Annotated in this window: 41 protein-coding genes and 1 tRNA gene; 24 read left to right on the top strand and 18 right to left on the bottom strand. The window is 38.7% G+C overall.

Annotated features, from left to right (window positions below):
- A partial coding sequence (locus QNJ66_RS21600; protein ID WP_300510651.1) for a hypothetical protein occupies nt 1–184 on the top strand: 184 nt, incomplete at its 5' end.
- Between the two features lie 260 nt (nt 185–444).
- Here QNJ66_RS21600 and QNJ66_RS21595 read toward each other — a convergent pair.
- The 6 genes from QNJ66_RS21595 to QNJ66_RS21570 form a co-directional block, all read right to left on the bottom strand.
- Nucleotides 445–1,002 carry a hypothetical protein gene (locus tag QNJ66_RS21595; RefSeq protein ID WP_300510649.1) on the bottom strand — a complete coding sequence of 186 codons (558 nt, stop codon included), beginning with the start codon at nt 1,000–1,002 and terminating at the stop codon, nt 445–447.
- A 180-nt stretch (nt 1,003–1,182) separates the two neighbouring features.
- Entirely contained in the window at nt 1,183–1,893 is a 711-nt protein-coding gene (locus tag QNJ66_RS21590; RefSeq protein ID WP_300510647.1) for a sulfotransferase family 2 domain-containing protein, read from the bottom strand.
- Nucleotides 1,894–1,951: 58 nt separating this feature from the next.
- Complete coding sequence (locus tag QNJ66_RS21585) at nt 1,952–2,656, bottom strand: hypothetical protein (protein ID WP_300510645.1); 705 nt, start codon at nt 2,654–2,656, stop codon at nt 1,952–1,954.
- A 133-nt stretch (nt 2,657–2,789) separates the two neighbouring features.
- The gene (locus QNJ66_RS21580; RefSeq protein ID WP_300510643.1) at nt 2,790–3,521 is read right to left on the bottom strand and encodes a sulfotransferase family 2 domain-containing protein; all 732 of its coding nucleotides are present in this window, start codon (nt 3,519–3,521) and stop codon (nt 2,790–2,792) included.
- A 27-nt stretch (nt 3,522–3,548) separates the two neighbouring features.
- Complete coding sequence (locus QNJ66_RS21575; RefSeq protein ID WP_300510641.1) at nt 3,549–4,646, bottom strand: hypothetical protein; 1,098 nt, start codon at nt 4,644–4,646, stop codon at nt 3,549–3,551.
- Nucleotides 4,647–4,655: 9 nt separating this feature from the next.
- Nucleotides 4,656–6,425 (bottom strand): hypothetical protein, encoded by a 1,770-nt coding sequence (locus QNJ66_RS21570; protein ID WP_300510639.1) that lies wholly within the window; start codon nt 6,423–6,425, stop codon nt 4,656–4,658.
- A 723-nt stretch (nt 6,426–7,148) separates the two neighbouring features.
- Between QNJ66_RS21570 and QNJ66_RS21565 the strand changes: the two genes are divergently transcribed.
- The 3 genes from QNJ66_RS21565 (at nt 7,149) to QNJ66_RS21555 (ending at nt 14,579) form a co-directional block, all read left to right on the top strand.
- Nucleotides 7,149–9,140 carry a hypothetical protein gene (locus tag QNJ66_RS21565; RefSeq protein WP_300510637.1) on the top strand — a complete coding sequence of 664 codons (1,992 nt, stop codon included), beginning with the start codon at nt 7,149–7,151 and terminating at the stop codon, nt 9,138–9,140.
- 225 nt (nt 9,141–9,365) lie between these two features.
- A complete protein-coding gene (locus QNJ66_RS21560; RefSeq protein ID WP_300510635.1) occupies nt 9,366–11,645 on the top strand; it encodes a choice-of-anchor C family protein in 2,280 nt (759 codons plus the stop codon).
- A gap of 333 nt (nt 11,646–11,978) precedes the next feature.
- Nucleotides 11,979–14,579: a choice-of-anchor C family protein gene (locus QNJ66_RS21555; RefSeq protein WP_300510634.1), complete on the top strand. Its 2,601-nt coding sequence runs from the start codon at nt 11,979–11,981 to the stop codon at nt 14,577–14,579.
- 159 nt (nt 14,580–14,738) lie between these two features.
- Here QNJ66_RS21555 and QNJ66_RS21550 read toward each other — a convergent pair whose 3' ends face one another.
- From QNJ66_RS21550 to QNJ66_RS21520, 7 genes are all read right to left on the bottom strand, one after another.
- Nucleotides 14,739–14,927: a CPXCG motif-containing cysteine-rich protein gene (locus tag QNJ66_RS21550; RefSeq protein ID WP_300510632.1), complete on the bottom strand. Its 189-nt coding sequence runs from the start codon at nt 14,925–14,927 to the stop codon at nt 14,739–14,741.
- 215 nt (nt 14,928–15,142) lie between these two features.
- Nucleotides 15,143–15,469: a hypothetical protein gene (locus tag QNJ66_RS21545; protein ID WP_300510630.1), complete on the bottom strand. Its 327-nt coding sequence runs from the start codon at nt 15,467–15,469 to the stop codon at nt 15,143–15,145.
- On the bottom strand, nt 15,462–15,677 hold the full coding sequence (locus tag QNJ66_RS21540; RefSeq protein WP_300510628.1) for a hypothetical protein: 216 nt from the start codon (nt 15,675–15,677) through the stop codon (nt 15,462–15,464). Before QNJ66_RS21540 ends, QNJ66_RS21545 begins: the two co-directional genes overlap by 8 nt.
- Entirely contained in the window at nt 15,674–15,895 is a 222-nt protein-coding gene (locus QNJ66_RS21535; RefSeq protein WP_300510627.1) for a DUF2811 domain-containing protein, read from the bottom strand. Before QNJ66_RS21535 ends, QNJ66_RS21540 begins: the two co-directional genes overlap by 4 nt.
- A gap of 512 nt (nt 15,896–16,407) precedes the next feature.
- A complete protein-coding gene (locus QNJ66_RS21530) occupies nt 16,408–16,572 on the bottom strand; it encodes a ribbon-helix-helix protein, CopG family (protein ID WP_300510625.1) in 165 nt (54 codons plus the stop codon).
- Between the two features lie 474 nt (nt 16,573–17,046).
- Complete coding sequence (pyrE, locus tag QNJ66_RS21525; protein ID WP_300510624.1) at nt 17,047–17,625, bottom strand: orotate phosphoribosyltransferase; 579 nt, start codon at nt 17,623–17,625, stop codon at nt 17,047–17,049.
- A gap of 376 nt (nt 17,626–18,001) precedes the next feature.
- Nucleotides 18,002–18,160 (bottom strand): hypothetical protein, encoded by a 159-nt coding sequence (locus QNJ66_RS21520; protein ID WP_300510622.1) that lies wholly within the window; start codon nt 18,158–18,160, stop codon nt 18,002–18,004.
- Nucleotides 18,161–18,564: 404 nt separating this feature from the next.
- Here QNJ66_RS21520 and QNJ66_RS21515 point away from each other — a divergent pair, with 404 nt between their 5' ends.
- The 6 genes from QNJ66_RS21515 to QNJ66_RS21490 all read left to right on the top strand — a co-directional run bounded on the left by QNJ66_RS21515 (nt 18,565) and on the right by QNJ66_RS21490 (nt 25,083).
- The gene (locus QNJ66_RS21515; RefSeq protein WP_300510620.1) at nt 18,565–19,239 is read left to right on the top strand and encodes a ParA family protein; all 675 of its coding nucleotides are present in this window, start codon (nt 18,565–18,567) and stop codon (nt 19,237–19,239) included.
- The gene (locus tag QNJ66_RS21510) at nt 19,236–19,802 is read left to right on the top strand and encodes a hypothetical protein (protein ID WP_300510618.1); all 567 of its coding nucleotides are present in this window, start codon (nt 19,236–19,238) and stop codon (nt 19,800–19,802) included. The genes QNJ66_RS21515 and QNJ66_RS21510 overlap by 4 nt, the downstream gene beginning before the upstream one ends.
- 74 nt (nt 19,803–19,876) lie before the next feature.
- Nucleotides 19,877–20,857 (top strand): chlorophyll synthase ChlG, encoded by a 981-nt coding sequence (chlG, locus tag QNJ66_RS21505; protein WP_300510616.1) that lies wholly within the window; start codon nt 19,877–19,879, stop codon nt 20,855–20,857.
- Nucleotides 20,858–21,032: 175 nt separating this feature from the next.
- Nucleotides 21,033–22,058 carry an aspartate-semialdehyde dehydrogenase gene (locus QNJ66_RS21500; RefSeq protein WP_300510614.1) on the top strand — a complete coding sequence of 342 codons (1,026 nt, stop codon included), beginning with the start codon at nt 21,033–21,035 and terminating at the stop codon, nt 22,056–22,058.
- A 198-nt stretch (nt 22,059–22,256) separates the two neighbouring features.
- A complete protein-coding gene (dapA, locus tag QNJ66_RS21495; RefSeq protein WP_300510612.1) occupies nt 22,257–23,156 on the top strand; it encodes a 4-hydroxy-tetrahydrodipicolinate synthase in 900 nt (299 codons plus the stop codon).
- A gap of 148 nt (nt 23,157–23,304) precedes the next feature.
- On the top strand, nt 23,305–25,083 hold the full coding sequence (locus tag QNJ66_RS21490) for a ribonuclease J (protein WP_300510610.1): 1,779 nt from the start codon (nt 23,305–23,307) through the stop codon (nt 25,081–25,083).
- Nucleotides 25,084–25,179: 96 nt separating this feature from the next.
- Here the strand turns inward: QNJ66_RS21490 and QNJ66_RS21485 are convergent, their stop codons facing one another.
- A complete protein-coding gene (locus QNJ66_RS21485) occupies nt 25,180–25,665 on the bottom strand; it encodes a helix-turn-helix domain-containing protein (protein ID WP_300510609.1) in 486 nt (161 codons plus the stop codon).
- A 322-nt stretch (nt 25,666–25,987) separates the two neighbouring features.
- Complete coding sequence (locus tag QNJ66_RS21480; RefSeq protein WP_300510607.1) at nt 25,988–26,626, bottom strand: PEP-CTERM sorting domain-containing protein; 639 nt, start codon at nt 26,624–26,626, stop codon at nt 25,988–25,990.
- A gap of 69 nt (nt 26,627–26,695) precedes the next feature.
- On the opposite strand from QNJ66_RS21480, the gene QNJ66_RS21475 reads away from it, so the two are divergent.
- Nucleotides 26,696–26,878 carry a hypothetical protein gene (locus QNJ66_RS21475; protein ID WP_300510605.1) on the top strand — a complete coding sequence of 61 codons (183 nt, stop codon included), beginning with the start codon at nt 26,696–26,698 and terminating at the stop codon, nt 26,876–26,878.
- Nucleotides 26,875–27,081, top strand: coding sequence for a hypothetical protein (locus tag QNJ66_RS21470; RefSeq protein WP_300510603.1), 207 nt, complete (start codon nt 26,875–26,877; stop codon nt 27,079–27,081). The genes QNJ66_RS21475 and QNJ66_RS21470 overlap by 4 nt, the downstream gene beginning before the upstream one ends.
- An 80-nt stretch (nt 27,082–27,161) precedes the next feature.
- Here the strand turns inward: QNJ66_RS21470 and QNJ66_RS21465 are convergent, their stop codons facing one another.
- Nucleotides 27,162–32,699 (bottom strand): cadherin domain-containing protein, encoded by a 5,538-nt coding sequence (locus tag QNJ66_RS21465; RefSeq protein WP_300510601.1) that lies wholly within the window; start codon nt 32,697–32,699, stop codon nt 27,162–27,164.
- A gap of 688 nt (nt 32,700–33,387) precedes the next feature.
- Between QNJ66_RS21465 and QNJ66_RS21460 the strand changes: the two genes are divergently transcribed.
- From QNJ66_RS21460 to QNJ66_RS21450, 3 genes are all read left to right on the top strand, one after another.
- Nucleotides 33,388–34,488, top strand: coding sequence for a serine/threonine-protein kinase (locus QNJ66_RS21460; protein WP_300510600.1), 1,101 nt, complete (start codon nt 33,388–33,390; stop codon nt 34,486–34,488).
- A gap of 69 nt (nt 34,489–34,557) precedes the next feature.
- Nucleotides 34,558–36,753 (top strand): bifunctional serine/threonine-protein kinase/ABC transporter substrate-binding protein, encoded by a 2,196-nt coding sequence (locus QNJ66_RS21455; protein ID WP_300510599.1) that lies wholly within the window; start codon nt 34,558–34,560, stop codon nt 36,751–36,753.
- 157 nt (nt 36,754–36,910) lie between these two features.
- The gene (locus QNJ66_RS21450; RefSeq protein WP_300510598.1) at nt 36,911–37,351 is read left to right on the top strand and encodes a hypothetical protein; all 441 of its coding nucleotides are present in this window, start codon (nt 36,911–36,913) and stop codon (nt 37,349–37,351) included.
- A 111-nt stretch (nt 37,352–37,462) separates the two neighbouring features.
- Here QNJ66_RS21450 and QNJ66_RS21445 read toward each other — a convergent pair.
- Both QNJ66_RS21445 and QNJ66_RS21440 read right to left on the bottom strand, forming a co-directional pair.
- A tRNA-Leu gene (locus QNJ66_RS21445) sits at nt 37,463–37,543 on the bottom strand.
- Nucleotides 37,544–37,588: 45 nt separating this feature from the next.
- Nucleotides 37,589–39,664 carry a DICT sensory domain-containing protein gene (locus QNJ66_RS21440; protein ID WP_300510596.1) on the bottom strand — a complete coding sequence of 692 codons (2,076 nt, stop codon included), beginning with the start codon at nt 39,662–39,664 and terminating at the stop codon, nt 37,589–37,591.
- Between the two features lie 401 nt (nt 39,665–40,065).
- On the opposite strand from QNJ66_RS21440, the gene QNJ66_RS21435 reads away from it, so the two are divergent.
- From QNJ66_RS21435 to QNJ66_RS21395, 9 genes are all read left to right on the top strand, one after another.
- Entirely contained in the window at nt 40,066–40,806 is a 741-nt protein-coding gene (locus QNJ66_RS21435; protein WP_300510594.1) for a response regulator transcription factor, read from the top strand.
- 141 nt (nt 40,807–40,947) lie between these two features.
- Nucleotides 40,948–42,612, top strand: a complete 1,665-nt coding sequence (mutL, locus tag QNJ66_RS21430; protein WP_300510592.1) for a DNA mismatch repair endonuclease MutL — start codon at nt 40,948–40,950, stop codon at nt 42,610–42,612.
- A gap of 45 nt (nt 42,613–42,657) precedes the next feature.
- The gene (locus tag QNJ66_RS26280) at nt 42,658–42,969 is read left to right on the top strand and encodes a DUF4351 domain-containing protein (RefSeq protein ID WP_366146307.1); all 312 of its coding nucleotides are present in this window, start codon (nt 42,658–42,660) and stop codon (nt 42,967–42,969) included.
- A 53-nt stretch (nt 42,970–43,022) separates the two neighbouring features.
- Nucleotides 43,023–44,591: a B12-binding domain-containing radical SAM protein gene (locus tag QNJ66_RS21420; protein WP_300510590.1), complete on the top strand. Its 1,569-nt coding sequence runs from the start codon at nt 43,023–43,025 to the stop codon at nt 44,589–44,591.
- A gap of 456 nt (nt 44,592–45,047) precedes the next feature.
- A complete protein-coding gene (locus QNJ66_RS21415; protein ID WP_300510588.1) occupies nt 45,048–46,079 on the top strand; it encodes a DUF1611 domain-containing protein in 1,032 nt (343 codons plus the stop codon).
- 280 nt (nt 46,080–46,359) lie between these two features.
- On the top strand, nt 46,360–47,898 hold the full coding sequence (locus QNJ66_RS21410; protein WP_300510653.1) for a GAF domain-containing sensor histidine kinase: 1,539 nt from the start codon (nt 46,360–46,362) through the stop codon (nt 47,896–47,898).
- Nucleotides 47,899–47,989: 91 nt separating this feature from the next.
- Entirely contained in the window at nt 47,990–48,766 is a 777-nt protein-coding gene (locus QNJ66_RS21405) for a polyprenol monophosphomannose synthase (RefSeq protein ID WP_300510587.1), read from the top strand.
- A 90-nt stretch (nt 48,767–48,856) separates the two neighbouring features.
- On the top strand, nt 48,857–49,321 hold the full coding sequence (locus QNJ66_RS21400) for a glutathione peroxidase (protein WP_300510586.1): 465 nt from the start codon (nt 48,857–48,859) through the stop codon (nt 49,319–49,321).
- 161 nt (nt 49,322–49,482) lie between these two features.
- A complete protein-coding gene (locus tag QNJ66_RS21395; protein ID WP_300510584.1) occupies nt 49,483–49,767 on the top strand; it encodes a DUF4090 family protein in 285 nt (94 codons plus the stop codon).
- Nucleotides 49,768–50,028 lie beyond the last annotated feature (261 nt).

Genomic DNA, 50,028 nt, shown 5'->3' with positions numbered 1-50,028 from the left:
CAAATCATCTAAGCAAGGTTGTGCTTTGCACGTTAATATATTGGTCAAAATTCATCCCCATCTAAAATTTGGGTATTCTTTTAGAATTTATAGATGGGGACTTCTTTTGACATCCCTGTTAAACCATTTTTCTGTAGTTAAACTTATTAATTTGTTAGAAAATTCTTTGTCAAAAGTAGCATAAATTTTTTAGTAACTTTTTCAGCAAACCCTAACTAAAAATCTTCCCTCCTGCCTCCTGCTCCCTGCCTTCTGCCTCGCCCGAAGGGCTGTTGATTTGCGTTTCAGTTTTAGGGCGTTGCATTATTAAGGGATGATTTACAGAAATAGACAAAAAATTTTCCCTTTAGGTTAGGGATTTCAGAAGATTCAACTATAGGTTATTCTTAGCAATAGACTTAAGAACCAGATATAGCAATAGACAGGCTAGTTAGGACACATAAATTATATTTTAAGGGAACAGGGAACAGGGAACAGGGAACAGAAAAATGTCCTAATAGCTTTGGCGACTGCTATAACTGCCATCAGATAGATAAGCCAAATCCTTTTTATGAAGGCGATTATGATACTAAGGAAAGCGAGGATAATTCGAGTATATTTGAGAAAAGACACAGCTATCATTGAGCTAAATCCGCTAAAAAAATGACTAAAAATAAATATGGCTAGGAGTCCGTACACCAGAGAAAGCCGTTCTTTGAAGTAAGATTCGGTATCTTTGATTTCAAATTCTGGGGTTAATGCGCTCACCGTAAGCAGAAAAATGATCGGCTGCACGAGGTACAACCAATACTGTGCATAGGAAACACCTTCTAAACGAGAGACGATTTCGAGATATTGATATACATTCCAAACCCCTGCTTCTGTGAATATAATAGTGGTCAAGAAATAGGGAAAATAAAAATAATTCCTGTCAAAAAAACGTCGCCACTGTCCTAGTAGGTCTGCTAAAGCAATTCCGTAAAACAAGAGAGGAACAAATGCTAGGTACTCTGCTGGGTCCATATTTATTTTTAAAAGACTATGTATAATTATATTTTATTTCTCTTCAATATACCTCTTGCAAAAAGGTTTTCTAGTAGCATTAAGGGTTATTCTTTTTTTAGGATAGCGGTTACAATTAAGCGATCGCTTTCTTAAATTGCGATCGCCTCTAATTCTCCTCTAGATACTGAAGAATAACGATTATTTGTAACCAAAACGTTCAATATCTATGGATGAGTGTTCATAGACAACTTCTTTCATTTTCTCGGTGTATATTTCCTGATAAGGTTTATGTTTAGTTGCACCATGACGAATTAAATCAAGTTTGGGGAGTCCAACTTGTTCGCAAAAATAATGAAAATCTTGAGATAAATTTTCATAGTGACCAACAAAATCTATGAGAATCTCTCCTTTGCCATTTTCTTTCCCTTTCCAGCTATCGGTTAAATAACTACTTTGTAGGTTTTCGATACCATACCATAGATTCATAGTGCCTTTCACCCCTAACTTATCCAGTTGAAATCGCCATTTTTCATTGGGTTCATGTTTGCGTTCCCCCATACTCAAAATGAAGTCTTCAAAGTCTTTATATTGATTCCAAGGGTGATATAAATCGCGATGTTGTTCTGGGTTGGTGTATTCCGGATATTGGGTGTACATGGAATACAAAGAGAGAATCATATCTAAAGGGTTACGAACAAAAGCAAAGGTAAAATAATCGTTCCAGATATCTTCACCAATGTATTGTTTCATGTATTTGGCCCAAATATGTTTCCACCATTCTCCCTCTGGATTCTTTTTAGTTACTTCAAAATCCAGATTTAGATAATCACAGAGGACTTTTTCCACACTGGTTCCACCGGTTTTGCCAATATGGATAAAAATAAATTTGTATTCGTGAGAAATGAGCATAATTGGTTGTTTGAATCTGTTTTAATCCTTCTTAGAACCCGTCCATCCTGACGGTTTCTTAACCTAAGCGTAAATATTTGTCAGCTAACTTTTTATAATTTGCATCAACAAATTCATCAATGGCCTTATTGACCTCGGGGTCTACTTGAGATTGATGGAAGGTGAAATTATAAAGATTATCTTTACTATAGGATTTGTGTTGTGTATCATACAGATTTATTGATTTTTGACGGTGTTCTTCTATATCAAAATTGCTTAAATCATAGGAAAAACCAAAGAAGTCTAAAATCTTAGTAATTTCGGAGAAATCTTTGACAAGATTCTGATAACGAACAATCATTTTTGTCCCTGAATATTGATCATAAGCTTTTAGATTTTCAAAGTAGTCTTTAAAGTTAAAAATCTTCCCATTTCTAATTTCTTCTGCTGTGGGAACTACTCCATTTTGTTTTCTTTTGGCAACCCTAATATAAGATTCGTGATAATCTCTTAGTAATAAAAGAACCTTTTTATGGATGGGTTTACCATCATGATCATAAAAAGCACAATAACAAGAACTCCGAGGACCAGGCCGCTTAACATTATGAGTTCGATAAACAGCAAATTTACCCTGGTCATAAATTTTTGTTTTACCGGGTGTTTGTAGTCCAGAAAAATATTCAATGCAATAACGAACCCAGTTTAAACCATTTCTGGGATAAGAAACAATAATCCCTTTTTGACGGTTAATTTTTTTTATTCCTTTAGCATCAATAACTTTCATGATTTTCTAACTCCAAATAATTGAGCAATTAGTGGTTAAATAACTTTGCAGTGATTTACGGGAAGAATTGAAGAATGGGAGAAGTGGAAATATTTATTAGCTTAAAATATAGCAATTTTTTGCTGTTAATTTATTAACTAATAAGTTGATTTTTCAGCGAGTAACCAAACCTTTCAATATCAACAGAAGAATGATTATAAACAATTTTTTTCATCTGTTCTGTGTACATTTCTTGATAGGGTTTATGTCGAGTTGCCCCATGTTGAACTAATTCAAGTTTAGGCAATCCAACCCTCTCACATACATAATGAAAATCTTGGGATAAATTTTCATATCGTCCGACAAAATCAACTAAAATTTCGCCTTTACCATGCTCTTTTCCTTTCCAACTATTGGTTAAATAACTACTTTGTAAGTTTTCAATACTATACCATAAGTTCATAGTTCCTTTCACACCCAATTTATTAAGTTGTAATCGCCATTTTTCATTGGGTTCATGTTGACGCTTTCCCATACTCAAAATAAAGTCTTCAAAACTTTTATATTGGTTCCAAGGATGATAAAGTCTCGGATATTTTTGGGGATTGGTATATTCAGGATATTGAGTATACATGGAATAAAGAGACAAAATCATATCATAGGGATTACGGACAAAGGCAAAAGTAAAGTAATTATTCCAAATTTCCTCCCCAACATATTTTTTCATACCTTGGGCCCAAATATGTTTCCACCATTTCCCCTCGGGACTCTTTTTAGTTACCTTAAAATCTAAATTTAGATAATCACAGAGGACTTTTTCTACACTGGTTCCACCGGTTTTACCAATATGGATAAAAATAAATTTGTATTCATCAGAAATAAGCATATTTTGTTCCTTAAATTTTTCTAACTATTACCTCAAGGTAGTTGTAGCTAAACTGACAGCATATTGCTCAAATAATTCAGCCAGTTTATCCTTATTAAAAAGTACCATCCCGATGTGACTATCTCCTTGTCCATAAAAGGAATATAGTCCATCCTCTCGGTTAACTAATGAACTAGTATAGTGAACCCCCGGATGTCGGCCAGGTTCATCTCCTCCCATTATTAAAGGTCGAGGAATGACATGGGTAGGTAAAAGAGTTTTTTTGCTGATTAAGATGCCATACTGCATATAAGAACGATTTCTTTGCTCATTTTTAGGTTCCAAATAATCGTGAATGAACATGATATAGTAATCATCATCCCAGCAGACTAAATTGGTGCTGTTCCCCACAAATTTCCCCTTATCGTACCATTGATAAGCTAGAGTTGCTTCTAGTATTTTATAAACTGTTCCCCGTTTTAGGTCGATTTCCAAAAGGATATAGGGTTTAAAAGAATAAAGACACATTAAACACCCATTATGAACAAAAAAACTCCAGTTTTTTTCCTCTGGAGAAGGTTCAAAAGGAGGGTCTAACATCCAGCATAATTCTAGTTTTTGTCTTTGCAAATCAACTGCTGAAATTCCTGGACGAGAACGAATCATCCATCGATCGCGATCTAAGATAGTATAAACACTATGATTGCTGTATAGTTTGCCCTGATATTCAAACAAACGCCAATCTTCGGGACGACTTCTTGGGGGAATGTCTTGATAACTCAAGGGAAAGCTATTGGTAAGGTTTAATTCATTGTCTAAGGTACACCACAACGGTGTTGCTTGACAAGCTAAAAAATCCCCAAACCAGACTTGTTCATCGGGTTCTCCACGACAAAGTAAAGAGAATTGATTATCCTTATATAATACACCTGGATTAATGATACTACAAGCAGTATCATTTCCTAATTGACCGGATTGAATTAAACTTTTTTTAACTTGAATTAGACCTGACTTTGAATGAGACAAGGTTAATTGTTTCATCTGTTTATAAGTAGTATCATCTTGGGTCTGATACTTGGAAGAACCCAATCTGGATGCTGGTCTATGACCGTGATAATTTCCAGGTGGAGGATTAATGATGCTCATGTTATCCTCTTATAATTGTAAATATTTCTGGGCTAAATCTCGATAGTTTTTGTCCACAAAATCATCTATCGCTTCAATAACATCAGCGTCGACTTGACTTTGATGGAAAGTAAAATCATAAAGATTATCTTTGGTATAAGATTTGTGTTGAATATCATACAAATCTAAGGATTGTTGACGATGATATTCTAAGTCAAAATTATTGAGATCGTAACTCACTCCCAAGAACTCTAAAATCTTGATCATTTCTGAGAAATCACTAACAAGATTAGGATAATAAACTAATAGTTTTTCCCCCTTAAATTCATCATAAGCTTTAAGATTGTTAAAATAGTCCCTAAAGTGAAAAATATCTCCGTCTTTAATTTGTTGCGCTGTAGGAGTAGTATCTTGTTTGTTTTTCGTCATCCTTAGAAAGGACTCGCGATAATCTCTAATAATTAAAACAACTTTTTGATGTAAGGGTTTACCATCCGAGTCATAAAAAGGACAATAACAAGATTCGGCCATATCTGATTCTAGAACATGATGAGTTCTATAAACCCCTAAGTCCCCCTCTTCTATCAGTTTCAGTCGTCCGGCGGTTCGTAACCCTGTTAACTGTTCGAGACAATAACGTACCCAGTTTAAACCATTTCTAGGAAAGGAAACAATAATTCCTTTTCTGGGATCAATTCCCCTACATATTCCTAAAGATGCGTTATTTTGACTGTATACTGGATATTGTGCAAATAATTGATTGAGAGGACTTTTATTAAACACCACCAGTCCAATATGGGTGTCTCCCTGTCCGTAAAACCCATATAATCCATCCTCTCGGTTAATTAGAGAACTGGTATAATGCACCCCAGGATGTCTCCCCGGTTCGTCTCCTCCCATCACTAAGGGACGAGGAATAATGTTGGTGGGTAAGAGAGTTTTTTTGCTAATCAGAACCCCATATTGCATATATGCACGGTTTCTTTGTTCATGTTTGGGTTCCAGAAAATCATGAACAAAGGTGATATAGTGTTCATCATCCCAGGAAACCACATTAGCACTATTTCCCACAAACTTTTTCTTGTCGTACCATTGATAGGTAAGGTTTTCTTCTAATATTTTATGAGTGGTTCCTTTTTCTAAATCTACCTCTAAAATGATGTAAGGATTGAAAGAATAAATGCACATCAAAACCCCTTCATGAACAAAGAAACTCCAATTTTTTTCTTCTCTTGAAGGTTCAAAAGGAGGTTCGAGTATGCAACGTAATTCTATAGTTTTCTTATCAAGATTAATCTCACCAATACCAGGACGAGAACGGATAATCCATCGCTCTCTATCTAGTAAGGTATAAATACTATGATTGCTGTAAATTTTGCCATTATATTCAAACAAACGCCAGTCTTCTGGACGACTGTTTGCAGGAATTTCTGAATAGGTTAAAGGAAAGTTAGTTTTTACATTAAAATTATTGTCTAAAGTACACCATAACGGTGTTGCCTGACGTTCCAAAAAATCTCCAAACCATACTGTTGCATCGGGTTCCCCACGACACAGCATCGAAAATTGATTATCTTTATATAAAACTCCTGGATTAATAATGCTACAAGCACTATGAAGTCCTAATTGACCTGATCTTATCAAACATTTTTGAGACCGAATTAACCCTTCTGTAGAATAAGATAGAGTTAATTGTCTCATTTTTTCGTAAGTTTCATGGTCTTGTGCTTCATATTTTGAGGGTTTTAATTGTGAGATGGTTTTGAGTCCTCTATTTACTCTAAATCCATTATTTGTCATTGTTATTTAAGCAATAAATGATTGTCAATCATTGGCTAAGGTTTTCATGTTGTCACTAACTGTCCTCCCAGGAACGCCAGAGGTTCCTAATCAGAAATATGAGACAAACAAAGCTTGAACTCAAAGATAAGTAATCAATGGGTTTTGACTACTTTTGGGAAGACCTTTAATCCTTAAAGCTTACTATAACCTAATTTTGCTTAATTGGAAAAGTATTGATCAATTTTTTTCATTCAAAAGCTGAACGCTGAACACAAAAAGTTCTTTTGAACCAACCATCATATCATTTTTATGCTGTAACGCACCAAAAACCAAGATTTTGGTGTATTACGCTATGGGAATATACCCTAAAATTCTCTTAAAACTCACTCGAAAAACAGTTTTTTAAGCAACTGTGCATCATATCATTAAGTAGTATCCTTTTGTGAGGAAAATCAATCTTGTTATAATTTGGTGACCTTAATAATTTAAGAATAAGTTAAATAAAACCTATATTGTTAAATATTATCGTTGATAATCAACTTAAAAACAGAAGAAATAAGAAGTTAATTTTCATAAACTTATTTTGTACAAATCCAATCCATGATAATATCCTCTTGTCTAACGAATAAGTAAAAAAATTACCCTCAAAAGTTAGAACAATTTAGGCTTTTTTGACTTTTATAAGCCGTCAAAATTTCTGTGTACAACACTTATTAGTTTTTCTAATAAGTAAATAGTCCAATGCCTAGTACAACCACTAAGTTAATAATGAAAAAGAAACTGATTGCATTACTAATGGTAATGTTGTTAGGTGCTATGTCAGTGCTGGTATCTCCAGTTCCAGCATTAGCCCAAGCAGCAACCGAAGCACAGTGTAACCCCACCCCCCTTGCTAACGCCTTTGACTTCATCCGCATTGGCGATGTAGATGGCTTTGGTTATGGTGTAGGAAAAGGCTATGTTGGCTCCGATGGCAAAGCCATCAACGCTGATAATAAAGGTATTATCAGCACAGGAGACGTTTTGCCCGACCTTAACGGAGATGGCAAAATCAGTAACCGAGGAGAAGGAGATCCCTTCGATAACCGTTCCGATAAAGAACTAGCAGGGACCTATCTCCAGGGTCATAACTACATCGATGATGGTAGTACCGGCTCCGACTATACCGACCTATCTTTAGGAAAATCCTTCGGTTATAAGACCTCCCCCACCTATGGTCGACCCTTTCCTGATGGCGATCCCAAAACCCTACCCAACCAACCCGGGTTTAAATTCCGCTTTTTAGTAGAAAAAGATAAACTACCAGAAGGCACCCCCTTATTCTTCAACATCATGCTCGGAGACTATGACGTTGAACCCGGACAAATCAATCTCAGAGCAGTTAGTGGTAACACCCTTACTATTCCCCTAACCGCCTCCGAGAAAGTTACAGGAGGACGTAACGGGATCGTTGAACCAGCCTATGTCCCCTTAAAATTTACCCAAGTCTTTAAAGATGGAGACAAAAAAGGCAAACAACCCGGTTATTGGATCGGTGCAGTAGACGTGGACTTGGATGCTCCCGATGAACCCTATACAGCCTTTGACTACGCCGAAATAGGCACCCAACAGATTCCCTTAGCACCTTGTCCTCCCAAAGAGTATAAAGGTGAAATTCGTGGCTTAAAATGGGATGACAGCGATGGAGACGGCGATCGCTCCACCCTGATTTCTGGAAATCCTCCTTATGCAATGTTCGTCATCGATCTCTCCCCCAGTACCAAAGAGAGATTTCAAGGTAGCAATATGGGAGATGTTAATGGAGATGGTAACGTCAATAGTATCCTCGATGGTGAACTAAAAGCCTTTATCACCTTAAATCAACAACTGATCGATCAAGGATTTGGCGACACAGGAAAAGTAAGTATTATTGGCTTTGGTTATAAAGCCAGTAACGTAGATATGGACCCAGTTGCCCCTGGTATTCAGTTAGCAACCTCTCCTGGAGCAGATAAAAATAACAACGGTAAACCGGATGTAGAAGACCTTCTTTCTTCAATTAAGATGGACTACAACCGCTTTTTCGCCAATACCGCCACCAACTCCTTTGAGGTTGGAGCTTACTACGTTAACGGGCGGGGCGGCCGGGGTACTGGAACTAACTATGAATCCGATTTACAGTTAGCCATCAGCACCTTACAAAGGTTAAATGCACCCACAGGGAAAGGTAATGTAGTGTTCATTTCTGACGGTGTACCCGGTGGTGGTTTAGAAGGAACTCCACAATTCAACATATTTCAAACCAACTACGTAGATGAAGCCAATACCTTGCAAAATACGAAAGTCAACGTCACCGCTTTCGGTGCCGGTTCAGGAGCTAAAATTCCTCCCTTAGCAAAAATTGACTCTCGGGCCGAGGTTTTCACCACTACCGATGAATTGATTGCCGTTTTCAATGGTACAAGCGGAACCACTACTACTACTGGAACCAGTGGTTTAGAACCTGTGTTACCAGGTGTGACTATCTACCTCGATTTGAATAACAATGGAACCCTGGATAGTAACGAACCTTCTCAGAAAACCAACGACCAAGGACTGTATCAATTTACAGATTTAGCCCCAGGAACTTACGTTGTCAGAGAAGTTGTGGACTCTGGTTACAAACAAACTGCCCCAAGCGGTGGATTTGCTAAAGTTACTCTCGGTGAAGATGAAATCGTCTCCGATATCAACTTCGGTAACACCAGTAATTAGTGCAATCCTGTGATTTATAGCCGTTTTTAAGGGAGTGTGGGAGGGGTGGGGAGTGTGGGGAGTCTTTGCATTCTCTTAAACAACTACACAGTAGCAGTAGGTACAGCGATCGCATCTCTAAATTAAAAAAGCGATCGCCTCTTGATGCAGTCGCCATAAGAAGGAAACCTTCAAGATCGCTCTGCATCGCTCCTTAAACAACTCAATCATTTTCGAGAATTAATCATGAAACGAAATCTATTAAGAAGCTTTCAGGTAATACTGATGGCGTTAGCCTTGATGTTAATGATGGTGGGACAACCTACGTTAGCTCAAACCAATTCCTCTAGTAACCAACTGTTAAACAACTACACAGTAGCAGTAGGGACAGCGATCGCTAAAACCCAAAAGACCGATTATGCAGCTAATGAGCAGATTGTAGTAGATTATTCTGGGTTTCCTGGCAATGCCAGAGACTGGATTACCATTAGCCCTGCGAGTAACCCAGATAATCGCTATGGTCAATATTTCTACACTCAAGGCAAACAAAATGGTACTTACACCTTTAGAGGACTTCCTGCCGGGGAGTATGAAGTAAGAAGCTATTTTAACTGGTCCGCCGGTGGCTATAACGTTCAAACCCGTTCTAGTTTTACCGTTGGCACAACCGCAGTTATTCCTCCTACTACAGGACCCGATGCTTGTTTAGAAGGAGATAAGACTGCTTTAATTGACTTCGATACAGCAGAACCTTTAAATGGGAAGGCCAATGCCATTTCCGGTGGCGGTGTCACCGTTTCTTTTGAAGGACTTAACGTCCTGACAGTGGGTGCATCTCAAGGAGGATTTGGTGGCCAAGCTGGGGCGAACCAAGTGATTGCTTCCGATCAAGCTAACTTTAAGGGTCGCTTTTTGACAGAACCAGGGGCCCGTGCTGCTTATCGTCCCAAAAACTATCGCCGGGCGATCAACTTCAGTGAACCAGTAGATCATCTCTGTTTATCTATGGCTGACGTTGATTCGGGTCAAGGGATTAACGTTAAGGTATTAAATGCTCAAGGAAAAACTCTTTACACCAAAGCCTTTCCCAGTTCAACCGGTGCTGACGCAGCCCTGACTAAGTTGGATTTGAGTGACCTTGAAGGGATTAAAACCATTGAGATGATTGGAGATGATCCCATTGGTATTGATAATTTAACCTTTGCATCTCTTGAACCCCAAACCGAACCTAGTAAACCTGATTGCTCTCAAGATAATTTAATTAAGAATGGTGGTTTTGAATCAGGACCAAATGCTGGCTCATGGTTTGTCCGATTGCCTAAAGGTTCAACTAAGATTCCTGACTGGTCTATCAGTTCGGCTGATGTTGATTATATGGGTACATTATGGGAAGCTTCTGAAGGAACTCGCAGTGTCGATTTAGAAGGTGAGGTTCGTTCTGCTGGAGGAGTTCAACAAACCTTCAATACTGTCCCTGGTCAAACTTATGAAGTGAGCTTTGATTTAGCAGGAAATCCCCGTTCTGGACCAAAACAAAAATCCATGAAGGTATCAGCAGCAGGAGAGTCGGCTGAGTTTACCTTTGATATTACTGGTAAATCCTATCAGAATATGGGTTGGGAAAACAAAACCTGGAGTTTTAAGGCAACGGATTCAACAACAACCTTAACCTTTGTCAGTCAAGATGATAGTGGTTATGGTCCAGTCTTAGATAATGTTGCTGTTCTCTCAAACTGCTCCGAACCAGAACCCGAAACCAATCCCTGTGACCCCAATAAACCCATTCCTGGGGCATTCAGTTCCATTCGTATCGGGGACTTTGATGGCTTTGGTTTCGGCGATGGCGAAGGGTTAACCGCAGCCTATGGTGGCCCTGTTAACCGTGATGGTTCTGGTCTTCTGTCTACCCAAGATTTCCTACCCGACTTCAATGGAGATGGCAAGTACAGCAACCGTGATGGTGGTGATCCTTTCGACAACCGTTCTGGGGAAGAAGTTGCAGGAACTTTCCTCACTGGTGATGGTTACGAAGATACTGGTAGCACCGGCTCTGATTATACGGATCTTTTCTTAGGTAAAGCTTTCGCTAATAAGAGTTCTTCTACTTATGGAAATTCTTTCCCCGATGGTGATCCTAAAACCCTCCCCAATACTCCTGGATTTAAGTTCCGCTTTAAGGTAGCTAAAGATAAACTGCCTCAAGGGACTCCTTTATTCTTAAATGTTGTCTTGGGTGACTTTGACGTGGAACCGGTACAGGTTATTCTCAACAGTGGTGATGGTAATACGGTGACTAAAGAAGTTACTGCCTCAGCGAAAGGGAAAAAAGATGGCATGATTCAAACCTCTTATCTTTCCCTGGAGTTTGACCAAGTATTTACTGATGGTGATACCAATGGTGAAGCAGGTTATTGGTTAGGTTATTTAGATGTAGATTTCGATGCCCCCGATGAACCTACTTTAGCCTTTGATTTTGCCGAGATTGCTACTAAAGAGATTCCTTTGACTCCTTGTCCTAAATCTTAGATTTTTAGGCGATCGCTTTTTGAAAATAAGCGATCGCGTCTTGATGCAGTCGCCCTAATAGCAGTTTTCAATTGGGTGTATCAAAATCTCAGTTTAGTGAGGGTGGGAAGTGTGGGGAGTATTTTTCTTTGAGTTTGTAACCTGAGTTCGATATAAGGAAATTTCGAGAAAACTGACTCAAATCAAAAGTCTCAAACCTTCATTTTCTCGTTAAAAAAATTATAACTCCTAACTCCGAACTCCTAACTCCTAACTCACGTTTGTAATCTATGCAAATGAAAATTGCTCTAAGCAGGAAACATTAAACAACTCAATCATTTTGGAGAATTAATCATGAAACAGAAAATTCTGAGAAGCTTTCAGGTAATACTGATAGCGTTGGCCTTGATGTTAATGATGGTGGGGCAACCTGCCTTTGCTCAAACTAACCCCGAAGTTACCTATGGGGAAGAATACTATATCCCCAATCTTTGGAGAGGGGACGGAGGGTATTTAGATACCAGAAACCGAGGATGTGAAGATAATGTTCTTTGTGTTTCAGCCGCTAGTACCCCCACCAGAGGTGCAGGAACAGGAAGTTGGACTATTGTTTCTGCTACTGGAAAGGAAGCAGACGCACCTGTTTTATACAATGACAAAGTCTATTTAAAGAATGGATTTGATGGTAGCTATTTAGATACCAGAAATCGAGGATGTGAAGCTAATGATCTTTGTGTTTCCACTGCTAGTACCCCCACCAGAGGTGCAGGAACAGGAACCTGGACTATTGTTTCTGCCACAGGTAAACAACCTGGGACTTCGGTAATGTCTAGTGATGAAATTTATTTACAGAATGGATTTGATGATAGTTATTTAGACACCAAGAATTATGGGTGTGAAGACAATTTCCTCTGTGTTTCTACATCGAGTACCAAAGAACGAGGTCCGAAAACTACTCATTGGAGCATTCTCTATAAAAACCCACCAATCGCAGCTACATCAGACAATGGCGATTGTGAGCCATTTATATCAACCAGAACTATTGGTTTTGAAACAACCCCAGGTGGTTTAGCCCCAGTTGACAATGCTGCTTTAACCAGTTCTTACTACGATCAAGGAACAGTGGTTACTTTCGGATTTGATAGTAATCGCGATTTAAAGATTGATAAAAAAGCTGTCTTGGAAAGTCGTAAAGATGGTCGTGCTTCAGTTGTTGGTTATACAAGCAAAGGTGTTGCTGATATCGACAAAACACCGACAAAAGAAGGCGGTGACTGGTTACTTCGCGCCCCTGATGGTTTCAATGTGTTTAATAATGTCCCCAACAAAAAACAGGCAGACTTTTTGGTGGTTTATTCTGGAACCCCTGTTCAAAGTGCTTCTGGCCAACTTTGGGATATTGATGCTGGAGAACAATACAAAATTGAAGCTCTAGATGCCAATGGTAAGGTAATTAGCACCATTTTAACCCCTGGTAACATCCCGGCTGGTGAAGTAGCTGGTACTTATGATGCTTTGCCTTATAACTTCAGTTTCCCCGATAAAGGTCAGGATATTAGTTTTATTCGCATTTCTGGAGTAAAACGCATCACTGGTGGGGGTTTTGCCTTCGATAACTTCAACGCAACTGGTGCTAAACCCTGTGAAACTGAACCCCCTGCCCCAGATTGTCCTGAAGAAAATTTAATTAAGAATGGTGGTTTTGAATTAGGACAAAATCTAGACTCATCTTTTGCTAACTTGTCTAAAGGTTCCACTGGTATTGCTGATTGGTCTGTAAGTACAGGTAATGTTGATTATGTCGGTTCATTGTGGCAAGCTTCTCAAGGAAGTCGCAGTCTTGATTTATCAGGTCTTGCGGCTGGAGGAATTCAACAAACCTTCAAAACTGTTCCTGGTAAAACTTATAAAGTGACCTTTGATTTAGCAGGAAATCCTGGTACTAGTGTTGCCCAAACGCAAAGATCACTCAAACTATCAGCAGGAGGAGACTCTGCTACTTTTACCTTTGACACCACTGGTAAATCTGGTTCAGATATGGGATGGCAAAACAAAACCTGGACTTTTACAGCAAAGGATTCGGCCACAACCTTAACCTTTGTTAGTCAAGATGATGTCCCTCAAGGTCCTGCCTTAGATAATGTCTCTATTCTCTCAACTAAACCTTGTGAACCTGAACCCCCAATTGAAGCCTGTGACCCCAATAAACCGATTCCTGGGGCATTTAGTACCATTCGTATCGGTGATTTTGATGGCTTCGGTTTTAAAGATGGTACAGGGCTAAAATCTGCCTCTGGTGAAGCCATTAATGTTGATGGTCAGGGTGTTTTATCTGTTAATGATTTCCTTCCCGACTTCAATGGAGATGGTAAAATCAGTAACCGTGATGCAGGTGATCCTTTTGATAACCGTTCCGATGCCGAAGTTGCTGGAACTTACCTCACTGGTGACGGTTTTGAAGATATGGGCAGTCAAGGGTCTGATTATACGGATCTTTCTTTGGGTAAAGTGTTCGGTTATAAGACTTCTCCCACCTACGGAAATTCTTTCCCTGATGGTGACCCCAAAACTTTACCCAACACTCCTGGTTTTGAGTTCCGCTTCAAGGTAGCTAAGGAGAAATTACCCGAAGGTACTCCCCTATTCTTTAATGTTGTCTTTGGTGACTATGATGTTAAACCCATCGCCATCATTTTCAAGAATAGTCAAGGTGAAACGGTTAAACAAGATTTGACTGCTTCGGCCCAAGGGAAAAACGATGGTATGATTGCATCGGCATTTGCAAATTTAGACTTCTCCCAGGTCTTTACTGATGGAGATAGCAGTGGTGAAGCAGGATATTGGGTAGGTTATTTGGATGTAGATTTTGATGCACCCGAAGAACCCTATTTATCCTTTGATTTTGCCGAAATTGGCACAAAACAGATTCCTTTGACTCCTTGTCCTGAGTCTTAGATTTTCAGGCGATCGCTTATTTTAAAAAGGCGATCGCCTCTACTTCCCCTGTAGATACTGAATAATGACGATTATCCAACACTCAACAAAACTTGTTCAACTTCAGCAAACAGAAGATCATCTCGATTTTACCGAAAATTTTGGTTTAATCATTTTGCCTCACTCTTCATAGTCAGTATTAATAGTTACTTCGAGGGTATTTTCATCAACTTCTATATACAGAATATTAGGACGACAACATACTTGACAATCTTCAATATAAGATTGATAGTTACCTGCACTAATATCTATAAAAGTTGTACTAGATTCTCCACAAAAGGCACAAGTATAATCTGCTGTTGTTTGCATTTTTTTTACTATCTTTAAATTGCTATTTTAGTGTGCTAAAAAATCAGTATTATTACTATTATACTATTTTGGTTCTACAGGACTTATTATGCTAAAAGATTAGTATAATGGTGGCCAAACATTGAACATTGAACATTAAACATTTTGGTTTCAAGCCTCTCCCTTTAGGGAGAAAGAAGTTTGGGAGAGGGGGCGACTTTTTATTTAAAATTCAACTAATTTTTCTCTAGATAACGACATTCAGGTTCAGGAAAATTATAGGGACATTCTAAGTAAAGCATATTTCCTTTGCGATCATCAGCCCGACAATTAACCCACCCATTATTATTATTATCAACTCCCTCGCAGTTAATAGCATTAAGGCTATAACCTCTAGCAAATAATCTCAGTTTTTTTTCAGCCGTTTGTCGAATTTGACGACTTTCTGGATTTTCTGTGAGGTTAGAAATAGAAATAATAATAACCACGGTGATAATAATCACCGCAATTAAAAGGTTAACCGGTTCAAAAAAAGACGGTTTATTTTCCTTTGAATTATTCACCGTAACACCGATAAGAATCTAATTCTCGTAATAAAGAAAAAGCAGCACTTTCTGATTTTGCGATGGGTTGAAGTCGATCAATCACCTGAGATAATTGATCCCCAGTGGTGGGACTTTCTAACAAAGGAACATCAGGAAACACCTGAGAAAAAGCTTTTATTCTTTCTCTTGTTTTCCAAGGCAAAGGAATTAATTTTTTGGGTTTCATTGTTCTATAACCTTCTGTGAATTGTTGGCGCAGTCGTACAAACTAGAGAGATAAGATTGACAAGAGTTTAGGGGTATTTTTTGATTAATTAAAAAGTTAGAAACAGCTAACGAAATAACTTCATTAAATCCCAAGGGCGCATTGCTTTCAACAAAGTTTGTGAGCAGAACATAGGTTTCTTCGGGGATTTCAACTTCAAGGGCTATAGGTGTTTGCATGTTTTTCCTAACAATAATTAAGGACAAAATGGAGACAATTGGTATTATTTGATTTAGTAAAGCATAGTTTAAAGTAGGCTAAAATCTGATCATTATCATAAAGATTTAAGAGATATACAAACTCATTTATTCTTAAGAATAAAAAGGTAATAAAAACACCTAGTAATCACAACTAGATACATTTATTGTCCCACTTAATTACCTCTGACCTATGTATATTAACATAGGATACAAAAAAAGTGATTATCAGTTTTTAAACACGAATTAAGCAAATACTTTTCCCCATGAATTCCCACAAGTCTATTATTTGGTTTTTTATTGTTGAAAAGTTAGATAAGCCTGGGGAAAACTTAGTGAAATCTGTGGAAAATCCTTATTAGGGTGTGAAAAAAATTTGGGAAATCTATAATGAAAATTTTGTTTAAGAAAAGGTCATGTCAAACAATTGCAGATTGCAGATTGTATTCTCGCAGATTGTAGATTGACCAATGCTTGAAAGCAAAGGCTTATTTTTACTCAATCTCCAATCTTCGGTCAACAGTCTCCCTTTTAGGTAAACGTTTAATATAATCACGAATAACCTCAGAGACAGAAAACCCTTTAGATTTAGCGTAAAGTGTAATACGTTCAAATTCGTCGTCGGTTAACCTAACTTTAATGCTTTTATCCCTTGCCATGTTCCCTTGATTGGAGTACAATAATTATTATAACCAAGTGACCAGTAATGTGGGCCAGTGAATAAACAAAAACTAACAAGTACCAAGAAAACTGAAGAGTCAAAGTAGAAGGTTTTTACCACTAATCCCTGGTAATGTAAAACTTTGAGGGACTAGAAAAACTGATACTTTTTGCGGTCGGGCAGCCCGTGTTCACAGATAGAAACCAGGAAACAGAAAAGCGATGCAGCGCGGTCTTGGGGGTTTCCCCCATGAGCGACTGCATCAAGAAGCTTGTGGAGTCGGTCGGACGGGGGTGTTAAGAAATTAGCATCTAGTTACGAGGCAATGTGAAAGAAGCAAGAATCTCCCGTCAAATCAAAGATTGTAACGGGAGATTGTCAACTCTTAATTCTCCCTAGACTCCCCAGACTTGCCAGACTCAGTATTTAATCAACTTATCAGTCTTATCAGTCTTCCAGTCTTCCTCTAGCTTTACTGTTGATAGGACTTTTGTATTTCGCTAATGGAGAATAAAGCTTGAAAAGTTAACCCTTGACTTTTATAAAAAGCAGCCCCACCTTGTTCACGATCAACTAAAGCAATGATAGTATTAACTGTGTAACCAACGTCCCGTAATCGTTCTACGGCTAACATAGCTGATTTACCAGTTGTCACCACATCTTCTAAGACAACCATAGTCGCTCCTGGGGAAAGAGTTGGCCCTTCTATATAAGCTTGGGTTCCGTGGCCTTTAGCTTGTTTACGGATAATTAAAGCTGGAATGGGGCAATTTTCATAGGCAGACACCACACTCACTGCACTAACAATAGGATCGGCCCCCAAAGTTAACCCAGCAACCCCTTGAATGTTGGGGGGCAACATCGATAATAATAAACGACCAATGGCCAAAGCCCCATCAGCCCTTAGTGTCACCTGTTTGCCATTGATATAATAACTGCTTTTTTGACCGGAAGACAGGGTAAAGTCTCCTTCTTTGTAAGCTAATTTAACAAATAATTCTAGAAGATAGGTGCGTAACACTGATAAATCGGCAGTTGCAACGGAAATCATAGAAAACATCTCACAGGTGACATTAATAATTTTGAACTACCCCAACGTAAGGCGGTCAGGCAAAGCCTGTGTTTCGCAGGGGGATTCTTTACACGATAAAGTATCGTCTTGGAGCGCGCCATTTGCCCCTCTAATACCTACCTCTTTTCAAAGAGATTGGCTTTACTTTTACGTCCAATGTTAGCAGAACCATTAATATCTGAGTTGACTAATTTTTTATCCAAAGTCCGATACAAACCTCTCTTGATTCTCTGACCCGAAAATTCGTAGGTTTGTGGATTATCTGCATTATATTCTGGTAGCTTATCTAAATCTAATACACTCGCTAAACTCGTCTATTCTTTAGTTTGTCCCTTACTGAGATAATTTACTCGTTTTATGCTGCTGTCTTTAATAACATAGTCATAAAAATTTTTCCTAATTTTACTCCTAAAAATGTTAACCCGTAAATTAAACCAGGATACCATGGACGACCTTGTCCACTAAAATTTTTAAAAGTATCTCGAATATATATTAATAATTCGCGAGTTTCCATCTTAATTGCTAGGCCAACTCGATAATAGTCATCTGAATAAAAACCAAAACTTTTAAAATAGTAGTAATGAGCTATCCAGACTACAATAGCAATGAAAATACATTGAAAACTTAGTAAAAAAAACTTAGATTTTAAGGAAAAGGTACAACTCTCAGGAGATCGCGCCCTGAGCCGAAATGAGTTTGCGGCCGGTTTAAATGCTTGTTTTGTATTGATCCTTTGAGGCCAGAGAAGATTTAGAGTTCTGTTTTTCCCGTTTGATTGAGAAAAACACCAAGCTATTGGGGGAAAAACTACCAGATTCTGGGTTTTATCTTTAATGTCGAGGTGAAGACACCCGTTACATTAATGTTGGTTGTAACACAGGGATGGGATAATGAGGGAATGGGTTGATATAGGAAAATATGAGCAAGGAGAATTCTGAATTAGTGTCTACCTCATCTAAAACCACTATTATTGGCATCATCAATGGTAAAGGGGGTGTGGGAAAAACAACCACTGCGGTTAATGTGGCCGCTATTTTAGCCGAAAAACAAGACGTTTTATTAGTAGATGCTGATCCCCAAGGTTCCGCCAGTTGGTGGACTCAACGGAGTAAAAAGGGGATTGATTTTGATTTAACCGAAGAAAATAACCCCAAAATTCTCGAAAAAATGCGTCAGATAGAAGAATATGAGGTTATTGTCATTGATACTCCCCCTGCGCTACGCTCAGAGGCATTAAAATCAGCCATCGCTTGTGCTGATTATTTAATCTTGCCCACACCTCCAGCGGCCATGGACTTAACCGCATTGATCGAAACAGTGAAAACCACAGTTATGCCCTTAAAGGTCGCTCATCGGGTATTATTAACAAAAGTAGACTCTCGCAGTTTAAAGGAAACCCTAGAAGCTCAAAACACTTTACTCGAATTGGGAATTCCTGCTTGTAATGCCTTTATTCGTCAATACAAAGCCCATGAACGAGCCGTTTTAGACGGGGTTCCTATTACAGAATGGCGTGGCAAAAATGCTAAAGAAGCACAAGCTGATTATCGTCGAGTCGTAGAAGAATTACAACGAGATTGGAATCAATTATGACAACAAAAAAATTATCAGATTTAATCAGAGAAGAAGCGACTAACCCTTCAGAAACTGTTAGTAAAACAGCAGATACTCCAACAGTTCCTAGTAATCGTAGTCGCATGACTAAAGCGCAATTGGATGAACTAATCACCCAATTAAATCAAGCTTTACAACAAGAAAAAAAACAAGTTGACAGTTTACAAAATCAAGTTAAAATCTTAGAAAATGAGATTAAAGACGAAAGAGAATTGAGTAGTCGTTTGCAAAATGAGTTACAAGGAGCAGAAGACTATCAATCCCAATTAAATGAACAAAAAGAATTGGTAGAAAAACTCTATACCCAACTGCAACAAAAAGAAGAATTAGCAGTAGAATTGGCCGAAAAAAATGAAATAATTGCTAATCTACAGGCTAAACTAAAACAAGAACCATTACCCCTTGCTTCCACTGAAGAATCCCAAGAATTAGTAGTACAAGAAACAATGTTAACCCGTCAAGGAAAAGAGTTAGAACCCTTTGCTGCACCAGTTTTAAGCAGCAAACCATTAACCAATGAAGACATTGGTTGGTTCGATTAATAAAAGAGTTTATTGATTGAAGATGTAGAATTATTTATTCTGCTCATTGTCTATTATCCATTATCCATTAACTTATGTCTGATTCTTCTACTTCCAAAATTAACGAACAAAGCAGCAAAACCCGTCAATTATTAGGGATGAAAGGGGCTAATGCTGGAGAAACTTCTATATGGAAGTTACGCTTACAGTTAATGAAGCCTATTACTTGGATACCTTTAATTTGGGGAGTGGTTTGTGGGGCAGCTTCATCAGGAAATTATATCTGGTCCCTGGAAAACTTTCTTATGGCGGCTGCCTGTATGTTATTGTCAGGTCCGTTGATGGCGGGATACACCCAAACCCTCAATGATTTCTACGATCGCGAAATCGATGCCATTAATGAACCCTATCGTCCCATTCCCTCTGGGGCCATTTCTGTTCCTCAAGTGGTAACACAAATTTTGGTGTTATTGGGGTTAGGACTGGCTTTGAGTTATGGCTTAGATAGATGGGTCGGACATGACTTTCCCATCATGTTATGTTTGACCATCGGAGGGGCGTTCCTGGCTTATATTTATTCAGCCCCACCCCTGAAGTTAAAACAAAATGGTTGGTTAGGAAATTATGCTCTAGGGGCTAGTTATATTGCTTTACCTTGGTGGGCTGGCCACGCTTTATTTGGGGAGTTAAACTTGACAATTGTTATTTTGACTCTGTTTTATAGCTTAGCTGGTTTAGGCATTGCCGTGGTTAACGACTTCAAGAGTGTAGAAGGCGATCGCCAACTAGGGCTAAAATCTCTGCCCGTGATGTTTGGGGTTAATACGGCAGCTTGGCTATGTGTGATTATGATCGATCTGTTTCAAGCTGGTATTGGTGCTTATTTGATTTACATCCATCAAAATCTTTATGCTGCCATTGTCCTGTTATTGGTAATTCCTCAGATCACTTTTCAAGATATGTATTTCTTGCGTGATCCCTTAGAAAACGATGTCAAATACCAGGCCAGCGCACAACCCTTTTTAGTGTTAGGAATGTTAGTGGCTGGATTAGCTTTAGGCCATGCTGGGATCTAGCCAATATTACTCGGATAAGCTTGAACCGTAAAACCCTCTCCCTGTCCCCCCGTCTCCCCGTCTCCGGAGTCAGTCACCACGGAGTAGTTTAACTGCTTACCTCCTGACTCCTGCCCTCTGCCTCCTGCTATAATGCTAAAATAGAGAACCCTACAGATTCGGGAGGAACACTCGATTGTCCAAGTCAGTCAACGTCGCTATATTAGGAGCAACCGGAGCCGTCGGCACCGAATTGTTAGAACTATTAGAAAGCCGCAACTTTCCTCTCAAAACCCTCAAACTCCTCGCTTCTCCCCGTTCCGCTGGAACCACCCTTAAGTTTAAAGGAGAAACCCTCACAGTTGAAGCGGTAGAGGCCAAGGCTTTTCAAGACGTTGATATAGTATTAGCTTCAGCCGGCGGTTCTACCTCCAAAGCTTGGGCGCAAACCATTGTCGAGTCTGGGGCAGTGATGGTGGACAACTCCAGTGCTTTCCGAATGAACCCAGACGTTCCTCTGATTGTTCCAGAAATTAACCCAGAAGCTACGGCCAACCATCAAGGTATCATCGCTAACCCCAACTGTACAACTATCCTCATGGCAGTGGCTATATATCCCCTGCATCAAGTTCAACCCATTGAACGCATTGTCGTGTCTACTTATCAGTCTGCCAGTGGGGCCGGGGCCAGGGCAATGGAAGAAGTGAAAATTCAATCCCAGGCTATTTTAAATGGAGAAAACCCCAAAGCAGAAATTTTACCCTATCCTCTCGCTTTTAATCTCTTTCCCCATAATTCTCCTTTAACAGATGTGGGATACTGTGAAGAAGAGATGAAAATGGTTAACGAAACCCGTAAAATATTCGGCGAACCTAATTTAAAAGTTACTGCCACCTGTGTTAGGGTTCCTGTATTACGGGCCCATTCAGAAGCCATTAACCTAGAATTCAAACAACCGTTTTCTGTAGCTCAAGCGAGGGAAATTATTGCTAAATCTCCAGGGGTTGAACTACTAGAAGATTGGCAAAAAAATTACTTTCCCATGCCCATAGATGCTTCAGGAAAAGATGATGTATTAGTAGGTAGAATTCGTCAAGACATCTCTTGTTCTAATGGCTTGGAATTATGGCTCTGTGGGGATCAAATTCGCAAAGGGGCAGCTTTAAACGCCGTACAAATTGCTGAATTATTAATAGAAAAGAGTTGGAGCAATAACAACTAATAATAAGTATTAAATCATCAGCTTTAAACCAAGATAAAGATAAGGAGGATTCGATATTGATAAAATTTGAATAATTTAAAAATGCTGAACACTGAAAAATGACGGCTGAATGCTTACAAAAAAATAAACCTCAGAAGTTTAGCAATTATGATTAAATAAATTAGGGACTGAATTAAACTGTAACCGATAAAAAAGGGAATGAGTGAACAAACTTTTGGCAACGTAATTACCGCAATGGTAACACCATTCGATAAAGAAGGAAATGTTAACTATGAAGTGGCAGAAAAATTGGCCATTCATTTAGTTAATAATGGTAGTGATGGGTTATTAGTTTGTGGAACCACAGGAGAGTCTCCTACCCTAAGTTGGTCAGAAAAATGTCAACTATTTAAAGTGGTTAAAAAAGCTGTAGGTGATAAGGCTAAAGTATTAGCAGGAACAGGAGGAAACTCAACCCAACACGTCATAGAAATGACCCAAGAAGTGGCTAGAATGGGTTTGGATGGTTCCTTACAAGTGGTTCCTTATTATAATAAACCTCCCCAAGAAGGATTATATGAACATTTCAAAAAAATTGCGGAAACAGTGGGCAATTTTCCTATAATGTTGTATAATATACCAGGACGCACTGGAGCAAATATGTCTCCAGAAACCACTGCAAAATTAGCAGAAATCAATAATATCATTGCTATAAAAGAGGCGAGTGGAAATCTAGAACAAGCTTGTAAAATTCGGAGAATGACTGATAGTTCTTTTTTAATTTATGCAGGAGATGACTTTTTGACGTTACCATTATTAACCGTAGGAGGTGTGGGAGTTGTTAGTGTATCCAGTCACTTAGTAGGCTTACAAATGCAAGAAATGATAGCAGCTTATAATCACCAGCAAGGAAGTCGAGCAAGTGAAATTAATGTGAAACTTTTTCCCTTATTTAAAGTCTTATTTTGTACCACTAATCCAATCCCTATTAAAGCAGCTTTAAACTTACAAGGATGGGATGTAGGAGGGGTGAGATTACCCTTAGTAAATATTTCTGAAACATTGAAACAAGAGGTTAAATTAGTTTTAGAAGAATTATCGTTGATAGGAAGCAAGTAAACTCAATAAAATTTAGATCAATAATAGTTTCATCAACAGTAGGACTAAACAACTCATCGGTTGTTTTTGAGAGTCTTTTTATTGACATTTTTAGCTTTTTTCACCAACCAAAATTATTAACAACTCACAAACATTATCCAGGAGGAAAATGAGTAAAACCAAACAACAACCTATCCTAAAAATTATTCCCTTGGGCGGGTTACACGAAATCGGGAAAAATACCTGTATATTGGAATACAATGACGAGATTATCCTAATTGATGCTGGTATTGCCTTTCCCACCGACGAAATGCACGGGGTGAATATTGTCCTCCCCGACATGACCTATTTACGAGAAAATCGCCATAAAATCAAAGGAATGATTGCAACTCACGGTCATGAAGACCATATTGGTGGTATTCCCCATCATTTGAAGCAGTTTGAGATTCCTAAGATTTACGGGCCAAAATTGGCCATGGCTTTAGTTAAAGATAAATTAGACGAAGCAGGACTAAGCGATCGCACAACATTACAAACTGTGAGTCCCAGAGAAACGGTAAAGGTTTGTCCTTCCTTTTCCGTAGAATTTATTCGTAATACCCATTCTATGGCTGATAGCTTCACCATAGCTATTCATACTCCTTTAGGGGTTGTTATTCATACAGGGGACTTTAAAATTGATCATACCCCCGTGGATGGAGAACATTTTGACCTGCAAAAATTAGCTGAATACGGAGAAAAAGGAGTTCTTTGTTTACTCAGTGACTCCACCAATGCCGAAGTTCCTGGTAGTACCCCCTCCGAAGGCTCAGTTTACCCTAACTTAGATCGCATTATTGCCCAAGCAGAAGGAAGGTTAATGATCACCACCTTCGCTTCTTCCGTGCATCGGGTCAATATTATTTTACAACTGGCACAAAAACATAAACGGAAAGTGGCTGTAGTAGGACGTTCCATGTTAAACGTCATTGCCCATGCTAGAGAATTAGGCTATGTTAAATGTCCTGATGATATCTTTATCTCCCTCAAAGCAGCTAATAACTTACCAGATGAACAAGTTTTAATCTTAACCACCGGGTCACAAGGAGAACCCTTAGCCGCATTAACCCGTATTTCCAGAGGCGCGCATCGTCATCTAAAAGTCCGTCCAGGAGATACTATCGTCTTCTCTGCTAACCCCATTCCAGGTAATACCATCGCAGTTGTTAATACAATTGATCGCTTGATGATGCAGGGGGCAAAAGTGATTTATGGCCGTCGACATGGTATTCACGTTTCTGGCCACGGTTGCCAAGAAGACCATAAACTAATGTTAGCCTTGACTCGTCCTAAATTCTTCGTTCCTGTTCATGGGGAACACCGGATGCTGGTTAAACACGCAGAGATCGGTTATAAGATGGGAGTTCCGGCAGATAATATCGTCATTATCGATAACGGTGATATTGTGGAACTGTCCACAGAAAAAATTGCTGTGAAAGGAAAAGTTCCCTCTGGCATCGAATTAGTAGATCAAGCCGGTGTGGTTCATGAACACGTGATGCAAGATCGTCAACAACTCGCTCAAGATGGGGTTGTTACCGTAGCGGCCGCCATTAGTTGGGAAGGAAAATTAATTACACCGCCTCAAGTTGACTTACGAGGTGTGGTGACCAAAGTCGAACCATCTTTGCTCAAACAACTAATTATTCGGGCCATCGAGAATATTCTCGAAAACCGTTGGGATGAATTTTCATCCACCGATCGCACGGTGAAGGTGGACTGGTCTTACTTACAAAAAGAAGTTGAAAACACTTTACAAAGATTAGTTAAACGGGAATTACGGAGTTATCCGTTAGTGATATTTATCCTACAAACCCCAGACACTCCTTCCAGTACACCTGAACCTGCCAGCACGAGCAACCGTAAAGTTTATCGTCGTCGTCGTCCTACGGCTTCTACGGCTTCTTAATTCCATCATAAATAGTCTTGTGGTAGGGGTCAGCATTTGTTGACCCCTATCTTTTTTCCTAAAAAAATAATTTCAGTCATCAAAATTTTTTTGAATTCAATTGATGAAGATCGATCCTGATTCTACTGGAGGTTGCCAATCTTGATCAACAAAAACATCTACATCAAAATAAGTTTCTAACCAAACTCTAGCTCCACCTTTATCAGCCCTTACTTCAGGGGAATAAAACATTCTACATGGTCCATGAATATCAATAGCATGACCCTGAATGACTCGTTGACTACCTCGCTTAACACTAATCACAGTCTTATTCGTTTTGTTGTTGGCATTACCATCAATATTCTGTCGCACTACTTTGACTACCGCTAAATCTTTTTTCAGGGGCTTTTTTGCTTTTTTATGCCAACGAGCTTTAGGACCGCGTTTGCCCTCACTAATAATCGGTTTTCCATCACACAAAGGTATAACCCATTGATTTCCTAGCTTAAACGCCCCTTCAATGCGGTTATTAGTCAGTAAATGATGCACTCTTCGTCTAGAAACTCCTAATATTTCGGCTGTTTCTTTTGCAGTAGCAAACATAAGTACAAATAACTATTCTATTCCTATAACTTTTATTCTAGCGGAAGTTTTGGTGACTCAACATAGACAACCTGAGTTGGGTGTTAGGAGTTAGGAGTTCGGAGTTGGAGTTTTTCCATGAGATAATTAGGATTTAAGACTCTTGATGAAAGACCATTTGTCTATACCTTATATCGAACTCAGGTACACAGAGCAAAACTTACACCAAAAAATATGCGATCGCATATTTTGTTCGCCGATCGCACTTATAGCACTTTTCAATTTGGTGTATCAATATTTCGGTTGAGTGAGTGTGGGAAGTCAACCAATTTTTATATTTAATTTATCCATTCTGATCAATTTTTGTTCGGCTATAATTTTCTTTTTTATGTCTCATAAAAACTAATAAACCTATTAAAAATAACCCTATATTCATAGATGGTTCAGGAATAGTGGGGGAAACAGATGGGTTAACTTCTATCAGTTGATTAAATTGACTTTGGTTGGGTGATTGACTGGCAAATGTACCATTAGCAAAACCTGTTTCTGATAAATCAATGGTAAGGGTTAGGGTAGATGTTTCTGTTCCTGTTAATTGAAAATTTAATAAACTAAAAGTATCTAGTTGATTAACTCCAATTGGTGAACCTACAAAACCACTAGGAAAAGCTGCTCCACCTAAATTAGTAATTGTTCCATCAAAATTATCTAATATTCCTGTTCTAAATAAAGGAAAAGTTGAAGGTAATAAAGGACTACTTGCAGAAGTAGGATCGAAGGGGTTATTAATATTTTGTATTTGATTTGCATCAAAAGAAAAAGCAATATTACTGCTAGTTATTCCGACAGCACTATCACGAATATCTCCCATTAATACTTCAATAAAAAAAGTATCTCCTGTGTCTAAGGGACTATTAATAATAGTTCCAGGAACGCCATTATTATCGGTTCTGAGATTAAATTGTGTGGTTAGAGTGGTCATGGTTTTCTCCTCTTAAGTTATAATGGAAAGGCTAGAAAATTAACGTTTCGTCTGTTGGAGTTTTCAATCTTGCCAACTGAAAAACAGAAAGATGCTGCGATATTTGTTTGTCAGCTACTTTCTAATCTTTATCAATCAATTCATTTATTTCGCTATGATAGAAGACTAAAAACTATCTATATCGTGGCAGGAATAAATGAAGGAATTGAAGTTTTAATTGATGAAAATGGAACTTGGGAGTTTGAGTCATGAATAAACCTCTTGAAGAAATGACTAATGTTGAATTACGTCGTTATTTGTCTGAAAATAGAAACGATGAAAATGCTTTTAGTCAAGCATTGGAGTTATTAATGAGTCGTAAGCAAAATACCACAAAATATCCTTCTCCTTTGTCTATGTCTTATGATGAAGTAGAAGCTATTTTTAAAGATAAAATCAAACAAATTTCAGATTGATTTTATTCGTAGGATGGGTTAAGCAATCGCTAACCCATCAAAATCTACTGTTTTACAAGCAAGATACTTGTGCTACGAGCTTAAAGAACTGAACTACCAAACTCAGCATTTAAGGGAACTAATTCTGCTAAATTAATTCTGCCGTCTCCTGTAATATCAGCAGTGGGGTCATAGTTACTTTGACCATTTTCGCTACCAAATAATCCAGAGGATTGTAATGTTCCTAAGTCGGTTAAATTGACTTGTCCATCGTAGGAAATATCACTATTAAATGTGGATTTTCCTGCTAAATTAATCTCAAAACTAGGGTCATTGGTGGCGTTACTAATAATAGTTAAACCGTTACCTTCATCAAAGCTCTCTCCTGCTTGATTTGGAGCGTAAGTTAAGAAGAATCGTTTTGTTTCCCCAGGATTAATTAAAGTATCTCCTTCTGGTGCGTCAATGCTAACCCCTGTTAAGCTTCCTAGGATAGAAAAGTCCGTAATCTGTAAAATATCTTCGTCTCCCATCGTATCGTTCAAAATATCGATGAATTTGAAGGTATCTGCAAAATTAGGACGGATAAACTCACTATCAGCTACAGGATCGCCATTTACATCAGTACGGAAGCGTGATAACTCGGTGGTGAAAGTAATATCGTTTATTCCGTCCGCTTCTTCTCCATTGGGCAGGAATACTTTAATAATTGCCTCATTTTCGTTAAGAATAGAGACGGTAAAGGTTTCTTCAGTGGAGGTTTTAAAGCCATCAGAAGCCGTTACACCGAGATTATAGGAAGTAACGCCACTTTCAAAGTCAATGGTGTCTACTCCTGCTTGAGTAAGGGTGATTTCCCCTGTATTTTCATCAATAGCAAATAAAGCGTCCCCATTGCCATCTGTGGGGGAGGTATTTAAGCTGAAAGTAGGGGTGTTACCAAATTGATCATCATTGGCAATAACTAGGTTTCCTGCTACAACAACGGTTCCTGCTGCAGCATTTTCTGAGAGGGTGGTATCGGCGATCGCATCTAATTCCGGCGCATCATTAATGATTAAAGTACGACTAAATTGAGTGTTACTGGGATCGGCAAATAACCCGTCTGCATACCCTGTTTGAGACGCATCTAAGTCTAAGACTATTTGGGAGTCATCACGATCATCTGTGGTACTGAAGCGCAATAGTGCAAAGCGCTCGCTACTATTTACCCCGATAGCAGATCCGTTATCGGGAGGTAATGCACCGGCACCTAAGTTATCAATGGTTCCGGTGGTATTGTTAACTGTTCCCGTTTGGAATAAGGGGAATTCATTGGTAAGAATTGAGGCTAAACTGGAGAAATCATCGATATTTTGGGCAACATCCGCAGCAAACCCTAAATCCAGTGCAGCAGCAACTAACCCAGCAGCATCGGTACGAATATCCCCTAAATTGATTTCGACAAAGAAGTTATCCCCTAAAATAGCCTCGTTAGACTCAATAACATCTCCTAATGCACCGTTATTATCTTGATAAAGGACAATTTCGACGGTTGTGGGTTGAGTATTGGCTAAAACTTGCACAGTTTCCGGACTGGAAACCTGGACTCCATCGGATGCTGTAATTCCCAGGTTAAAGAATTGGGTTTGTCCTGTGAAATTAAGGTTATCTACCCCTGCTTGGGTGATGGTAACTTCTCCAGTGGTTGCATCAATAGCAAACAAGTTATTTCCGTTGTTATCATTGGGAACGCTACTGAAAGCAAAGGTTAAGTCTTCAACGGGAGTATCGGGATCTGTTGCGGTAACGTCTGCTGCTGCAATGACCACATCACCAGCAGTGATGCTTTCGGCTACACTAATGTTATTAATGGGGTTAACGGTGGGAATTCCTTCACCGATGATGGAAACTTGTGCAGTGTCGCTTAAATTACCATCGCTGACTGTAACGGTGAGATTGAGGTTAGGATTAACCAGAAAGTCGATGTCATCGGGATCGATAACGGTAATGGTTCCGGAACTATCAATATTGAAAGCTGAGGTTCCATCGTTATCTAAGTTGGGGTTGCCGTTGGTGATAGTGTAGGTGAGGGTATCGTTGTTGGGATCTGTTGCGCTGACGGTTCCCACGATTTGGTTAACCGCAGGATTATCATCTAAGGTGAAGTTAGCGTTATTAACTACAGGTGCAAGGTTAACTGCGGCTAAATTAACAGTAATATTCCCTGTTCCTGCGCGAGAAGGATCACCATTATCCGTTGCAGTAACTTCTAAGTTAAATTGAGTGGTTGTTCCGAAGTCATCTGTATCTGCAACGGTGATTAAACCTGTTCCTGGGTTGATGGTAAATGCTGAGGTTCCATCTCCGTCAATATTGGGGTTTCCATTGGTAATACTATAGGTAATGCTGTCCCCTTCAGGATCGGTTGCACTGACTGTTCCCACTGCATCTCCATTACTGCTATCTTGCGCTAGGGTAAAGCTTTGGTCAGTAATTTGTGGGGGTTGGTTGCCTTCGTTGGGATCGTCGGTTAAATTGACGGTAATGGTGGCAGTATCGCTTAATTCTCCATCGCTGACTTCTACGGTTAAAGCGTTACTGGGGTTGGTTTCAAAGTCGAGATCATCGGGATCAGCAACCCGTAATCGTCCTTCAGCATCAATAGAAAACCCGGAGGTTTCATCTCCATCAAGATTGGGGTTTCCAGAGGTGATGGTGTAAGTTAAAGCGTCATTATTGTTATCAGTAACGGCAATTTGACCAATAATGGTATTGAGAGGGATGTTTTCAACGGTAGAAAAGCTTTGATCTTCAATTACGGGTGCAGCATTAGTGGCAAATTCAAAAGCACCTGCATCTACATTCTCACCCACAACACGGGTTGCACCATCTAAGTCAATGGGGGTTGCTTCGCTGGTATCTCCATCACCGTCTAAGTCACTGGTATCTGTGGGAAGATTGGTTTGATTTCCTAAATCAATTGCAGGAGAGTTTTCTCGAAGTCGTAAATCATCGTTGATTGCATCGACAAATAAAGGATCTTGATTGACTCCTCCAAATTGTCCATCTTGGATGATGTTGGTGTCACCTGCGTTAAAAGTGGCCAGTGAACTTGAATTAATAGAAAGTGCTGTTCCAGCATTGCCCCAAATTATGCTATTACGAATAGTCGTGTTAATACGATCACTGCTGTCAAATCCATCACTACGAATTGCACTACCAGAGGCAGCTGAATTACCACTAAAACTACTATTAGTAATAGTAGTAATTGTACCGCTCGTACTACTATTATTATTGGAAGTATCTAACTGATAAATTGCGCCACCTCGATTTCCCGCATTATTCCGACTAAAAACAGCATTAGTCAGTTGTAAATTATTCTGCAAAGTATTGAAGTTATAAATTGCCCCACCATTAGTAGTAGCAGAATTGAGGTTAAAGGTAATATTGGTTAGGGAGAAAGACTGACTAAAATTATGGTAAATTGCCCCACCATCAACTGCGGTGTTGCGGGTGAATGTTCCCTCTGTAATGGTAGAACCATTAGCACTTATTTGATAAATTGCACCCCCTTCTGAAGTTGCTTGATTTTGAGCAAAAGTGACATCAGTAAACTGGAAGCTATTATCCGCTTGATAAACTGCACCACCGTCTCCAGTAACTGTATTGTTAGCAAAAATCCCCTGATTTACAATAGGATCACTGTTAACTTGACTATACATTGCCCCACCATTGGCAGCAGAGTTACTAGCAAAAGTGACATCATTGAAAGTGGGATTACTGCTGTAATTAAGGACTGCTCCACCTTCATTTGTTGCTGTGTTATTAGTGAAGATAGCTTCATTGAAAGTGGGATTACCGGCAAAATAGTTGTAAACAGCACCACCCTGAGCAGTAGCAGTATTATTCCTAAAAGTAACATTAGTTAAGATGGGATTTGCTCCACTATTATTAAAGAGTCCCCCTCCATAGGTTGCCCGATTATTGTCAAAAATGAGGTTATTAAGGGTAGGACTACCATCACTAATGAGCATTCCTCCACCTATACCTGTAGTAGAATTGAAGGTATTAACACTTGCATTACCTCCAGTGATAGTGAACCCATCTAAAACTGTCGTGTTGGTGGTTCGAGTAGCATTAACAACGGTATAAGAATTATCATCAATGGTTTCCGTATCTCCAATTTCCCCACTTAAAATCGTGACATTATTGACGATATCCCGTTGATTTAAGCTGGTTTCTGTCCCAACAAACCCCCCATAAACCTCAACATGATTTTTCAGGACAAAAGACGCATTGCGATCTGTTCCATCCGTGGGAGTATAAGTCCCTGCTGCTACCCAAATTTGATCACCACTTCTTGCTACTGCTAAAGCATCCTGTAAATCAGTAAACGCATTTACCCAGGAACTTCCATCATTATCCCCTCCTGCATTACCTCTGACAAAGAAAATGCGAACATCCGCAGGATCGGGTGCAGGAGAAGCTGCAACCCCTTCATAAGTACCTAAATCGATTTCAGTCCCAGAAACACGACTATTTCCAGACAAATCTAACGGTATTCTCTCCGTCGTATTACCATCCCCATCAATATCTTGACTATCCGCAGGAAGTAAACTTTGATTCCCTGCATCTAACCCAGGAGAACCTGTATTTAAGCGTAAATCATCATTTTTCGCATCCACAAACAGAGGATCTTCATTCGTGGCCCCAAATTGTCCACCTTGAATGATACTATTGTTTGCTGTAACTCCTGTTCCAGCAATTTGCGCACCAGTATTACTGCTATCATTGTTCCCCCAGAGAATACTATTGTTGAGGGAAACGCTACTAGAGCTATTACTAATTGCACCACCAGTAACGGCAACATTTCCACTAAAACTGCTGTTAATAAAATTGGGGTTACTAAGGTTGTTAAAAACTGCACCACCATTGCTAGTATTAGCAGAATTTCGACTAAAAACACTGTTTATAATAGTTGGGTTACTACTACTGGTGTTAAAAATTGCACCCCCGCTATTGTTAGCAACATTGAGACGGAAAGTACCATTGGTAATCTGTGGACTACTTAAATCATTGTAAATAGCTGCCCCATTGGTAGCTGTATTAAACTCAAAAGTAGTATTAGTGAGAATGGGGTTACTGCCATTTTCGCTGTATAAACCTCCACCATTTGTGGCGTTATTCTCCGTAAAAATGATATTGCTTAAGGTAGGATTAGCATTGTCGAGGAAAACACCTCCACCATTCCCATCATCGGTACTACCATTAGCATTACCATCGGAAATAGTAAATCCATCTAAGAGAGTATTGGTGCTGATGGGAGAAATAAAAGACCCCTCTGCTCTCACCACATGATAGGAGTTATCACTATCATCACCAACGGTTCCAATATCACCACTTAAAATGGTGACATTATTGTTAATATCCCGTTGATTTAAACTGGTTTCTGTTCCTGCGAAACCCCCGTAAATTGCTACATCATTTTGGAGAACAAAACTATCTGTTCTTTCGGTTCCGGGGGTATAAGTCCCCCCAGCAACCCAAATTTGATCCCCTGCTTGTGCAGCAGCGATCGCACTTTGTAACGTACCAAACGCATTATTCCATGAAGAACCATTACCAGTCGAACCGGAGCTTACGTAAAGAATCGCCATAATAAACCTATTTTATTGTGCTAATTAAGTAGGGGGAAAACTAGGGAAAAGTTCACCCTTTTTTGTATGTAATAAATTTTTCATTACAAGATTAAAAGATTTAAACCATATAATCAATATAGAAAGTTCATCTATTTTGAAAGTGCTATCGAAATTTATTTTCTTTTATTCATAAAGTTTATAAAGTTCATAAAGTTGAGCTATTAAATTCAAAGCTTGGCTAAAGTAAGCAGACCCCGTAAAATCGATTAAAAGCCCTTCAATCTAGGGCAATCACATTTAAAGCAATTTCATGAAAAATGATTTGTCTGAGTTTCAAGTGTCTCATACAAGTTTTTGAAAATGGCGATAGATATAAACTATATTGCGATTTATAATCAATAATTTTCCAGTTACTTTCGATTATATAGATAAGAAAAAAGATATCTCATGAATCATTCCTGATTGCTATAGTTCGATTGTGATTAACTTACTTTTCAATGAAGTTCAGAAAGTTCAGGTGTTTTTTGCAAAGTTCATTGAGCTTATATATAATATTTAGTAAAGTTACGGATATTCATAATGAACTTGTTCACAACTCAAGTAAGTGATCTGTCAACTATCTCGACCCGCTATCGCTGAGGTCTAGGTTTGCCAAAAAACCGAGAAATAGTATATTCACTTATTAAACATTAGGAGCGTTATAATTATGACCGACACGAAAGTTATGAGTATTGAACAAGTAATTAGTTTTTTAGATCCATTATTCTTAAAAAAAGGAGATAACTTTGATGCGATTGACAAAGCGATTTTAAGATATAGCTGGGAAGGGAAGAAATATGAGGATATGGTAATCTTAGGGTATTCTATAGGTTATATAAAAACTAACTTGGCTCCTAAGCTTTGGGAAAATTTAACGAACCTTTTAAGAGAAGCTGGGTTTATTGAAAACAATGAGAAAGTTTGCAAAAAGAGGTTCCGTTTTTTAATAGAACCGATCGTTAAACGCTACACATCTCATGATTTAGTTGGCCAAATCATTGCTAGTCGGTTTAAAATTATTAGCTTAAAGAATCGAGGCGAATTTGGTAATACTTATATTGGCGAAGATTTACAACTCAATAATCAACCATGTTTTATTAAGCAGTTAAAACTTAATTCAAACCCAAGGATTAAAAGGAATTTTGACAGGGAAACTGGAGCTTTATATCAGTTAGGTTGGCATTGCCAAATCCCCGGCTTATTAGCCCATTTTGAAGATGAAAATGGATATTTTTTGGCTCATCAATTTATCCCAGGCAGCCCCTTAAGTGATAAACTTTTAGAAGAGAATATAAGCAAACCTTGGTCTGAAGATAAGGTAATTAATCTAGTTGGCACTATTTTAAATATTCTCGAATTTGTTCATCAAAGAAATATCATTCATAGAGATATAAAACCATCAAATTTAATTGAAACACCTGATGGGGATATAGTCTTAATTAATTTTGGCTCCATCAAACAACTTGATGCCAACAATAAACGTACTTTTATAGGAACACCAGGGTATGCTGCCCCTGAACAACTTCATGGAATACCTCGTCAGTGCAGTGACATCTTTTCTCTAGGAATTATGGGGATTCAAGCATTAACTGGGGTTCCACCAACCGACTTTAACATTAATGCTCAAACGGGAGAGATTTTATGGCCAGAAACAGTATCTGTCTCAGATAAATTTGCAGGTATTTTGAAGAAAATGGTACAGTTCAATTTTCAGAAGCGTTATCAGTCAGTATCCAAAGTTGTCAAAGACTTTGCAAATTTGCTCTAATGTTTTTCTTTCAGTTTAGTTATTTTTCCGTTTCTGTAATATGTACTTTTATTTTTTAGGAAGTGTGTAATGTGTTTAATCAACAATCGCTATAAAATTATTGATTTACTAGGATCTGGAGCTTTTGGAGAGACACATCTAGCTGAGGATACAGATAATCATAATGAACGAGTAGTAGTTAAACGACTTAAGAGTGAGATATTTTCTGCTTGTTATCTTCAAAAAGTAAAAGAATTATTTACCAGAGAAGACCAAGCTCTCAGGAAGTTAGGAGAAAATAATTCGTGCATTCCGCAACAAAAAGATTTTTTTAAAGACGACAATAAAGATTGTTATTTAATCATGGAATATATTGAGGGAAACAATTTGAATAAGCAAGAACTTAGAGAAGGAAATAAACTACCCGAAACCGAAGTAATCAATTTGCTCTGCGAAGTTCTAAAAATTCTTGCAGTCGTTCACTCAGATAACTTAATTCATCGAGATATTAAACCAGAAAATATTATTCGCAGAACTAATAACAAGCAACTCGTATTAATTGATTTTGGTTGTGTTACAGAACGTCAAAATAGGGAGATTTCTGAAGGTCAAAAGAATACAGTGATTGGAACTTATCCTTATGCTTCTCCTGAACAATTAAACATAGAAGGGAAAATAAATTTTTGTAGTGATATTTATGCGGTAGGAATGATTGGAATTCAATCACTAATTGGGAGATGCCCCGAAAATTTAAACGATCCTAACAATGGGGAAATAGCTTGGGAACATCTATCATCGGCATCTAGAGATTTAAAAAAAGTTATTAGAAAAATGGTGAACTCAGATTCGCATAAACGCTATCAGACAGTCACGGAAGTATTACAAGCTCTTCAAAGGATTCAAGAAAATAATATATTCAACATATTTAAGCGTTCATCAATTCTCCCTTTTTGTTTTGGCATAAGTATTGGTATTTGTATTGGGGCTTTTGGCTATGTTAGATTATTCCAATCTACTATCTCTAAACCAATAGAAGAAAATACTGAACTTGCCAATGTTGACAATTTTGCCAACCAATTCTTGACTAAATGCGAAAACAAAATCAATCCAGAGCAAGAGATTATTAGGCAGAATGAGAAAGCAGAATTAAAAAGAAAAAAAAGGAAAATAAAGATTATTCGTATTGCTGTTATGATTCCTGGACAAGGTACTGAAGAATGTAGTCAAAATGAAATAATAAGCTATTCTTTAGAAAGTCTTAGAGGAATAGCAGACTCTCAAGAAAAATTGTTACCGTCTAACAATAGTGAATTAATACAAATCGTCATAGTCAATTATGACAATGACGACAACAAGGCCGAATATCTTGCCAAGGAGATTGCTAATGATACGAGTATTATGGGTGTTATTGTAGTAGGTTCATCCAGTAATAATAAAAAAGTCTTAGACGTAATTGAAAAATATAAAAAGCTAGTTATGATTACGCCAACCGCTTCAGCAACAACGCTAGGAAAAGATAGTTTTAATTTTCATAGAACAAATAGTTCTGATCTCAATACAGCTAAAAAAATAGCGAATAAAGTAAAGGAACTTCTTAAAAAAGATAAAAGCAAAAAGGTTGCTATTTTTTATAGTAGCGAAAAAGGTAGCTCATCTTATAGTAGTTTACTGAAGGATGATTTAATAAAATTTTTAGAAAAGGATGAGGTTATTCCCATTGATGTGAAAACAAAAAGGGATGAATATGAACAGCTAAAAAATAAGAATGTAGGAGCAATGATCCTCCTTCCAGAATTCGATAATATTGACTGGGCTATCGACTTGATTAAACGTAATAGCTCTTCTTACAAATTGCCCATTTTGGGCGGAGATACTCTTTATCAGGGTATAGTAATAGCTAACGCAGGGGAAGCAGCCAAGGGAATTATTATAAGTGCGCCTTGGGCTTATTCCCCGAACTCTTGTGGTCTGGGTAAAAAGTGGGGACCTATTAGTTGGCGAACAGCTACTACTTATGATGCTCTTCAAGCATTTGTTCATGCTATTAAGGCTCTTGAGGGGAAAAACATTAATCGAGGTTCTATTCATCAAAAAATTAAAGAAGTTAATCTGTCCAATGAAAATTGCCAAACTTCTGGTAAACTATTACGATTTTTTGACGATTCAGGTCAAAAAATAGATAGAGAACCAGATTTAGTTGAAATTACTGATGATAAAGAAAAGTGTCAAGGTCGCCAATATCCAAAGACTGGTTTATGCTACGCTAAGTTATATAATGAGAATTGAAGATTAAGTCTTTGGGGAGTGATTCCCATGTAGTGAAAGAATGTTAAGTCGTGTTTTTGTATAAATGGACAGTTAGAAAAACTGACCATAGATAATTCAATCAATACAATTACCTGATAACGTAGACCATAAACCATTACTTTAAATCCATAACTTCATGAAATCATTATCACTTATTCTTTTATTAACATTAGGGGTTTATCCTATTTCTTTGGTTCAAGCGCAAGCTCCACCTGCCGAGACTTATCAACCCGGTTACTGGCAACCCGTAGCTAGATTTGATACCAAAAGAATTGTAGAAGTTAATATTATTAATAACACAGATATTCCCATAGAATATGACTTAACCGATCTCGAAGCAATGAACCCTCAAAAGTTAGAACCAAAACAAACTGGAAATTTAAAAGGGTTCGGTAGTTCTGCTAATATTGTTATTTATCCCTTGGTTAATGATACCAGTGAATTTAATCTACGTTACACAGTAGAAATGGATGAAGATAATAATATTGTCAATGTTTCAGTCATCAAAGATCAGCCCAGTTTTTTAGGACATCGTTCCGTTAATTTACAACAAACCGGTGCAGTTTATCTGTACTAACATTTCTATAGTATTAGTCTCAATATAGTAGCGTGGGCAAACAAGAAACTTATCATCAAGTTGACAAAACTTGCCCACCTGAAAAGATTTATTGTTAATTTTCCTTTTTAATGCGGACGGAGAGACTCGAACTCTCACGCCAAAGACACTAGAACCTAAATCTAGCGCGTCTACCAATTCCGCCACGTCCGCATTTTGTTGTCCGACTTATTATCATAACATATTTGTTGATTAGTTTCAAGATATTTTTTTGCTTTTTCCTTTGGTCTTTGTCCTTGATTGACGAGAACGGGTCACAGTTGGTTTAGGGGGTTCCGTTGACATTTGGTCAGCATAAATAGGAACAGTAAAATGAAATTGACTACCATGATCTTTCCCTTGAGACTCTGCCCAAATTTTTCCACCCCAACCTCGAACAATTTGACGACAGATAGCCAACCCTAAACCAGTTCCCCCTGTACTGCGACGTAATGCCCCTTCTTCCTGGTAAAAACGGTCAAAGACAGTTTCTAGGCGTTTCGGTTCAATTCCTCTCCCTGTATCGCTTACAGTGACCTCTAAATGGTAAGGACTATTACAACTGACTTCTATGGTAATTTTGCCTTCTGTGCTGGTAAATTTACAAGCGTTATCCAATAACTTCGCCAAAACTTCCACTAACCACTCCCCATCAGCTTTAACTAACGGTAATTCATCCTTGACCCTATTTTCAATTTTAGGCAATGGTGTTTCTCGGTGACGGGCCCGTACATTACTTAAGGACAAATCCACACATTCGTGTAAATCTAAGGGTTCAATGTTCCATTCCACTCGCCCACTTTCCAACTGTGAGAGTGTTAAGAAATCTTGCACCAGTTTTCGCATTCTTTCTGCATCTTGTAAGGCGGTGTTGAGCATCACTTGACGCAACTCCGGGGACATATCTGGTTCTGAAGCTAAACTTTCTAAACAGACTTGAATAGTAGATAAAGGAGTTCTTAACTCGTGGCCAGTAATCGCAACTAAATTAGAACGAGTGCGATCAAGAGCTTCTAATTGTTCATTGAGATCCTGAAGATTAGCATAGGCTTCCGCTTGAATCAAAGCTACCCCAATTTGCGTGGCGATCGCATTAACCAACCCTACATCTTCCTCCTTCCAAGTCACAGGTTTAGGCCCACAATGATGCAATTCTAACATCCCTAAGAGTCGTCCTCGATAAAAAATCGGCACTAACATCCAGGATAAAATTGAACAACTATTGACTAATATCTGTAAAGATTTTCCTGATAATTTTCCTTCCTCTTGCTCACGGCTTAAGCGAGGATCATGGATAGCGTTATCAATAGTTAAAGCATCTCGTAATTCAACCACCTCTTGGAATAGAGGATTATGTTTGAGGGGCCAAGTTTGTCCTTTAATTGAAGCAATTCCTTGATTAAGAAATTCGTGTTCAATAGTGGCTGTGGTATCTGTTTCCTTGCAACGATACACTAAACAACGACAGACTCCCAAACCCTCCCCTAACTTTTGTACCGCGATTTGCAAAATTTCGTCGGGATCGAGGGATAAACGAATAGCAGTGGTAACTGAGTTAATTAAACGTTCTTTGTGTTCCTTGTCCCCTAAAGAACGATTCGCTTTAATCAGCTTATATTGACCCGCTTGAAGATAAGTCACTAACCGTTGTACAAAGGGGTCAGGATTATTGCTTGTAACATCCCAAGTGGTGTTATCAATATTGTTAGGTTGGGCAACAGTTTGGGTTACGATATCAGGGGGTAAATATTGTTGACGAGCAAATTCTGCCTTTTCTTGTAGCTCTGGACGATATTCAACAATGGTGTTTAAGAGGATATGAGCAGCCTGTTGTGTTACTTGGCGGTCAAAAGTCCAGATCCCTTCAAAACGACGATTATTATCAATCCCTCCTGTCATCCCTTGATTTTTGGAGACAATTTTTTCTTGACAAATTAAACAACTAGCATAACTAGCTCCCAGAACAATTAAATGCCATTCTTCGGTCAAGGTATCGTCCGAGTCAAAAGCAATAGTTTCATAATCTAGGGAACAGTTTTTAAACTCAGTTTCAGGGGCAGCCAGCACATAAACCTGATCGCTTTTTTGGGCGATTCTTCTATATCGCTGAGCCTCTTGACGATAAAACCTTTCTCGTTGAAAACTAGCGATAACCAACGGCTCTTCTAATCCTGCTAATACTTGATCTTCCATAGCATGAGATAAGGCCGTTAAGGAAGCCTTAAAATACATTTGAGGCCGCCATTGAGGAAAAATTTGCAGTAGTCGTGTTAAAACCGATTTTGATTTGCTCATCTAATGATTAGGTCCAGAGTATCCTAGCAAAATCCGACTCTTCTTGTCATTCTATCTTAAATGGAATTAGAGGATTTACCAACCGCTAGGTATAAAACTTACCGAAAATTTGGGTTTAAAGCCCCGTCCTAAAAGGACGGCTTTTCTAGGGTTTTCATGTAATCTCTTGTAACCTTTATTTTTGTCTAGGTACTTAGTCTAAGTCGATAAAAATGGTATAGCTGTGAACAATATTTTTTCTTAACACTTCTTAACGAATAAGCATTAACTACAGGGTTTTATCTGGGAAATTTAACAATTTAAGAACGATTTTAGAAAACACGCTTATAATCGGTACAGGATTCATTATGATCTGAACATACTTCTTAGTTAACCTTTACATTTAGTTATCATTTGTTGCAATGCCTCGAATACTAGTAATTGAAGATGATGATGCCATCAGAGACCTGATTGCCACCAATCTAGAGATGGCCGGTTATGACATCAAGCAAGCACCAGACGGCATTAAAGGACAGGCGTTAGCCGTTCAATTACAGCCTGATTTAATCATGCTTGATTTAATGTTGCCCAAAGTGGACGGTTTTACCGTTTGCCAAAGACTTCGCCGGGATGAGCGTACTGCGGATATTCCCGTGTTGATGTTATCAGCTTTGGGTCAAACCCAAGATAAAGTAGAAGGATTTAATGCTGGTGCGGATGATTATTTGACCAAACCTTTTGAGTTAGCAGAAATGCTGGCTAGAGTCCGGGCTTTATTAAGACGAACCGATCGCATTCCCCAAGCGGCTAAACATTCAGAAATACTAAATTATGGTCCATTGACCTTAATTCCTGAGCGTTTTGAAGCTATCTGGTTTGAAGATACCGTTAAGTTAACTCACCTAGAATTTGAGTTGCTACACTGCTTATTACAACGTCACGGTCAAACTGTTTCTCCCAGCGAAATTCTTAAGGAAGTGTGGGGATATGATCCTGATGACGATATTGAGACTATTCGTGTCCATATTCGTCATTTACGGACAAAACTCGAACCAGACCCCAGACATCCTTGCTATATCAAAACTGTTTACGGAGCAGGTTACTGTTTAGAGTTACCCAGTTCTGAACAGATGCCTTTATCTACCGATGCGGCAGTAGTGTAAATGGTTCCGAAACATAGGGATTTCTTTGTGACACAATCCCTGAATGATGTGGAAGTGGGGGGACATCTCAAACATTGGTTCACTGGAAAAAAGTGGACAATGCAGTAAGATCATAAATCCGAGGAATCATATTTTCCCTTTATGTCGCCCCCCATTCAACTTCTTTCCCCTGAGATTGTTAATTTAATCGCAGCCGGAGAGGTAATTGACTCCTTAGCTGCTGTAGTTCGTGAATTGGTTGAAAATGCCATTGACGCACAAGCTACCCGTTTAACCATTTCAGTGTTCCCTGAACTTTGGCAAGTGATGGTGACTGATAATGGGAGGGGAATGTCACTGGAAAACTTACGTCATTGCGCTCAGGCACATCATACCAGCAAAATTTTTGATTTAGATGATCTCTGGAAAATTACCAGTTTAGGGTTTCGCGGAGAAGCTTTATTTAGTATTGCTCAAGTCGGTCAATTGAGCATTCAGAGTTGTCATGCTACGGATGATAGTAACGGATGGTTGGTTGAGTATAATCAGCAAGGGGAAGTTATCCAAAAATCAACCGCCCCAATGGCACCAGGAACCATTGTGACAGCTTCTAACCTGTTCGGGTCTATTCCTGTCCGTCGTCAAGGTTTACCAACCTTCTCGCAGCAATTAAAAGCGATACAGGGAATAATTGAGAATCTAGCCCTGTCTCATCCCCAAATTACTTGGCAAGTTCACCACAATCATAAACTTTGGTTGAGTATCAGTACGGGAAAAACCTCGCAACACATTTTACCTCAATTATTGAAGCGAGTCCATTTTCATGATTTACAGTTTCTCTGTGATACTTTAGTAACTCCTAACAATGAAGAGGCTAAGATAGAGATGGTTTTGGGATTGCCTGATCGCACTTCACGAGGTCGTTTGGACTGGTTAAAAATAGCAGTTAATGGCCGTGTAGTGCGATCGCCTCAATTAGAACAAACTATATTGGGGGCATTGAGTCGAACTTTACCCAAAGGACGTTTTCCTGTTGCCTTTTGCCACCTTATGATACCACCCTCAGAAATTGATTGGAATCGTCATCCGGCTAAAACAGAAATTTATTTACAGTCTTTGGAATTTTGGCAAGAAAAAGTTACAGAAATTATAGAAAAGGCTTTAAAATTATCTCCTATCACTATTACTACAGGAGAACAAAATCAGCGTGTTAAAAAGTTGTTGAAAGCGTCAGAAAATAAGGGAAGTTATCAAGTTAGTCCTTCAACTGCTAGTGAGTTAGAATTAATGAAATTGCGAGCGGTAGGGCAAGTCAATAAAACTTACATTGTAGCCGAACATTCTCAAGGTTTATGGTTAGTAGAACAACATATTGCCCACGAAAGAATTTTATATGAACAGTTACAAGACAAATGGCAATTAATTCCTGTACAACAAGCCATTATTTTAACCCAATTATCTCTTAAACAAGTGGAACAATTAGAAAGAATTGGTTTAGAAATTGAACCATTTGGGGACAATACTTGGGCAGTGAGGAATGTTCCTAGATTATTAGAAAATCGAGAAGATTGTACAGATGCTTTGATAGAATTAAGTCTAGGAGGAGACTTAGAAAGCGCACAGGTAGCCGTTGCTTGTCGCAGTGCCATTCGTAACGGCATAGTATTAGAAATGAACCAAATGCAAGAACTTTTAGATAATTGGAAAAAAACCCGTAATCCTCGCACTTGTCCCCACGGAAGACCTATCTATTTATCTTTAGAAGAATCTTCTTTGTCTCGCTTTTTTCGTCGTCATTGGGTTATTGGGAAAAGTCATGGAATATAAGTTTTATTGTTGAATTGGCTAACTTTTTTTATGCGTCGAGAATAAATTTTTTATAAACTCTTTCGACAATTAATAATTATCCATTATCCATTTTTTAGAGGTAGAAGAAATGTTAGGAATACAATTCAGGAGACACGAGTTTATCGAGAGATTGAGCAAGAAAGAAAAGAAGTAGAAGCACGATCGCTTATTTTCCGCCAACTAACCAAACGAGTAGGAGAATTATCCCCAGAAGTCCATCAAAGCGTTGAAAATTTGTCTTTAGAACAATTAGAAAACCTTGGTGAAGCACTACTTGATTTTAACAATATGGCTGACTTAGAAAATTGGTTAAAAGGAGACAACGGGGAAAATTAATCTTTGAGAATGTTATATTGAAGACGAAAATAATTTTTGTGGGGTGCTAGGACGTGCGAGTATTACTTATTTATCCAGTATTTCCGCCAACCTTTTGGTCCTATGACAAAAGCTTGGAGTTAGTCAATCGTAAAGTTTTATTACCACCTTTGGGTCTAATTACCGTTGCTGGAATTTTACCGCAAACCTGGGAATTTAAACTCTGCGATCGCAATATTAGAGAGGTAACGGAAGCAGAATGGGAGTGGGCCGAAATGGTGCTTTTTTCGGCCATGATTGTCCAAAAACCAGATTTAATCGCGCAAATAAAAGAAGCGAAAAGACGGGGTAAATGTGTTGTTGTAGGGGGTCCCTACGCTACCTCAGTCCCCTCAGAAGTACGAGAGGCCGGGGCAGACTTTCTAGTTTTAGATGAAGGAGAAATCACTCTCCCTATGTTTGTTGAAGCGTTGCAGCGAGGAGAAACCCAAGCAACTATCCGCACCCAAGAAAAACCAGATGTTACCCTAACTCCTATTCCTCGGTACGACTTATTAGAGTTAGACGCTTATGACTCCATGTCCGTGCAGTTTTCTAGGGGATGTCCGTTTCAATGTGAATTTTGCGACATTATTGTTTTGTATGGACGTAAACCACGCACCAAAACCCCTGCACAACTACTGAAAGAGTTGGACTATCTTTATGAGTTAGGATGGCGACGGGGTGTGTTTATGGTAGATGATAATTTTATTGGCAATAAACGCAACGTTAAATTATTACTCAAAGAATTAAAAGTTTGGCAAAAAGAACATCAATATCCCTTCCGTTTTAATACCGAAGCATCGGTTGATCTCGCTCAAGATGCTGAGTTGATGGAGTTGATGGTAGAATCTAATTTTGATGCTGTATTTTTAGGCATTGAAACCCCCGATGAAGATAGTTTAAAACTAACTAAAAAGTTCCAAAATACCCGTGATTCTTTAACTGATACCATTGATACTTTAATTCGTGCTGGTTTGCGTCCTATGGCCGGGTTTATTATTGGTTTTGATGGAGAAAAAATTGGGGCTGCTTCCCGTATTATTAGCTTTGTAGAAAATGCTGCCATTCCTACAGCTATGTTTGGAATGTTACAAGCACTCCCCCATACGGCCTTATGGCATCGTTTAGAAAAAGAAGGAAGACTAAGAGTTGATAATAGTAAACTAGATATCAATCAAAGTACCTTAATGAACTTTGTTCCCACTCGTCCTATTGAAGATATTGCTCGAGAATATATAGAAGCTTTTTGGACATTATACGATGCAGAAATTTTCTTAGACCGAACTTATCGTTGTTTCTTAAAGTTAGGTGCGCCTAAATGTCATGCCCCTTTTAAGTTTCCCAGTTGGGTTGATTTACGAGCTTTAGCTATTGTTGTTTGGCGACAAGGGTTTAAACGGAAAACCCGTTGGAAATTTTGGCATCATTTCTTTGGTATTCTTAAACATAATACTCCTGTTTGGGAACATTATTTAACTGTCTGCGCTCACAACGAACATTTTATAGAATATCGTCAAATTGTTCGCAATGAAATTGAACAACAGTTACAAGAATTTTTAACCAGAGAAAAACAACAAATTCGCCAAAAAGTCAACGCTTAACAACAGTATCAAAATTAAGAAATCTTTTTTATAAAAGATTTCTTGGACTCTTTAATCATTATGGGAATACCCCTATAAATCCTACCTACCGAGGCTGATATAGTTGGTACAGAGGGGAAATTCCCTAATGGATAATACCAAATACGATTTAGATACCCCCTGTTGAAATTGATAGCTGAAAACTTGAAAACCCTCCTGCCTCCTGCCCCCTGCCCCCTGCCTCCTGCCTCTTCTAAAAGATAAGATTGGTTTGACAGCAAGACTTAGTATAAAGTATCTAGAGGGATTTAGTTGAAAAAAAGTAAAATCAAATAGAGAAATGAAACATTGATTAAAAAAGCCTTAATATTTGGCTAAATTTCGAGAAAGGAAGAATATAATAAACTCAGAGAAATAATTAGTAGAAAATAAAAAATTTCTATCTTAAAATTTGTTTTGTGTAAGGAGTAACTAACTGTGCATCTGACGGCAAATCATCGTGTTGCGATTCTACTTGATGAAGGAGTGAAAGGGAGTCATGGAAAAACAGGATTAGCTTATATACGCTACGGACAAGCTGCCATCGCTGCCATTATCGATGCTCAAACCGCCGGACAATCCTTAGAAAAAGTAGCAGGTATGGCCAAAGATATCCCTATAGTTGCCGACTTACAAACAGCCTTAGCCTACAAACCAGATGTCTTATTAATCGGTATTGCCCCTTCTGGGGGTATTTTATCCGATCGCCTATTAGAAGAAATTAAACAAGGAATTAAAGCCGGTTTATCCGTTGTCAATGGGTTACATACACCTTTAGCACCCTATTTTGATAGATTACAACCGCAACAATGGATCTGGGATATACGCCAAGAACCAACTGGGTTAGCGATCGCCCTAGCTAAAGCGCAATCTCTCAGTTGTAGACGAATTTTAACAGTTGGTACCGATATGATTGTCGGGAAAATGTCCACCTGTTTAGAATGTCATGAGGCCGCTCAAAAACGGGGTCTAAAATCAAAATTCCTCGGCACTGGACAAGGAGGAATTATGATCGCAGGAGAGGGTATTCCCCTAGATGCGATTAGAGTTGATTTTGCTGCCGGGGCAGTGGAAAAAATGGTCTTAGAAGCAGCAGAAAACTATGATATTCTTTGGATAGAAGGTCAAGGATCTTTGCTCCATCCAGGCTCAACAGCCACCTTACCTTTGATCAGAGGTAGCCAACCCACAGATTTAATTTTAGTACATCGTGTGGGACAAACCCAGATCCATAACGCCCCCCAGGTTGCTATTCCCCCTCTACCAGAGGTGATCGAATTATACGAACAAGTAGCTAAGGTTGGCGGTGCAACCGATCCCGTTAAAGTCAAAGCGATCGCCCTCAATACCTTTCATCTAGAAGAAAAAGAAGCCAAAAAAGCCATAGAAACCACTCAAGAAACCACCGGACTTCCCTCTACCGATGTGGTCAGATTTGGGGGGGATTATTTGTTGGATTATATTTTCTAGTGGTTTTTTGGATCATGTCATTCTGAGGTAGGAACGATCGCTTTGATGTTCCCATTCTATTTTCAGCAAGATTTTAGGTAATATCACCAATTAAATAGAAGATTAGAGAAAAATTTGAGCTTTATGTTCAGAAAGGGAAATTTTTGGGAACTTTAGAATTAGCAAATTAACTAGAGAAGAGGTGATATCCGTGTAGATACCACCAAGGGTAAACCACTAATTTACCTATAAACTCGGTTATTTGTAATTTCTCTAAACCTCAAGTCAGTGGGATTTTGTGATGCAAGTGCAAGCAGTAAATTTAGGGGTAAATATTCATCCTATGTTCAACCCAACTAATCGTCTTTTTTGTCGTTTAGATGGATTGAGTCCAGCCGTTCGAGAACAAAAAAGAGCCAATATATTAAAACAATTACGACTCTTAGATACCGAAACCATTCCCATTTTTGATGAGGCAACCCAAACTGCAGCCCGTTTCATAGAAACTCCCATCTGTCTGTTAGGCGTAATGGTTCAAGATCAGTTTTGCCTCAAATCAGCCGTAGGACTATCAAGATTAGGGCTGATGAACAATTTAGCCTCAACACGCAAAATTGCGCGTCAAGAAGCCTTGAGTACCTACGTTGTCGATAGTCAACAACCCTTAGTTATTTATGACACTTTACAAGACCAGATTTTTGCCAGCAGTTCTCTTGTACAAGATTACGGGGTTCGAGCCTTTTTAGGCACTCCTTTAATCACAGCAGAAGGGCAATGTTTGGGAGCCTTAGCAGTGATGGATTTAATTCCCCGTCAATTTAGTGCCAGAGATGTAGAATTTCTCTCTATAACTGCCCGTTGGTGTTTACGGGAATTTGAACGCAATCATCTACTGAAAACTCAATCTCTCCAGGAGGATCAATGCTTAAACCTGATGACCTCTAACTTTTCTGCCCCTGAGAGTTCTCGGTCTAGTTCATCATCAGGATCTGCATCGTCCATCAATACCATTAAACTGCAATTATTACGGCAGTTGACCGGGGAATTTCGTACTCCCTTAACCTCTGTGATTGGTATGGCGAGCGTTTTACAGGGTGAAGTATTTGGTTCTTTGAACCTCAAACAAAAAGAATATTTAAAAATCATCCACGATAGCGGTCAACAGATGAATTCTTTGGTCAAGGGGATTCTAAATTTAGGAATTTCCTACAAGAATGATCGTGAACTACAATTAAACCCCGTCAACATCGAAATGCTGGCGCAAAACACTATTAACAGTTTAGCTGAACTGGTCAATCAAAAACAACAAAAGTTACGCCTCTCCGTTGAACCTGGAAAACGGATATGGCTGTTAGATAAAGAAATTGTCCGCCAAAGCTTGTATTACCTGGTCATGAGTATTCTCGAGTCGGGAGAAGTAGGAGGAGAAGTCCGTATTCATATCTCTCGTCGTAGTAAAACTGTGAATATCGCGGTTTGGTTATCTCATCCTTGGTTGGGAGATGGTTTACCCCAAGTCAATGTTCATCCCTTATTGAATCAGAACAAATTAACCCACTCCCATCATTCTGTCAATTCTCTTGAAACGAATCAAACAGTTACGGCAACAGCAGATGACTATATCTTGCGCACTTCTTACCTGGAAACATTACTCTATGCAGAAGAACAAAAGGAACGATCTTCTCAAAACCCTCAAGAATTATTGGGTTTACTCTTAAGTTGTCATCTCATTGAAGATCATGGGGGTAAAATTGTGGTTCAAGGTTCCCCAGAAGCCGGCTATCGTTATGTTTTAATGTTGCCTAAAATTGGCACAGACACAGAAACTTCAACTTATTAAGATGGTTAAATCAGAGTCGGGTTGCCCATTCTAAGCTAAAATACTTTGTGTCTTGAATAATGTTAAGATACCCTTCTCTAAAACTACGCCCATGTCTAAGGTTGACGATAATGCCCTGGTTTGCACCGTTTTACCCACCTTTAACGAAAGTGGTAATATCACCGACTTAATTGAACGTCTGATGGCTAGTGTCTCTCCCCCTTATCTCGTCTTGGTGATTGATGATGATTCCCCAGATAAAACCTGGAAGATTGTAGCAGACATGGCTGCATCCGCACCTTATGCTCCTGGGGAGAAGGAAATTAAGTCCGGTATTGCTTTAGTCCGTCGCCTGGAAGAAAAGGGCTTAACCTCTGCCATTCAACGAGGGATTGATGAAGCAATACAGACCTATAATGCCAAGATTGTCACTTGGATGGATTGCGATTTATCTATGCCCCCTGAAGATGTGCCAAAATTGGTCGAAGCCATTAGACAAGGAGAGACTGACGTTGCAGTGGGTTCCCGTTGGGTCAAAGGGGGAACTGATGTTGCTCATGGTTTGATGGCACGGATGTTAAGTTGGATTATTAATAACTTTGCTATGTTATTGTTGGGTCGCAAAGTTCATGACTATACAAGTGGCTTTGTTGCTGCACGGTCGGAAGTTTTACAAAAAATTCGCCTCAAAGGAGATTATGGGGAATATTGTATTGATTTATTATGTCGGGCTGCTAGACTCGATTATCAGATGAAAGAATTACCTTATATTTGTGTGCCTCGTACTTCTGGAGAAAGTAAAACGGGCATTAATTTATGGGATTATTTGAGTAAAGGTCGTAAATATGTTTCTACTATTGTTATGCTCTGGTTAAAGCGAGACAGTTAATTATCGATTATCTGATAATAATTATTGTTTAAGGGTCACAAAAGAAGGATAATAAAGAACGATGTTTTCTTTTATACCTATTTAACGATTATGCCCTTACCAACTAATCTTGTCACACTTGAGGGAAACCCACTTCCTGCCGGCGAATTAGAAAACAAAGTGATTCTTTTTGTTAATGTTGCCAGTAAATGTGGTTTAACCCCTCAATATTCTGGTTTGGTACAACTGGACAAAAAATATGGTGAACGTGGATTTAAGGTAGTTGCTGTTCCTTGTAATCAGTTTGGTGAACAAGAACCGGGAACCCCTGCTGAAATTAAAGAGTTTGCCAGTAGCAACTATAATGTTGAATTTACTTTACTGGAAAAACAAGATGTGAATGGGTCTAACCGTAGCCCCCTTTACCAGTTCTTAGTTAAGGATGGTGAAGATATTGGCTGGAACTTTGGTAAGTTTTTAGTGGGTCGTGATGGTGAAGTGGTAGAACGTTTTGAACCAACTACTCCTCCTGATGATGCCCAACTTGAAACTGCTATTGAGAAAGCATTAGGTTAAGAAGTAAATATAATGGAGGAATCAGGAGTTAGAATTTTTTGATAAATATCTCTTCTTCCTGATTCCCTGCTTAAGACCAAGCCGTGATAATTGTTGATAATAATTGAGCTAATTCGTGATATAGTTTAAGTCAGTTTTGACAGATAATTTGTGAGTTTTTTATGGAATCTTCTAACACTGGTGCTGATGCAGTTGATAAGGCAATTGCTCAAGGAATTGATTTGGACGGAACACCCATACCACCTGAAAAATTAAATCTATACCAGGAAGTTATGGCATTAGAAGGGCAACGCAAACGTAGTGGTGTCACTAATACTATGCGTTCTCGAATTGTTAGAATTGGGGCTAAACATCTTTCTCTTGAAGAACTTAATCAACGTCTAATCTCCGCAGAGTTTCCTCCACTTAAAGATAAAGAGATTGCTTTTTATTATGGTGGAAAATAATCAGAATAGATTAGGTGATTATGTAGTAATTGCTCCATTAAGTCAATTTAGTGGGACATAAAAATATGTTGTACCAGAGGGAATTAATGTCGCAGAGTATAAGTCTGTTGCAATATGGTGTCTTGACATACTCCCACCACTAATTGCTCCGCGCTTGTGTAGCAATATAGTGGGGGATTCTCTCCGTATCACTACTAGAGATTCCTTGTTCAACGAGACAACTTAGATTATCAATGTTGCCATTAACAACCCAGAGGTCGG

It is taken from the genome of Crocosphaera sp. (assembly GCF_030064895.1).
GTDB lineage: Bacteria > Cyanobacteriota > Cyanobacteriia > Cyanobacteriales > Microcystaceae > Crocosphaera.
The sequence above is the reverse complement of the archived record's forward strand: the minus strand, read 5'-3'. Positions and strand labels throughout refer to the sequence as shown.

What these genes read in the sequence shown, in the direction of transcription:
- QNJ66_RS21570 (WP_300510639.1), bottom strand. Translation starts at nt 6,425, where the DNA reads ATGACAAATAATGGATTTAGAGTAAATAGAGGACTCAAAACCATCTCA.
- QNJ66_RS21410 (WP_300510653.1), top strand. Translation starts at nt 46,360, where the DNA reads ATGCAAGTGCAAGCAGTAAATTTAGGGGTAAATATTCATCCTATGTTC.
- QNJ66_RS21540 (WP_300510628.1), bottom strand. Translation starts at nt 15,677, where the DNA reads ATGAAACCCAAAAAATTAATTCCTTTGCCTTGGAAAACAAGAGAAAGA.
- QNJ66_RS21595 (WP_300510649.1), bottom strand. Translation starts at nt 1,002, where the DNA reads ATGGACCCAGCAGAGTACCTAGCATTTGTTCCTCTCTTGTTTTACGGA.
- QNJ66_RS21450 (WP_300510598.1), top strand. Translation starts at nt 36,911, where the DNA reads ATGAAATCATTATCACTTATTCTTTTATTAACATTAGGGGTTTATCCT.
- QNJ66_RS21530 (WP_300510625.1), bottom strand. Translation starts at nt 16,572, where the DNA reads ATGGCAAGGGATAAAAGCATTAAAGTTAGGTTAACCGACGACGAATTT.
- dapA (WP_300510612.1), top strand. Translation starts at nt 22,257, where the DNA reads ATGAGTGAACAAACTTTTGGCAACGTAATTACCGCAATGGTAACACCA.
- QNJ66_RS21560 (WP_300510635.1), top strand. Translation starts at nt 9,366, where the DNA reads ATGAAACGAAATCTATTAAGAAGCTTTCAGGTAATACTGATGGCGTTA.
- chlG (WP_300510616.1), top strand. Translation starts at nt 19,877, where the DNA reads ATGTCTGATTCTTCTACTTCCAAAATTAACGAACAAAGCAGCAAAACC.
- mutL (WP_300510592.1), top strand. Translation starts at nt 40,948, where the DNA reads ATGTCGCCCCCCATTCAACTTCTTTCCCCTGAGATTGTTAATTTAATC.
- QNJ66_RS21480 (WP_300510607.1), bottom strand. Translation starts at nt 26,626, where the DNA reads ATGACCACTCTAACCACACAATTTAATCTCAGAACCGATAATAATGGC.
- QNJ66_RS21535 (WP_300510627.1), bottom strand. Translation starts at nt 15,895, where the DNA reads ATGCAAACACCTATAGCCCTTGAAGTTGAAATCCCCGAAGAAACCTAT.
- QNJ66_RS21435 (WP_300510594.1), top strand. Translation starts at nt 40,066, where the DNA reads ATGCCTCGAATACTAGTAATTGAAGATGATGATGCCATCAGAGACCTG.
- QNJ66_RS21490 (WP_300510610.1), top strand. Translation starts at nt 23,305, where the DNA reads ATGAGTAAAACCAAACAACAACCTATCCTAAAAATTATTCCCTTGGGC.
- QNJ66_RS21565 (WP_300510637.1), top strand. Translation starts at nt 7,149, where the DNA reads ATGCCTAGTACAACCACTAAGTTAATAATGAAAAAGAAACTGATTGCA.
- QNJ66_RS21585 (WP_300510645.1), bottom strand. Translation starts at nt 2,656, where the DNA reads ATGAAAGTTATTGATGCTAAAGGAATAAAAAAAATTAACCGTCAAAAA.
- QNJ66_RS21575 (WP_300510641.1), bottom strand. Translation starts at nt 4,646, where the DNA reads ATGAGCATCATTAATCCTCCACCTGGAAATTATCACGGTCATAGACCA.
- QNJ66_RS21590 (WP_300510647.1), bottom strand. Translation starts at nt 1,893, where the DNA reads ATGCTCATTTCTCACGAATACAAATTTATTTTTATCCATATTGGCAAA.
- QNJ66_RS21440 (WP_300510596.1), bottom strand. Translation starts at nt 39,664, where the DNA reads ATGAGCAAATCAAAATCGGTTTTAACACGACTACTGCAAATTTTTCCT.
- QNJ66_RS21550 (WP_300510632.1), bottom strand. Translation starts at nt 14,927, where the DNA reads ATGCAAACAACAGCAGATTATACTTGTGCCTTTTGTGGAGAATCTAGT.
- QNJ66_RS21510 (WP_300510618.1), top strand. Translation starts at nt 19,236, where the DNA reads ATGACAACAAAAAAATTATCAGATTTAATCAGAGAAGAAGCGACTAAC.
- QNJ66_RS21455 (WP_300510599.1), top strand. Translation starts at nt 34,558, where the DNA reads ATGTGTTTAATCAACAATCGCTATAAAATTATTGATTTACTAGGATCT.
- QNJ66_RS21485 (WP_300510609.1), bottom strand. Translation starts at nt 25,665, where the DNA reads ATGTTTGCTACTGCAAAAGAAACAGCCGAAATATTAGGAGTTTCTAGA.
- QNJ66_RS21460 (WP_300510600.1), top strand. Translation starts at nt 33,388, where the DNA reads ATGACCGACACGAAAGTTATGAGTATTGAACAAGTAATTAGTTTTTTA.
- QNJ66_RS21405 (WP_300510587.1), top strand. Translation starts at nt 47,990, where the DNA reads ATGTCTAAGGTTGACGATAATGCCCTGGTTTGCACCGTTTTACCCACC.
- QNJ66_RS21395 (WP_300510584.1), top strand. Translation starts at nt 49,483, where the DNA reads ATGGAATCTTCTAACACTGGTGCTGATGCAGTTGATAAGGCAATTGCT.
- QNJ66_RS21515 (WP_300510620.1), top strand. Translation starts at nt 18,565, where the DNA reads ATGAGCAAGGAGAATTCTGAATTAGTGTCTACCTCATCTAAAACCACT.
- QNJ66_RS21400 (WP_300510586.1), top strand. Translation starts at nt 48,857, where the DNA reads ATGCCCTTACCAACTAATCTTGTCACACTTGAGGGAAACCCACTTCCT.
- QNJ66_RS21470 (WP_300510603.1), top strand. Translation starts at nt 26,875, where the DNA reads ATGAATAAACCTCTTGAAGAAATGACTAATGTTGAATTACGTCGTTAT.
- QNJ66_RS21465 (WP_300510601.1), bottom strand. Translation starts at nt 32,699, where the DNA reads ATGGCGATTCTTTACGTAAGCTCCGGTTCGACTGGTAATGGTTCTTCA.
- QNJ66_RS21555 (WP_300510634.1), top strand. Translation starts at nt 11,979, where the DNA reads ATGAAACAGAAAATTCTGAGAAGCTTTCAGGTAATACTGATAGCGTTG.
- pyrE (WP_300510624.1), bottom strand. Translation starts at nt 17,625, where the DNA reads ATGATTTCCGTTGCAACTGCCGATTTATCAGTGTTACGCACCTATCTT.
- QNJ66_RS21520 (WP_300510622.1), bottom strand. Translation starts at nt 18,160, where the DNA reads ATGGAAACTCGCGAATTATTAATATATATTCGAGATACTTTTAAAAAT.
- QNJ66_RS21580 (WP_300510643.1), bottom strand. Translation starts at nt 3,521, where the DNA reads ATGCTTATTTCTGATGAATACAAATTTATTTTTATCCATATTGGTAAA.